Raw genomic sequence first — 55,353 nt, 5'->3', positions numbered from 1 at the left:
TACCTGAAGTTGACCCCGAGGCTGATGTACTCGTTCATGCCCTGTTCGTGGGGCAGTTCGATGCCCAGCCCCACCGACATCCCGCCCGCCTCGGTGGCGCCCTTGTTGGCCGCCTCCATGATGCCGGGGCCGCCACCGGTGATGACGGCGAAGCCTCGGCGCGCCAGCCCCCGCCCCAGCTCGACCGCCGACTCGTACATGGGGTGATCCGAGCTGGTCCGCGCGGACCCGAAGACGCTCACCGCCGGCGGCAGCTCCTTGAGGGCGTCGAAGCCCTCGACGAACTCCGACTGGATGCGCAGCACCCGCCACGGGTCCAGGTGGCTCCAGGGCAGCCGCGTGTGTTGGAGCAGGGCCTCGTCGGCCATGGGCTGGCGCGTGCGTTCCGCGCCGCCCAGCTCGACGGCACCGGCGCGGCGCTTGGGTTGGGTCATGAGGATGCTCCTTCTGTGCTCAGCCAGCGGCGGAGTCCCGCGGCGCACGTGTCGAGGTCTGCCACGGGACAGAACTCGTCGTCACGGTGGGCGACGGAGGGGTCCGCCGGTCCGTAGTTGACCGCGGGGATCCCGAGCTCGCTGAACCGGGCCACGTCGGTCCACCCGTACTTGGGGCGGGCCGGCTGCCCGATGGCCGCCACGAACTGCCTCGCCGCGGGGCGATTCAATCCCGGCCTGGCCGCAGGGGAGGCGTCGGCCACGACGAGACGCTGGCCGGGGAACCAGCCGCGCAGCCGCGCGAGTGCCTCGTCGACGGTCTTGTCCGGTGCGAAGCGGTAGTTGATCTGCAGCGTGGCCGACGGGGGGATCACGTTGCCCGCCACGCCGCCGCTGACCCCCACCGCGTTGAGGCCCTCGCGGAAGACGAGCCCCTCCACCTCGATCTCCTCGGACTCGTAGGCGGCGAGCGTGGCCAGCACCGGGGCGAGGTCGTGGATGGCGTTGTGCCCCATCCAGGCCCGCGCGCTGTGGGCCGCCGTGCCGCTGACGGTGAGGTCGATCCGGATGGTGCCCTGGCATCCGCCCTCGATCTGGGCGCTCGTCGGCTCCATGAGGACCGCGAAGTCCGCCTGCACGAGGTCCGGACGGTTGCGGGCGAGCCTGCCCAACCCGTTGGCCGCGGCCTCCACCTCCTCGTGGTCGTAGAAGATCCACGTGATGTCGCGGGTGGGCTCGTCGAGCTCCTCGGCCAGCGCCAGCATCACCGCGACCCCGCCCTTCATGTCGCACGCACCCCTGCCCCAGACGCGTGGGCCGTCCGGGTGCTCGATCAGCCGCGACGGCAGGTTGCCCGCCACCGGGACCGTGTCGAGATGGCCGGCGATCACCACGCGCTCGGCGCGCCCCAGTGCGGTGCGCGCGACGACGCAGTCCCCGTCGCGGTGCAGCTCGAGATGGTTCAGCCGAGACAATCGCGCCTCGACGAGGTCCGCCAACTGCCGCTCGTCTCCGGACACGGACTCGACGTCCATGATCTCCTGCAGCAGTGCGGTCAGCCGGCTCATGTCCCGAGCCTAGTAGATCCGCATCGCCTTTCCGGATGGACCAGCGCTCCCGCAGTCGTTCGCCGTCGGGGCATCAACATGTCAGCTGCTGCCGGTCAGGTGAGCCGCGTCATCTCCACCGCGACGAACATCTCGGACCCGCCGGAGCCGGTGTAGATGCCCTTGAGCGGCGCGACATCGGAGTAGTCGCGCCCGAACCCCACCTCGACGTGCGAGCCGCGCGGCTGCGTCTGGTTCGTGGGGTCGAAGCCGAGCCACTCGCCGTCGTAGTACTGGATCCAGGCGTGCGACTCCCCCACCATCGCCTCCCCGATGGCCGGGTCCTGCCGCTGCACCACGTAGCCCGACACGTAGCGGGCCGGGATCCCGATCGAGCGGAGCGCCCCCAGGGTGAGATGCGCGATGTCCTGGCAAACGCCGGCGCGATGCTCCCACACCTCGGCGGCCAGCGTGTGCACCTGGGTCACGCCGGGCACGTAGTCCACCTGCTCGCGCAGGCGCCTGGTCAGTTCCACGACCGCCTCCCCGGGAGTGGCCGCGGTCCGGCGCGCATGCGCGGCCATCGTCAGCACCTCGCGATGGGGGCGGACGTAGCCGGTCTGGGTGAGGAGCTCCACGTAGCGGTCCCGGAGGTCCGGGTTGTCCAGTCCCGCCCACCCGAGGGGCTCGGCGTCGCTGAGGACGTCGTGGATCTCGACGGTGGAGGTGGCCACCACCTTGAGATCGGAGTGCCGTTCGTGGATCTCGAACGCCACGACGGAGGTGCCCCAGTAGTCCTTGTAGGAATGGGTCCATGCCACCGGCGTGATGTCGAGGCGCGACGACAGCACGAGCTGCCGACGGCTGGTCAGCGGCGTCATCCGCGCCTCGTTGAAGGAGTCTGTCGCGCCGCCGCCGTAGTTGTACCCGGTGGTGTGCACGATCCGGAACTGGCTCATCGGAGGCTCCATCGTTGGTGGTTCACCATGCTCCACCGACCCATTCCGCCGCCGAGGAGCCCTCGAAGTAGCGGATGGAGATGGCCTGCGTGGCCTCGGAGCAGACCACCTGCAGCCTGGCCATCTGCTCGGTGAGGTCCAGCAGGATCTCCTCGGCAGGAAGATATTCCAGGTTCGCCCGGGCCGCGCCGAGCAGCCTGGTGGCCGGATCGTCGGGACGGATCCGCTGGTTGCCGGGGCCCAGCAGCGACAGCGAGTCCACGGCGGTGTTGAGCGTGTAGATCAGCGACCGCGGGAACAGCCTGTCCAGGATGAGGAACTCGGCGGCGTCACGGTCCGACGCCAGCGCCCCGTAGCGCTGGACGAACGCGTGATGCGCGCCGCAGCCGCTGAGGACGTGATCCCACGCCCTGGCCGAGTTGCCCACCAGCGCCGGGGTGGTCAGCAGCCGCGACGTCATGTCGATCCGCTCGATGCTGCGGCCCAGGGTGAGGAAGAGCCAGCCCTCGTCGTGGCTCATCGTGCCGTGGGCCAGGCCTGAGATGACTGTGCACCGCTCCCGGACCAACTTGAACATCGACGCGGGCCGCATCCGCTGCAGGCGCCCACCGCGCATCGCCAGCCAGGTGGTGTTGATGGACTCCCACACCTCCGTCGACACCGTCTCCCGCGCGCGTCGGGCGGACTCGCGGGCACTGCCGAGCGCCGCCAGGAAGCTCACCGGTGACTGCTCGTCGTAGCACAACTCCTGCAGGACGTCCGGATCGTCGTCCGTGGGTTCCTGTCCCATGAGGACGAGGAGATCCCGGGTGGCCTGCGCCGGATAGGCACCAGGGTCGTCGAGGCGCTGGTGGAGGTGGACCTCGGCGATGCGGCAGGTGTCCTCCGCGCGCTCCAGGTAGCGGCCGATCCAGAACAGTGAATCGGCGATGCGGCTCAGCATGGCTCCCCCTCCAGCCCGCTCTGCTGCTGTTGTTCGTGCTGGTGACGGATGACGCGGTTGAGCACCGGCTCGGACATCGGCACCGACGAGGGCCGCGGCGGCGGCACCGGCGGCATGGCCGGTGCCACCGGACGGCCGGAGGTCAGCACCCACGTGTCCTTGGAGCCGCCCCCCTGGGACGAGTTGACGATCAGCTCGCCCTCGGGCAGCGCCACGCGGGTGAGTCCGCCAGGGAGGACGAAGATGTTGTCGCTGCCGGAGTTCACCACGAAGGGCCGGAGGTCGACGTGGCGGGGCCTCAGCTCGCCGTCGATCATGGTGGGCACCGTGGACAGCTGCACCACGGGCTGCGCGATCCACCCGCGGGCATCCTTGATGATGAGCCGACGCAGGCGGTCCAGTTCCTCCTGCGTGGCGCGCGGTCCGATGACGATGCCCTTGCCGCCGGAGCCGTCGACGGGCTTGACCACCAGCTCCGCCAGGCGGTCCAGCACCTCCTCGCGGGCGTCCGGCTCCTCGAGGCGCCAGGTGTCGACGCTGGCCAGGATGGGCTCCTCACCCAGATAGAAGCGGATGAGATCCGGGATGTAGGTGTAGACCAGCTTGTCGTCGGCCACCCCGTTGCCGACGGCGTTGGCGATGGTCACGTTGCCGGCGCGGGCGGCGTTGAGCAGGCCCGCGCAGCCGATGAGCGAATCGGCGCGGAACACCGCGGGGTCCAGGAACTCGTCGTCGATGCGCCGGTAGATGACGTGCACCGGCCGCAGGCCGCGGGTGGTGCGCAGCGAGACGTGGCCGCCGTGGGCCACGAGGTCGCGGCCCTCGACCAGCTCGACGCCCATCATCCGGGCCAGCATGGCGTGCTCGAAGTACGCGGGGTTGTAGACGCCGGGAGTGAGCACCACGACGGTGGGGTCCGCAATGCTGGAGGGTGCCGCCGCGCGCAAGGCCGTCAACAGCTGGGACGGGTAGTCCTCCACCGGGCGGATCCGGTGCTTCCCGGCGATCTCCGGCAGCGCGGCGTTGATCGCACGGCGGTTGGTCATCACATAGGACACCCCCGAGGGGCTGCGCACGTTGTCCTCCAGCACGCGGAAGACGCCGTCGTGACCGCGGACCAGGTCGATGCCCGCGATGTGGACGCGCACGCCGTTGGGGGTGGTGAAACCGGCCATGGCGCGGTGGAAGTGCGGCGACGAGGCCACGACGTGGCGGGGGATCACAGCGTCGACGAAGCAGCGGCCCTCGGTGTAGATGTCGTCGAGGAAGGCGTCCATCGCCCGGACGCGCTGCTTGCTGCCGGCCTCGACGTGGGCGAACTCGTCCGCCGGGAGGATGCGCGGCACGATGTCGAGCGGAAAGGGGCGCTCCTCACCGCCGATGTCGAAGGTGACCCCCTGGTCGATGTAGATGGTGCGCAGGTACTCGGAGCGGGCCCGGAGTTCGTCGATGCCGAGCCGCTCGAGACCCTCGGCAACGGTCTTCGCCGCGCCCCGGATGCCCTGGGGCCCGACCATCTCGTCGAAGGCCTCCCCCGGCGGGTAATCGTCGAACAGCGCACTCATGGGGCACAGGCTATTGGGTCCGGGGCGCCGGAGCGCACACGGCGCCGATCTGTCACACAACCCTTACGTGCCCGTGACCAGGGGAGCACGCCTGCGACCGCCACTAGACTGGCCGGCATGACCAACGAGACCCGCACCGCCTGGGCCTGGGGCCTGGCCACCGTCCACACCACCGGGGCCGTTCTTGATGCCTGGTACCCGGAGCCGCGACTGGGTTCCGCCGTCACCGACGAGCCGCCCTCGCTGCTGGCGGAGGCCCAGCAGGTGGATGAGATCCGCCAGGTGGAGTCCCGGGTGGTGAGGGTGGAGATCGACCTCGACGAGCCCCCGGAGTCGGTGGAGGACGCGTTCCTGCGCCTCCACCTCCTGAGCGCGCGCCTCGTACCCCCGCACGGGCTGAACCTCACCGGCATCTTCGGCGTCCTGCCCAACAACGCGTGGACCACGCGCGGACCGGTGCGCGTGGCCGACGTCAACCGGGTCCGCATGCTGCTGCACGCCCGCGGCGAACAGCTCACCGTGTACGGCGTGGACAAGTTCCCCCGCATGGTGGACTACGTGACCCCTCTGGGCGTGCGGATCGCCGACGCTGACCGCGTCCGGCTCGGCGCCCACCTGGCCGAGGGCACCACCGTCATGCATGAGGGCTTCGTCAACTTCAATGCCGGCACCTTGGGCACGTCCATGGTGGAGGGTCGCATCTCCTCGGGCGTCGTCGTCGGGGACGGCACGGACGTGGGCGGTGGCGCGTCCATCATGGGGACCCTGTCCGGCGGCGGCCAGGAGGTCATCCGCCTCGGGGAGCGCTGCCTGCTGGGCGCCAACTCCGGTGTGGGCATCTCGCTGGGCCACGACTGCGTGGTGGAGGCCGGTCTGTACGTCACGGCGGGCACGAAAGTGCGGCTCCCTGACGGGAGCGTCGTCAAGGCGCGCGAGCTGTCGGGGCAGGATGACCTGCTCTTCATGCGCGACTCCCAGACCGGCGCGGTGATCGCGCGCAACCGTCGGGGCTCGAAGGTGGCGCTCAACGCGGCGCTGCACGCGAACTGATGCGCAGAGGCCTCATCGCGGCTCTCGTCACGCTCGCCGTGCTCGCGGGCCTCGGCTTCGCCGGCTGGAAGGCCTACCGGGCCGTGTACCAGCGGATCACCCCGCAGCAGTGCACAGTCGTGATGGAGCAGGGCACCACGACGCTGTCCGCCGAACAGGCGCGCAACGCGGCGGTCATCGTCGCGGTGTCGGCGGAACGCGGTCTTCCGGAGCGGGCCGCGGTGATCGCACTGGCGACGGCGTACCAGGAGTCGGACCTGCGCAACCTGGACTACGGCGACCGCGACTCCCTCGGCCTCTTCCAACAGCGCCCCTCCTACGGCTGGGGCACCGAGGAGGAGATCCTGGACCCGTGGTATTCGTCCGCGCGGTTCTACGAGGAGCTGGTCACGTTCAGCGGATGGGAGACCGGCGACATCAACGACGTCGCCCAGCAGGTCCAGCGCAGCGGGTTCCCAGAGGCGTACCGCCAGCACGTGGACAAGGCGACGGCCGTGGCCGGTACTCTCCGGGGGTCGCGGCCTGAGGGCATCGCCTGCCTGAGCTTCGAGGACTCGCCAACCCCTGACAGGACGGTCTTCGACCGGGTCCTCGGCACCCTCGGATCAGGCGTGACCGTGGCTGCGACGGACACCGGCGTGATCCTCACGTCCGCCGACGAGACCACGCTGTGGGCGGCGGCCCAGCTCGCCGTCGCCAACACCTACGCCAGCGGGCTCACCGCCGTGGTGGTGGGAGACCGCGAGTGGACCAGTGCCGAGGGCGCCTGGCGCGACGCCTCCGAGCCGGCCCCCACCGGCACGGCCGTGCTCACCCTCGGCTAATCCCGCCACGTCCGCCACAGGTCGGCGTACTGCCCGTCAAGCTCCAGGAGCTCGTGGTGGGACCCGATCTCGACGATGCGCCCGCCGTCGAGCACCGCGATCCGGTCCGCGTCATGCGCGGTGTGGAGGCGGTGAGCGATGGCGATGACCGCCCTGCCGTCAAGCAGCGCCGCCATCGAACCCTCCATGTGCCTGGCCGAGGAGGGGTCGATCAGGGAGGTGGCCTCGTCCAGGACGAGCGTGTGCGGGTCGGCCACTATCAGCCGCGCCAACGCCACCTGCTGGGCCTGCGCCGGCGTCAGCGACGTCTTGCCATGGCCGAGCTCGGCGGCCAACCCGCCGGGCAGCTTCGACACCCAGCCCCACGCATCCACTGCACGCAGCGCCTCCTCCACCTCCAAGTCCGAGGCCGTGGCCTCCCGCGCGAGCACCACATTGTCGCGCACCGAGCCGACGAAGACGTGATGCTCCTGCGTGACCAGCGCCACCTCTGTGCGGAGCCGGTCCAGCGGCAGGTCCATGACGTCCACGCCGCCCACCGTCACCTCGCCGACGCGCGGCCGGTTGATGCCGGCGACGAGCCGGCCGAGCGTCGACTTGCCGGAACCCGACGGCCCCACGATGGCCAGCCGCTCCCCCGGCCGCAGGTCGACGTCGACGCCGTGCAGGACGTCCACCCCCGCCCGGTAGCCGAATCTCAGGCCGTTGCCGGTGAGCTTGACGCCGCGGGGCTGCTCCTCACCGGGGGTCCGGTCATCCTCCAGCTGAGCCACGCCGATGAGGCGCGCCGTCGCGACGATGCCGAGCTGCAGGTGATCGAGCACCATGATGACGCGGTCCAGCGGTCCCTGGAGCTGCGAGACGTACAGCGCCGCCGTGGTGATCTGTCCGATGCTCACCCAGCCCTCCGCGTAGCCCCACGTGCCGAGGAGGACGACGCCGACCAGTGGCAGCTGGAACGACGAGTCGACCATGGCGAACAGCATGTTGCGCAGGGTCATCGTGTACCGCTCGGCCTGCGCCGAGACCTCGGTGTCCTCGTCCAACTGCGCGACCCTCAGGCCGCCCAGATCCAGCGCCTCGATCGTCCGTGCGCCCTCGACGGTCTCGGTCGTCGTGGCGTTGATCGTCGAGTAGGACCGCGATTCGGTGATGTAGCCCGCCGTCGCCCGTGACAGGTAATAGCGACCACCCAGCCACATCACGAGTGCCGTACCCACCATCGGCAGCGTCAACAGCCAGGAGTTGGCCACCATGGCCACGAGTGTCGCGCCGATGAGCACGACGGACACGATGAGGTTCGGGAAGGCCCATCGGGCGGCGGTGGCCATCTTCGACACGTCGGAGGTGATGCGGGTGAGAAGGTCCCCCGAGCCGGAGGACTCGACGTGGCCGAGCGGTAGCCGCAGCACGATGCGCACGACCTCCTCCCGCGCGGCCGCCAGCAGGTCGTAGCCCAGTACCGCCGAGGCCCGCCGGGCCGCGAACGTCAACAGCGCCTGCGCGACGATGACGCCGGCGATGATCGACACGAGGCTGGTGAGCCCGGGCAGGTCGAGCAGTCCGCCGGTGACCTGGTCGATCAGCCGGCCGAGCATGTACGGCGCGACCAGGCCGGCGCCGGCCGCCGCGACGTTGAGCACGATCGCCCCTGCCAGCGCCGCCCGTCGGCCCCGCAGCATCCGCCCGAGGAAGCCCAGCGCCTGGCCGGAGGTGGCCACGGGGAACCCGTGCTCGGGCGCGCGGGCATCCGCGTAGACGGCTCGCGCCGCCGCGGTCCGGATGTGGTGGCGCCTGATCAGCGCCTCCAGACGCCTGCGCGGGCCGACGCCGCTGGGCACGTCGAGCCCCTGCTGAAGCCTCGATTCCGGCTCGCCGCTGCGCCACGTGCTGGCCGACGTGGCCGTCAGCGTCTGTTCACTCATCGTCGTCCTCCATGCCGCGCGCGATGACACGGTGGTAATCAGGGTGGTCCCGGAGATCGTGGTGGCTGCCGCGGGCCGCCTCACGCCCGTCGACCAGCACCGAGATGTCGTCGCACTGCCGCAGAAGCAACGGCGAGGCGGTGACGACGACAGTGGTCCGGCCCCGGCGATGGTCAGCCAGGCGCTGCGCGATCCGGGCCTCGGTGTGCGCGTCGACAGCAGACGTCGGCTCGACCAGGATCAGGATCTCGGGATCCAGGAGCAGCGCACGCGCCAGCACGACTCGCTGCCGCTGACCGCCGGACAGGCCCCGGCCCTTCTCGTCGATCCGGCCCTGCCACCCGCCCGGGAGCGCGTCGTAGATGTCCTCGGCGGACGCGACGGTCAGGACCCGCTCCGCCTGCTCACGGCTGTGGGTGCCCCAGGGATCGACGGCGGTCTGCAGTGTGCCGGAGAAGAGCGAGGCGCCGGTATGCGAGACGACGATCGTTCGGCGCAGGTCGGTGATGTCCAGCTGCGAGTAGTCCACCCCGTCGGCGGTGACGCCCCAGGTGCGGCCGACAAACTCGGCGTCTGCCGCCGCACGCCGCTCGCGCTCCGCGATCCTGGCGCGACGCGCCGCCTTGAGTGCCCGGCCGGTGAGATCCTTGTCGTCGTCCGCCTCGTGCGACCCCTCCGGCAGGTAGCGGCCGAGCCGGTCAGCGAGGGCGGCCGACGCGTCCGGATCGGCCGACACGATGCCCAGCATCAGCCCGGGTCGCACCTCGACGCCGGACACCTCGTCGTGCAGCACCGGCCGGCCGGAGAGTGGCTGCCCAGAGCGGGGCCACGGTACGTCCGCGCCGAGGAAGGAGAGCGTCTTCTGCGCGGCCACCAGGCCCTGAACCCATTTCTGGGCGAAGTCGAAGAAGGTCTGCATCGGCGAGGTGAGGAACAGCGCATAGCCGAAGAAGCTGATCAGCTCGCCGACGCTGAGGGTGCCGTCGAACATCGCACGCGACCCGAGGTAGACCAGCGCGACGAGGAGCAGCCCGGACAGCAGGATGCTGATCGCCTCGACGATCGCCTGCCACGTGCCGAGCCGCACCCCGAGCGCGCGGACCTTCTGGGACTGCCGCTCATAATTGCGGGCGAACGTCCGCTCCCCGCCGATGCCCCGGAGGATCCGGAGGCCCGTGGCGATGTCGCTGGCCAACGAGGTCAGCGACGAGCTCTCAGTCCGTTCCGCGGACTGCGCGAGCGTCAGGGGGCGCAACACGGGTGTCGAAGCCAACAGGAGGACCGGGGTCGCGACGAGCACGACCAGACCGAGCGTCGGGGAGGTGGTCAGCATGAGCGCCGACGCCAGGCAGAAACTCACCGCGGCGGCGATCACGTGCCCGAAGGAGTCGATCGTGGCGCCGAACTGGTCGCTGTCCGAGGAGGAGACGCTCAGCACCTCACCTGTCGGGACACGCCGGTTGAGGACGTGGCCCAGGCGGACCGACTGGCGCGACACGCGGCGCTGCACGCCGTAGATGCCGAGCAGCCACATGCGCACGGCGAACGTGTGGAAGAGAATGCCACCGGAGACGCCCACCACGATCACGGCCAGCAGCAGCGCCACCCAGCCGAGGGTGGCCGAGGGGTCGCTCCGGCCCACGCCCGCGTCGATCGCGCGGCCGAGCAGCCAGGGTGTGAGCGCTGCGGGCACCATCCACGACGAGGCCGCCAGCGTCATGGCAGGGACGACCCAGCCGTACTGGCGCATCAGCCAGAACAGGAACCGGCTGGGCGAGCGCACGTCAGGGCGCGAATCGGGAGGGATGGCGGGCGGGAAGTCGTACCGTCCACGCGGTGCTGCATGCATGAGGGTCCTGACGGGCGTCGACGACCGACGCAACAGATGTCTGGGCGGAGGGGGTGGGACGCTAAAGCGTCACGAGGGGCGGTGCCCCGGCGCAGGCCTGGTCAGCGGGCGACGAACGCGCGCGGCCGACCGAGGGCGGCAGAAACGGTAAACATCTGCATGCACCTCCTCCGTGTCGGCGACATGGACACACTAAGCACTCAATCCGGGCTTGTCAACAGCCATCGGGCCAGGCCGCAAGGACCTTGGCGGGGTTCCGCGTCTCTGAGGGCGACCGGTCCCCCTAGGGAAGGCCCAACTCCGTGGCCGGAGGGTCGACCTCAACGGTCTCACCATTGAAGGCGACCTTGGACAACCACATCTTGCGGCCCTCCAGGGAGTCGCCCACGAAGCCCGGCTTCCAGGCGTGATAGACCATCCACCACTGGCCGTCCTTGAGGAACAGCTGGCAGTGACCCGGCCCTGCCGCGACCTCGTTGGTCGCGAGCACGGGCTCAGGGTCCTTCGTGAACGGCCCGAGCGCCGAATCCGCCACCGCGTGGCCCACCGCGTACTTGTCCGAACCGTAATCGTTGGCAGAGTAAAACATGTGGTAAACGCCGTCGACCTTGACCACCGCCGGTCCTTCCACCAGGTGACCCTCCCAGTACAGGTCCTGCTTGAAGAGATCCGTCACCTCGCCGTCGAGCGACAGGCCGTCCGCGCTCAGACGGGCGACTTTGATCAGGGTGTCCACCCCGATGGCGTTGCCGTCGTTCTTCCAGTACAGGTAGGCCGTGCCGTCCTCATCGACGAAGGGTGACGCATCGATCGACCCGCCCTCGTCGATCTCGCAGATGAGCGGCTCGGTGGACTCGTCCACGTACGGCCCGGCCAGCGTCTCCGATGTCGCGACACTCACGCACTGCCACGCCGGATCCGGCGCCTTCGTCGTGTAGTACAACCGGTAGGTGTCGTCCGGCCACGCGATGATCTCCGGCGCCCACACCTTGCCCGACGACGACCACGGCGCGACGCTGGGCAGCGCGTCGCGGCCCTGCGCCCACTCCACGAGGTTGTCGCTGCTGATCGTCTGCACGTTCATCCCGTTGCCGTTCGTGGCGATGGCCAGATAGCCGTCGCCGTCGGTCAGTACCTGTGGATCGGGGAAGTCCAGCGGGTAGACCGGATTGGTGGGCTGCGACACTGTCGACTCTCCTTCGGTGGACGTGACGGAGGGAGACGACGGCTCCTCCTGGGGGCTGCATGCCGTGACCAGAACGAGGCTGATCACGGCGATGAGCGGGCGCAGCTGACGGCGGGTCACTTCATCCCCGAGCTCGCGACGCCCTCGATGATGTAACGCTGCACGAACACGTACAGCAGCAGCACCGGCACTGCCGCGACGGTGGCGCCGGCCATGATGACCGGGTAGTCGATGGTGTAGGCACCCTGGAGCCGCGAAAGCCCGATCGGGATCGTGAGCATCTCGGTGGAGAACATCACGTACAGCGGCCAGACGAAGTCGTTCCAGTTGGCGAGGAAGGAGATCACCAGCAGGGTGACCACTGCGGCGCGGGCGTTGGGCAGCACGATGCTCAGGAAGATCCTCCAAGGCCCCGCCCCGTCGATGCGGGCCGACTCCTCCAGCTCCATCGGGAGCCCGAGGAAGAACTGCCGCATGAAGAACACGCCGAAAGCGCCGGCCGCGCCGGGCACGATGAGCGCCAGGAACGAGTCGAGCCAGGTGAGGCGCGACATCATCTCGAAGTTGGGCATGAGGAAGATGAATCCGGGCACGAACAGCGTGGAGATGATCACGGCGAAGATGATGTTCTTGCCGGGGAAGGTGAGCCTCGCGAGCGCGTAGCCGGCCATGGAACAGACCGTCACCACGAGGATCGCGTGCCCGGTGGCCGCCACCATCGAGTTGAGGAACCATCGGAGCACCGGAGTGGTGGAGTCTGCGGCGAAGAGAATCTCGTAGGCGCGCATCGTCCACTCCTGCGGCATGATCGTCGGAGGCACGCTCTGCGATTCGATCCTCGTCTTGAACGACGTCAGGATCATCATCACCACCGGTCCGACGAACACGACGGAGAGGAGCAGGAGGGCCAGCCAGAAGAACGGGTTGCGGTTTCGCTTGCTGGCCTTCATGCGTGGGCCCCTTCCTTGACGTCGAGCTTCCGCTGCCGCTTGAGTTCCCTCGCCTCACGCGCGGCGTCCTTGTCGCGCATGAGCCAGAAGTTCAGCACCGACACGAGTGCCAGTGCGACGGCCAGCAGGTAGCTCATCGCCGCTGCCTGTCCAGCGCGGTTCTGCCCGAAGCCGACGCCCGTGATGACCATGATGGCCGTCATCGTGGACTCGGTCGGGCCACCCTGGGTGATCAGGTAGGACTGCCCGAACATGTTGGCGCTGGCCAGGATGGTGGTGACCATGATGAAGATCAGCACCGGGCGCAGGCCCGGCACCGTCACGTGGATGAAACGCCGCCACGGGCCCGCCCCGTCGAGCGCCGCAGCTTCGTAGAGGTAAGGCGGGATGTCGCCGAGGCCGACCATGTAGATGATGGCGTTGAAGCCCATGGTCCACCAGACGGTCACGCCCACGAGCGCCATCCACGCCCAGGGCTGATCCGTCGTCCACTGGATGTTGGCCCCGAAGATGGCGTTGACGATGCCGAAGTTGCCGTCCAGCAGGTAGCGCCACATGACGCCGATCACCGCGACGCCGAGCACATACGGGACGAAGTAGACGGCACGGAAGAACGTGCGGCCGGGAAATGCGGTGTTGAGGAGCACAGCCAGTCCGAGTGGGACGGTGACGAGGAACGGCACGCTGGCCAGGGTGAAGATCGCGGTGTTGCTCATGCCGCGCCAGAACGGCTGGAACTGGACCGCCAGCGGGTCGAACAGGTCCGCGTAGTTCAACAGGCCGACGAAGGGGCGCGCCTCCAGGGTGAAGTCCCAGTCGTGCAACGACATCCAGAAACCGTAGAGGGCCGGAAGGGCGACGAACACACCGAACAGCAGCAGGTAGGGCGCCAGGAAGAGGTAAGCGGTCAGCGGCGACCCGCCGGCGTTACCTCGGCGCCGGCGGGTCGGGCTGGTGAACATCAGACGTACTTCTTCGCGTTCGCCTCGAGGATCTTGTTGGCGCGCTCAGCGGAGGCGTTCAGCGTCGTCGCGACGTCCTTCATCCCAAGCGTGATCTCGTTGACCGCCTTTTCGAACTCGAGCATGGCGTCTCCGATGCCGGCAACGGCCGGCGGGAAGCGCAGATCGTCGATCTGCTTGGCCAGCTCGGCCTGGTACGTGAGCGCGGCGAACTCGGCCGACTCGCGCACGGAGTTGCGGGCCGGAATCTGTCCGCCCTTCGCCCACTCGAGCGACTGCTGCGAGATCCAGTTCAGGAACACCCGGGAGGCTTGACCCTTGTTCTCGTCACCCGACTTCTGGGTGGGCAGCACGAACTGGTGGGAACCGGCCCAGGCGGCCTTCTCGCCACCGATGTTGGGCAGGACGGTGACGCCCCAGTCGAGGTCCTTCTTCTCGGCGAGGGTGTTGATGGACCAGATCCCGTTCCAGTTGAAGGCCGTCTGGCCGTTCTGCAGCGCGATGAAGTCCGCGTCCTGGCCGACCTTCGGGTTGGAGTAGCCCTCCTTGATGAGGTTCTGCCACCAGGTGAGCGCCTCGACGCCACCGTCCTCCCCCCAGGCCGCCGTCGAGGCGTCCTCGGAGAAGAGGGTGCCGCCGAACTGATAGACCAGCGACTGACAGGTCAGGCCGCCGGTGAAGTTGAACGGGGAGGCCCAGTGACCGGCGATGCCCTTGCTCTTGAGCGCGTCGAGCGCGGCCATGTAGGCGTCGTGATCCATCGGTGGCGCCTCGGGGTCCAGCCCCGCGCTCTCCATGACGGTCTTGTTGTAGAAGAAGCCGAGCGGGTGCACGTCCAACGGGATGGCGTAACGCACGTCCTTGTACACGCCGGCCTGCCACGGCACGGGCGCGAAGTCGCCCTCCGTGAGCTCGAGGGCGGCGGCCACATCGTCGAGCGGTTGGATGACCTTGCGCGCGGCATTGGTGGCCACTGAGTCCACGTGCATGACCGCCACGTCCGGGCCGTTGCCGGACTGCACCGCGGTTGGCAGCTTGGTGTAGTAGTCGCCCCACTGCATCGTCTGCACCGTGACGGCGATGTTCTCGTGCTCGGTCTGGAACTGGTCCACGAGCTTCTTCATGTAGGCACCGTCGCCGCCCGTGAAACCGTTCCAGAAGGCGAGGGTGACGGCGGGACCGTCGTATCCCGCCGCGCCTCCGTCGCCGGTGGCAGAGGCCGCGCTGGTGGGGGTGGTGGCGCTCTGGCCACAGGCTGCGAGTCCGGCGGTGGCCCCGACTGCGAGGCCGGCACCGAGCAGTCCACGTCGACTGATCGAATTCATGAAGGTTCCTTTCGAGGTGTTCAGGCTGACCGGACGGACAGCCGGACGCAGTGCCAGGACACTGCGGGGAGGGTGAGTGTGAGAACGGCATCGTGGAGGGAGCTGGCGCCCTGTTTGGGGGCCACCTGTTCGTTCCCGGCGGTGTTGGTGAGGGTGTGGTCGTTCTCGTGGACGAGGATGTGCTCGACGAGGTCCACGTCGCCGAACGCGCTGAGATCAACCGTCGTGGTGAGACCGTCGCGCTCGGACCGGTTGACGCAGAACAGGACCAGATCGCCCGTTGCCGCATCGAGGGTGGCCGTGGACCAGATCTGATCCACCTCACCGAAGATCGGCGTGTCGATCATGGGCGATTCCACGCGGAGGTCCAGCACCTCCCCACGGGCATAGCGGCTGGTCAACGCGAAGGGGTGGAAGATGGTCTGGCGCCACGCCGGGCCATCGGGCTCCGTGCGGATGGGCGCGATGATGTTGACCAACTGCGCCTGGCAGGCCATGGCGACGCGATCGGTGTTACGCATCAGGGTGATGAGCAACGATCCGACGACGACCGCGTCGGCGACCGAGTAGACGTCCTGAATCAGCGGCGGCGCCTCCTGGACCGCGAGGGAGTTCTCGCCGTCGAAGCGCTCCTGGAACCAGACGTTCCACTCGTCGAACGAGACGGAGATCTTCTTGTCCAGCTTGTGGGCCGCGGCCACGGCGTCTGCCGTTGCGGTGACGGATCGGATGAACCGGTCCATGTCCTCCGCACTGGCGAGGAACGACGCCATGTCGCCGCCCACGGGCTCGTAGTAGGCGTGGGCCGAAATATGGTCCACCACGTGGATGGACCGCTCGAGGACCTCTCGCTCCCATGCGCCGAACGTCGCGATCATGCGGTTGGAGGAGCCGCACGCCACCAGTTCGAGGGTGTCGTCGAAGCGACGGAAGGCGCTGCCCACCTCCTCGGCCGCGCGTCCGTAGTCTGCCGCCGTCATGTGGCCGATCTGCCAGGGCCCGTCCATCTCGTTACCCAGGCACCACACCTTCACGCCCCAGGGCTCGACGCGGCCGTTGGCGGCGCGCTGAGCGGCCAGGGTGGTGCCGGTGCCGTTGACGTAGTCCAGGTACTCGACCGCATCCTCCAGCCCGCGCGTGCCGAGGTTGACCGCCAGCATGGGCTCTATCCCTTGACGCTCACACCAGGCGAGGAACTCGTCGGTGCCCACCTGATTGGTCTCGATGGAGCGCCAGGCGAGGTCGAGGCGACGGGGCCGTTGGTCCTTCGGGCCCACACCGTCCTCCCACTTGTAGTTGGACACGAAGTTGCCGCCGGGGTACCGGATCACGGTGGGCGCCAACTCGCGGACGAGTTCGGCCACGTCCTGGCGGAATCCGTGCTCATCCGCCGTGGCGTGTGCGGGTTCGTAGATGCCGGTGTAGACGCACCGGCCCATGTGCTCGACGAAGCTGCCGAAGATTCGACGGTTCAGCGGGCCCACGCGGTAGGAGGGATGGATCGTGATGTGGGACTCAGCCATTGAGCGCCTTTGCAACGGGAGTAATTTATGATTCTGAGTCTGCATCCTCGACCGTCCACGGCGCAAGTCCGCGAAGATCACAATTTTACAACGGTAGTAAATCTCGCCTGACCGATCAGCGGTACCCTGCACACATGGCGGTGACACTGCGTGACGTGGCGGACCTGGCGAAGGTGTCGCTCAAAACGGTGTCGAACGTGGTCAACGGCGCGGTCAACGTGCGTGAGTCGACGCGCTCCCGCGTCCAGGCCGCCATTGACGAGCTCGGCTACCGGCCCAACCTCGCTGCCCGCAACCTCAAGTACGGCCGTGGCGGTTTCCTCGCGCTCGCCGTCCCGGAACTGGCCATTCCCTACTTCACGGAGCTGGCGGCCAAGTTCGACGCGGCGGCGGCGGAGTTGGGCTTCATGATGCTCCTCGACATCACGCGGGCCGACCCCGGCGTCGAACGCGTCGTGTTGAGCGGTGTCCAGTCCCGGATGATCGATGGCGTCGTCTTCTCCCCCATGAGCCTGGATCGCGGCGAGATCGAGGCCAACATGAAGGCTGAGGTGCCCATGGTCTTCCTGGGTGAGCGGGCCATCCCTGCGGGTGTGGACCACGTAGCGGTGGACTCGGTGGCCGCCGCACGCTCGATGACACAGCACCTGATCGATATCGGCCGTGAGCGGATCGGGACGATCGGCCGGAGCCAGGGCGTCACCACGGGCTCAGTTCGACAATCCGGGTTTGCCTCCGCCATGGACGCCGCGGGCATGACGGTCCATCCTGACTACCTCAAGGGCACGATGGCGTACACGCGCGAGGCGGGGCGAACGGCGATGCACGAACTCCTCGCGCTGACCATCCCCCCAGACGCGGTGTTCTGCTTCAACGACGTCCTGGCGGTGGGCGCCCTCCGAGCCTGCGCCGAGGCGGGGGCCCGTGTTCCCGAGGACGTTGCGGTAGCCGGCTTCGACGACATCGTGGAGGGGCGCTACACCACCCCCAGCCTGACCACCGTCACCCCGGACATGGACATCCTCGTGCGGGAGGTCCTCCGCATCCTCATCCGGCGCATCGAGGGCTACACCGGACCCGGAGAGCGGATCCACATCCCCTGGAGACTCACGGTCCGGGAGTCCACCAGGGGGCGGCGGCCTAGGTGAGGCGCGCCGCCGCCGCCGCGACCCGCTCGTCGGTGGCCGTCAACGCAACCCGCACATGCCTCGCCGCAGCTGCGCCGTAGAAGTCGCCCGGGGCGGCCAGGATCCCGCGCTCGGCAAGCCAGGCCACGCTCGCTCGGCTGTCCTCGTCACGCGTGGCCCACAGGTAGAGGGACCCCTCGGAGTGCTCGATACAGAACCCCGCGGACTCGAGGGCGGGTCTGAGCAGCGACCGTCGCGCGAGGTAGCGCCCGCGCTGCTCCTCCACGTGGGTCTGGTCCCCCAGCATCGCGACCATGGCCGCCTGGATGGGGGCCGGCACGATCATGCCTAGGTGCTTGCGCGCGGCCACGAGCTGTTGGACGACGGCCGGGTCACCCGCCGCGAAACCTGCCCGATAGCCGGCCGCGTTGGACCGCTTGGACAGTGACCCCACCGCCAGCAGGCCGGTCACGTCGCCGTCGTTGACGCGTGGATCCAGCACCGAGGTGGGCTCCGCGTCCCAGGCGAATTCGCCGTAGCACTCGTCGCTGGCCAGCACCGCGCCACGAGCGCGGGCCGCGGACACGAACGCGCGCATCTCCTCCAGCGACAGGATCCGACCCGTGGGATTGGCGGGTGAGTTGATCCACACGAGCCGCGCGTCCTCCGGGAGGACGGCCGGGTCATCCAGCGGGACCGGCCGTGCCCCCGCGGTCAGCGCGCCCACCTCGTAGGTGGGGTAGGCGCATACCGGGAAGACCACGGCGTCCGACGGACCGAGGTCCAGCAGGGTGGGCAGCCAGCCCACGAGTTCCTTGGTGCCCACGACAGGCAGCACGCCCTCGTCCGGCAGCGGCAGCGCCGCCCACCGCCGCTCCAGGTAATCCAGGATGGCCCGGCGGGTGGCGGGGGCACCCCACACGGTCGGATACCCGTGGGCGTCCGCCGCCGAGGCCAGAGCGTCGCGGGCGAGCTGCGGTGTGGGATCGACCGGGGTGCCGACCGAGAGGTCGACGATGCCGTCAGGATGCGCCTCCGCGACGCGCCGTGCGTCGCGGAGCGTGTCCCAGGGGAAGTCGGGGAGCCTTGCCCCGAGGCCCATCACTGCGCCTGGGGCGGCAGCGCCTCGACGTAGGGGTGATCCTTGTTGATCACGCCGAGCTTCGCGGCGCCACCGGGCGAGCCGATCTCGTCGAAGAACTGCACGTTGACGTCGTAGAACTGGGCCTGCTCCTCAGGCACGTCGTCTTCGTAGTAGATAGCCTCGACGGGGCACACGGGCTCGCAGGCGCCACAGTCCACACACTCCTCCGGATGGATGTAGAGCATGCGATTGCCCTCGTAGATGCAATCCACCGGGCACTCCTCGACGCAGGCGCGGTCCTTCAGATCAACACAGGGCAAACCGATGATGTACGTCACTTCTCACTCCTTCAAGGGCGGACGAGGACAGCTTAGCGTGGCGTCCGCGGCCGGGGTCCCCGCCGCCCGGACGCGCGGGCTGCGCGTCGTTTCGCTGCTGGCGATCAGCCGGCGCAGGTGATCTTGTCGCCCGCGCTGTACTTCCAGCGGTAGTCCTCGCGCTTGACCACCTCGGAGCCCTGGTAGAAGAGCCGCTGCCACGTGACGGTGAACCCCTGGATGGGCGCCTGAGGCTCGCACGGCGCCTCCGTGACGACCCGCTCCTCGCCGGCGTAGAAGTCCGATTTCCTCAGCTCCGTGGACTCCACCTTGGTGTAGGTGCGCTGCGACCAGATGCGGAAGGTGATGCTCCCTCGGACTCCGGGGCTGGACTTGCTGACGTAGCCCTGGATGATGGCCGGGTACGAGGTGTCGTTCCTGAAGCGCATGTCGAGGGCGCCGTAGTAGATGGTGGCCTCCCTGCCTGCGGGGTAGCGATCGAAGTAGAGGCTGTGCGGCTTGTGTTCGATGTCCTCAAAGCCGGCGAAGAAGCCGGCGTTGTAGAGGGTGGTCGCGGCCTGGGAGATCCCGCCGCCCGCCTCCTTGACGAGGCGTCCCTGGTTGATGACGTAGCCATCCACATATCCGTTGGCGGTGGTGCGTGGCCCCAGGGTGTCGTTGAGGGAGAAGATCTCCCCGGGGAGCAGCACCGTGCCGTTGACCGACGATGCGGCGCGGCCGAGGTTGGTGTTGCGGTAGTCCGCGTGCGGGAAGCGCGTGGTGAACTCGCCGATGACCTCCTTGGGCGCGGCGGCCTGCGCCTGTTGCGTCGTGAACTCCGGCTCCTTGGTGGTGATGGTCACCGGGACGGTGCGGGCATCCCCGGTGGCCGTGGCCGCCGCGGTGACGGCCTCCACGAACGCGGCCTCCTCCAGCACCTCGCCGGTGACCGCGGGCACCACCACGGGCGTGCCTGTGGTGAAGCTGTAGCTGGCATCCTTCGGCGCGTTCAGATCCAGCGCCTCCTGCGCCTCGGCCGTGGCCTCGAACAGCGCCGGCCCGTCGATCTGCGGCTGCAGCGCGCCGTCGACCACGGAGAACGTGGTCACTTCCGCCAGGGACCCGGGTGCGATCTGCATCGAGGCATTCTTGTGCGTCAGGGTGACCGGGCCGCTGAGCAGGGGCTCCGCGTAGGTGGTGATTGCCTCGTCGACCATGGCGTCGGTGACCGCGGGCGCCCGCTCGGTGGTGACCGCCTGCACGTTGCCACGGCCGGCGAGGAATGCCTCCTCCACAGCCGTCGCGGTGGCGTCGGCGTCCATCTCCTGAGCCGCGACCGCCTCGGTCCGCGCGATCCGGCCGTTCTCGAACCCCAGTGAGGCGTCGACACCCTCGACGGTGAAGTTGTCCGCGACGGCGGAGACGGCATCCGTCAGTGCCGCGTCGTCGACGACGCGGATGAGCGCCACCTCCTCGCCGCCGGCGAGCGTGGTGAAGATCTCCACTGGGTTCCAGCTGAACCCCCCGCCCGCGGCGCGGACGGTGGCGTCGAAGTCTGCCGACAACCCGATCTCTGCCGGTTCGAGGGGCACGGACATGGGTCCCGCGCTCAGCGTAAGGGGTGCGTCGACCTTCGGGCCGAGCTCAGCGCGTAGTATCTCGGTGGCCTGGGAGGGGGACATGCCACCGATCGCGACCCCCTCGACGGAGGCCTTGGCCGGCACCTGGTTGCCCGCGATGAAATAGGAGGCGACGTACCCACCCCCCAGGACCACCATGGCACCGGCTCCGACGCCGATCGCGATCTTCGTAGCTTTTTTCACGTCCACCCCTCAGCGGCCAAATGCCGCGCAACGGCTCCCATCGTACGAAACGCGGAGCCAGCCGCCCAAATGCCCACTCAGCGCACGCGCAGGTTCCACGGCAGGCTGAGCACGCCGGAGCCGTGCAGGCCCGCTCTGCCCGCCAAGGCCGCCAGCACTGCCTCCGCATCCGAAGGGCCCACTCCCCCGGCGGCCGTCTCGCTGGACGTGGCGGGTTTGATCAACGCCAACACCCCGGAATCCCCCTGATGGGTGACCTTGATCGCGTCCGGGTCGAGGCCCGCCAGTGCGCAGGCCCGCCCCACCGCGACCCTGCGACCGCCAAGGTGGTCCACCAGGCCTCTCTCCTTGGCGTCGGCACCGGTCCACACCCGCCCGCGGGCGAGGGCCTCCAGGTCGTCGTAGGCCATGCCCCGGTCCTGCGCCGCGAACGTGGTGAAGTCCAGGTAGACGCGGTCCAGCCAGGCGTTGAGCCGCTCCCAGTCCGCGTCGGAGAACCGCGAGGTGTCGGACAGGAACCCGGCGCTCTCGCCGATCGGGAGGGCCTCGCGAATCAGGCCCAGCTTGTCGTAGAGCCCCTGCGTGACCATCTTGCCGCCGAGCACGCCGATGGAGCCGGTGAGCGTGGCGGCGTGGGCGACGATCTCGTTGGCCGGCATCGACACGTAGTAGCCACCCGACGCCGCGAAGTGCCCCATCTGCGCTACCACGGGCTTGCCCGCGTCGCGGAGCCGAAGGACGGAACGACGGATGAAGTCCGACGCCACCGCCGAGCCGCCCGGGGACTCGACGTCGAAGATCACCGCCTTCACGTCGTCGTCGTGCAGGGCCGCGCGCAGGTGCTCGTCGATGACGTCCGCGCCCGCCTGCTCGCCGCCCAACGGCGAGCGCTGGCCCCGGCCGGTCACGATGGCGCCACGCAGCGTCACCACAGCGACCTTCGGCTGCCCGCGGCGCAGCTTGCGCTTGAGCGCCTGCTTGGAGGTATAGCGATGAGCGAACAGCAGGTGCTCCGGTTCGGCCCCCCACGCGCCGAGCGCGGCGGCGTACGCCTCGTCGCGGTAGCCGATGTGGTCGATCAGTCCGAGCGCGTGGGCCCGCTCCGGCGTGACGGGGGCCTCGTTGACGCCGGTCCAGACCTGCTCCGCGCTCAGCCCGCGGCGGCGCGCGATGGACGCCACGATCTCGTCGACCAGGGACTGACCCAGGCGCTTGATCATCTCGCGGTTGGCCTCGGTGACGTGGTCCGCCTGATAGGTGTCCGCCGCGGTCTTGTACTCGTGCCGCTGGCCGAACTGCGGCTCAACGCCGATCTTCTCCAACAGCCCACGCATCAGGGTGATGGTGAGCTCGACGCCGTGGATGCTGAGCATGCCCGTGGGCTGCACCCAGATCTCGTCTGCCGCGACCGCGAGCCGGTAGGCCGCCAGCCCGCCCGACAGCTCCCCGAAGGACTCCGCCCACGCCATCGTCGGCTTCTTCTCCCCGAAGGCCTCCACGAGACCCGCGATCTCCTCGACGTGGGCAAGGAGTGTCTGCGACGGGACAGCGTGGACGATGAGCCCCACGACCCGTGGGTCCTCGGCGGCGTCTGCGAGGTGTTGGCGTAGCGCCCCGAGCGTGGCGCTGTTGATCAGCTGAATGGCCTGCATCGGGTTGGTGGGCTTGGTCACCAGCACGCCGCGGGCCATGTCGAGTTCCAGCACGATCGTCGTGTCGCCGACGACCTTGCCCACGAGATCCTTGATTCCCATGCGCCCAGCATACGGACCTGCCATGTCACCACCGCAGGGCCGGGAGACGCTCGACGGCGGCGCCCCGGGAGGGAACGCCGCCGTCGAGCGGTGCGGACGTGGCTTTCAGAGGACCGACTTCGCGGTGGCCACCACGTTGTCCACCGTGAACCCGAACTCCTCGAAGCACTTGTTGCCCGATGCCGAGGCACCGAAGTGCTCGATGCTGACCGAGGCGCCCTTCGCGCCGAGGTACTTCGACCATCCCATGGCGATGCCGGCCTCGATGCTGACGCGCGACGTGACGGCCGCGGGCAGCACGGACTCTTTGTACTCAGGCGTCTGCTCGTCGAACCACTCCTGGCAGGGCACGGACACCACGCGGGTGGCGATGCCCTCGGCCTGCAGCGCGTCCTGCGACGCCAGCGCCAGCTCCACCTCGGAGCCGGAGGCCAGCAGGATGACCTGGGCCTCGCCGTCTGCCTCGCTCACCACGTAGGCACCGTTGGCGACCCCCTCGGCGGAGGCGAATTTCTCGCCGCGCGGGATGGTGCGCAGGTCCTGGCGGGACAGGATGATGCCGGCCGGGCGGTCCGCGCGGCGCAGGATCTCGCCCCACGCCACGGCGGTCTCGTTGGCGTCCGACGGGCGCACGACGTCGAGGCCGGGGATGGCGCGCAGCGACGCGAGGTGCTCGATGGGCTGGTGCGTGGGACCGTCCTCGCCTACGCCGACGGAGTCGTGGCTCCACACGAAGATGGTGGGCACCTGCATGATCGAGGCGAGCCGCACGGCCGGGCGCATGTAGTCCGCGAACACCAGGAACGTGCCGCCGTAGGCACGGGTGAGGCCGGAGAGGTTGATGCCGTTGAGGATGCCGCCCATGGCGTGCTCGCGGATGCCGAAGTGCAGCGTGCGACCGTAGGGGTGGCCGGGCCAGTCGTGCGTGGCGCGCTCCTCCGGCAGGAAGCTGGGCTCGCCCTTCATCGTCGTGTTGTTCGAGCCCGCGAGGTCGGCGGAGCCGCCCCACAGCTCGGGCAGCTGGGAAGCCAGAGCCGAGAGCACCTCACCGGACGCGGCGCGGGTGGACTTCTTGCCCTCCTCGAACACCGGCAGGCTCAGGTCCTCGGGCAGCTTGCGGGCGGCGGCGCGCTTCAGCAACGCCACGCGCTCGGGGTTGGCGGCTGCCCAGGCGTCGAACTTCTCGTCCCACGCCGCGCGCGCGGCGCGGCCCCGCTCCGCGGCGTTGGCGCGGGCATGGTCCACGATCTCCTGGTCCACCGCGAACGGCTCAGGGGCGAAGTTCAGCAGTTCCTTCATCGCGGCGATCTCGTCGCCGCCGATCTTCGAGCCGTGCACGGCATGCATGCCCTGCTTGGTGGGCAGGGGCCAGCCGATGACGGTGGTCAGCTTGATGAAGCTGGGCCTGTCGGTGACCGCCTTGGCGGCCTCGATGGCGGCGTAGAGGGCGTCCATGTCCTCGCGGTACTCGGTGCCGCCGTGGGTCCAGTCCACGCTCTGCACGTGCCATCCGTAGGCCTCGTAGCGGGCGTTGACGTCCTCGGTGAACGAGATGTCCGTCTCACCCTCGATGGTGATGCGGTTGTCGTCGTAGATGAGGGTGAGGTTGCCGAGATTCTGGGTGGCGGCAATCGACGACGCCTCGGACGAGATGCCCTCCTGCAGGCAGCCGTCACCGGCGATGACGTAGATCTGGCGGTCGAAGACCGACTCGCCGACGGCGGCTTCGGGGTCGAACAGGCCGCGCTCGCGGCGGGCCGCCATGGCCATGCCGACGGCGTTGGAGATGCCGGCGCCCAGCGGGCCGGTGGTGCATTCGACGAACTTCGTGTGGTGGTACTCGGGGTGGCCAGGGGTCTTGGAGCCCCAGGTGCGCAGCGCCTTCAGGTCATCCAGCTCGAGCCCCAGGCCCGCGAGGTACAGCTGGGTGTACTGGGTCAGCGACGCGTGCCCCGCCGACAGCACGAAACGGTCGCGACCCAGCCACAGGTCGTCGGTCGGGTCCGTGTTCATGACCTTCTGGTAGAGCAGGTAGGCCACAGGGGCAAGGGAGATGGGGGTGCCGGGGTGCCCGTTGCCCACCTTCTCGACGGCGTCGGCGGCGAGGATACGGGCGGTGTCGACGGCCCGGGAATCCTGTTCGGTCCACTCAAGAGTCACGTTGTTGTTCCTTACTGGAGATGTGGCACGAGGCCGCGCCGGAATGCCGCCAAGACTATCGTGCGCCCTGCGTGAGATGGCCTGGGTTCCCATCCGTTGCCACGGCTTCCCGCCAGGTTGGGCAGATGCTCAGCGGGGCTCCGCTGCCGTCACCGGTGGCTCCGCGGACCACGGGAACACGATCCACTCGTCGGTCTGCTTCCACACGTAGTCCGGCTCGACGAGGGTGCCGGACTTGGCGTAGAGCACCGCGCTGCGCACCTCGGCGCCGAAGCCGCGCAGCAGCTTGATCACCAGGCCCAGGGTGCGTCCGGAGTCCGCCACGTCATCGACGACGAGGATCCTGCGGCCGGCGATGGATTCGGTGTCCAGCATCGGCGCGAGGAGGATGGGGTCCGGCAGCGTCTGGTGGACGTCGGTGTAGAACTCGACGTTGATCACGTCGGTGAGTTTGACGCCCAACGCGTAGGTGAGCCCGCCTGCCACCGGCATGCCGCCGCGGGCCACGGCGACGATGATCGCCGGCCGGAATCCGGACCCCGCCACCATGCCGGCCAACTCGCGTTGGGCCGCCCCGAAGCCCTCCCAGGTCAGGATCTCCTTGTGGGTGAGGTCGGTCGCGTCAGCGTGGAAAGCCATGCCGACATGCTAGTGCGAGCCGGGCGCGCCGGCCCGGTCGGGCCCCGGCGCGCCGAGGACCTGGGTCATGAACACCACGTCCAGCCACCGGTCGAACTTGCGCCCCACCTCCGGGAGGCGCCCGGACTCGACGAAGCCCAACGCCCGGTGGAACGCCAGCGACTCCTCGTTGGCCCCGTCGACCACTCCCACCATGACGTGCACGCCGCGCCCCCGCGCGTAGTCCAGCAGCGCCAGCATCAGCATGCGGCCCCCGCCGGCGGCGCGGCGGCCGGAGCGGATGTAGACGCTGTGCTCTTTCGTGTGGGCGTAGCCGGCCAGGGGGCGGAACTGCGAGTAGCTGGCGAACCCGATGACCTGGTCGTCGTCCTCGAGGACCAGCACCGGGTGGTCGCTGCCGGTGAGCCGCTGGAACCAGGCGCGCCGGTCCTCCAGCGTCACCGGCTCGAGGGCGTAGGAGGCGGTGGTTCCCACACCCGCCTCGTTGTAGATCTCGGTGATGGCCGGCAGGTCTCGGGGCTGGGCGGGACGAATCGTCGGCATGGCCACATCGTATTGGGCTGCCGCGTGCGTGTCGCGGGGGTAGCGTGCCGGGCATGACCATTCACGAGCTGCATGGCGCCTGGGGTCGCGGCCGGGTCTCGGAGCTCGGCGGGTGCGTGCTGTCCTGGGCGCCCGAGGGTCGCGGCGAGATGCTCTGGATGGCGCGCGAGGCCCAGCTGCGGCCGGGAGAGATGTGGCACGGCGGCATCCCGGTGTGTGCGCCCTGGTTCGGGGTGGGCACTGGCGAATTCGCCGTGCCCTTCCCGCACGGCCTGGTCTCGCGGGTGACGTGGGAGACCGAGCTCGTGGAACAGAGCGACGAAGGCGCCAAGGTGGTGCTCGTCCTCGGGTCCCCCGGCGTGGCGCACCTGCCCGGGGCTGAGCTCTACCCACCGGACCTCGACTACCGGCTGGACGTGCGAACCGGGCGACGGCGGCTCTCGGTCGAGTTGACCGTGACCAGCCCCACGCGCGACGTCGTGGCGGATGTCGCGCTGCATCCCTACTTCGCGGTGGACGCCGGCCGTGCCGTCGTCGCGGGGCTTGAGGGCGTGTCGTTCCGTGACTTCGCCGTCGATGCGGCCGCCGATGTCGAGGACGCCCCGGTGCCGGTGGGCCGGCACGTGGACCGGGTGTACCGCGGGGCTCCAGCGACCATCCTGCGCGACGGCTCATGCGACCTGCGGCTGTCCGCCGACGGGGCCGCGAACGTCGTGGTGTGGAACCCCGGCCCGGGTGGCGCTCAGGTGGCCGGGGGCGGATGGAGCGGGTTCGCGTGCGTGGAGTATGGCTGCGTCCAGGGCGACGCGGTGAGCATCCCGGCGGGCGGCAGCCACACCATCGCGCTGCGCGTCGAGGTGTGAGTCACAGCAGCGGAGCGATCGCGTCGGTGTAGAGCGGCGCCAGCGTGCGGTCCGTCCGGGCCACGGCCTGGAGTGGGTCCGACCAGCGAACGGCGTCGATCTCCGCAGCGGGCAGCACCGGCCCGACGACGCGCTCAGGCCAGGAGAACACGTGCGCCACGACGACATGGCCCGGCTCGTTGGCGGCGGCCGCCTCGAAGAGTCCGAGTGGCTCAAGACGCGCCGGGTCCAGGTGCAACCCCAATTCCTCGCTCACTTCGCGGGCTCCGCACTCCTCCGGCGACTCCCCCGGCTCGGGCTTGCCGCCGGGGTTCATCCACATGGTCGTGCCCCGCTTGCGGACCAGGAGCACCGCCCCGGACGCGTCGCGCAGCACCACGGCGGTCACGTGGATGCGTCGCTCCATGCGGGCGGGGTGACCCGTGCCTGGCGCGCCGGCGGTCAGCTCTGCACGTACTTGATGAGGTGCTCCTGCTCGGTCTGCAGCTGATCGATGCGGCTCTTGACGATGTCGCCGATGCTGACGATGGCCACGAAGTGGCCCTCCTGGACGACGGGCATGTGCCGCGTCCTGAACTCGGTCATGGCTGCCGCGACGCTCGCGAGATCGTCGTCGGGCACGCAGACGTGCACGTCGCGGTCGAGGATCTCACCGATGGTGGCGTCCAGGGCCGCCGCGCCCCGCTCGGCGAGGGCGCGGACCACGTCGCGTTCCCCGGCGATACCGGTGACGCTCTGGCCGTCGTCGGTGATGACGACGGCGCCGATGCGGTTGTCGGTGAGGAGCTTGACGAGGTCCGCGACGCTCTGGTCAGAGCGGGCGGTGATGACAGTGGAGCCCTTGCTGGCGATGACGTCGGTGATGCGCATGGTTCACGGTATCGCCGGCGGTGGGGAGCGCGGTAGCTATTTCGCTGAAAGAGGCCGATCGGTTACTGGCCCTGCGGGACGGCCTCGCGTCGGCCCGCATCATCCAGGTCGTCGATACTCTGATCCATCTCGAACGCGGGCAGGGCGCACGCCGGAATGTTGACGATCTTGGCAGGGACCCCCGCGACGGTGGTGTGCGGGGGGACCTCGTGCAGGACGACCGATCCGGCGCCGATCTTGGCGCCCTCTCCGACGCGGATGTTGCCCAGGACCTTCGCCCCGGCGCCGATCATCACGCCGCGGCCGATCTTGGGGTGACGGTCGCCCCCCTCCTTGCCCGATCCACCGAGCGTGACCTCGTGCAGCATCGAGAAGTCGTCCTCCACCACTGCGGTCTCGCCGATCACCACACTGGTTGCGTGGTCGAACATGATGCCCTTGCCGATCCGCGCTCCCGGGTGGATGTCGACGGCGAAGACCTCGGAGATGCGGCTCTGCAGGTAGAGCGCCAGCGGCTTGCGGTCATGCATCCAGTAGAAGTGCGCCACCCGGTAGGCCTGGATGGATTGGAACCCCTTGAAGTAGAGCAGCGGGTTCGCGTAGCCCGGGCACGCGGGGTCGCGGCTGACGACGGCCTGCAGATCAGCACGGATGGCGCGCTGGATGCACTCGTCGTCGAGGATCACGTCGTGGATGATGTCGCGCAGGCTGAGCGCAGGCAGGGTGGTGTTGTCCAGCTTCGCGGCCAGGATCAGGCTGAGCGCGTCCTCCAGGTCCGGTTGGCTGAGGACGACGGTGTGCAGGAAGCCGGCGAGCAGCGGCTCGTGCGCTGCCGCCTCTGCGCACTCGCGCTTGATGGCCTCCCAGATCTGATCGTCGGGGACGATGAGTGTGGGATCCATGGGGGTCTCCTCAGCTGGGCTACATCTGCCAACGTTACCCACCTGCGTCGGCCGCGTCGCCCCCGTCCGCTGACGGCGAACCTGAGGCGTCCCTGGGGTATGCGGCGTACGGCGTCACACGTTGAAGCGGAACTCGACGACGTCGCCGTCCTGCATCACGTAGTCCTTGCCCTCGAGGCGCATCTTGCCGGCTGCCTTCGCGGCCGCCTCCGAGCCGGCGGCCATCAGGTCCTCGAAGCCGATCACCTGGGCCTTGATGAAGCCCTTCTGGAAGTCGGTGTGGATCACCCCGGCCGCCTCGGGCGCCGTCGCCCCCTTGGGGATGGTCCAGCCTCGCGACTCCTTCGGGCCGGCCGTGAGGTAGCTCTGCAGGCCGAGGGTGTCGAATCCGACACGCGCCAGGACATCGAGGCCCGGCTCCTCGACGCCCATCTCGGCGAGGAACTCGCGGGCCTCGTCCTCCTCCATCTCGACCAGCTCGGATTCGAACTTGGCGTCGAGGAAGATCGCCTCCGACGGCGCCACCAGCTCCCGCATGCGGCCCTTGAGGTCGTCGTCGCCGAGCTCATCCTGGTCGCAGTTGAAGACGTAGAGGTAGGGCTTGGCCGTGAGGAGGAAGAGGTCGCGGAGTTCCTCCACGTCGAGACCCGCGGCACGCACGCCCTTGCCGTGCTCGAGCGCGTCCTTGGCGGCCTGGTAGGCGGCGAGCCTCGGCTGCGACTCCTTCTTGATCCGCGCCTCCTTCTCCACCCGCGGCAGCGCCTTCTCGACTGTGGCGAGGTCCGCCAGGATCAGCTCGGTGGCGATGGTGTCGATGTCGTTGGCCGGATTGACCTCGCCGTCGACGTGCGTGACGTCCTCGTCGTCGAACACCCGGGTCACCTGACAGATCGCGTCGGCCTCGCGGATGTTGGCGAGGAAGGCGTTGCCCATGCCCTCGCCCTGCGAGGCGCCTTTCACGATGCCGGCGATGTCGACGAAGCTCACCGTCGCGGGCACGATCCGCTCCGACCCGAACAACTCCGCCAACTTCGGGAGGCGCGGGTCCGGGACACCGACAACGCCGACGTTGGGCTCGATCGTCGCGAATGGGTAGTTCGCCGCGAGCACGTTGTTGCGGGTGAGCGCGTTGAACAGGGTCGACTTGCCGGCGTTGGGGAGACCGACGATCCCGATGGTGAGTGCCACGAGGGACGAGCTTACCGGGCGCGCCGCGCCCCACCGAATGAGCCGGACACGGCTGTCGCCTGGGGCTTGAGCCGGACACGGCACTCGACGCGGCGCATGAGCCGGACACGGCACTCAGTTCGGGGGCATGAGCCGGACACGGCACTCGACGAGCTATCCGGCCAATGGCAACGTTCTCAGCCAGATGAGCCCTGGATGCGGCTCAATCAGCTTCATCGACAGCCGTGTCCGGCTCATGCACGGGCACCGACAGCCGTGTCCGGCTCATGCACGGGCACCGACAGCCGTGTCCGGCTCACGTCGCCCTCCGACGACGGGCCGCGACCTCGGCAACCGCACCCACGCCGCCGACGTGGGGACTGAATTTGGACAGCGTTGCGTTGCCAATTTCATACAAGTTAGGGTTGCCTTAGTCGACTCCCCCTGTCAGTACCACCCAAAGGTTCGATATGCCGCTCACCCGCCTCACCGGCGCCGCCTCCGCACTCATCCTCCTCTCCCTCACCGCCTGCGCAGGCCAATCGGCCGCCGACGAGCCCGCCGCGAGCGGGGACCCCATCACCATCACCCACACCCAGGGCCAGACCACGCTCCAGGGCCCCGCCCAGCGCATCGTCGTCCTGGACCTCGGCGCCCTCGACACGCTGCGCGCGCTCGGCGCCGAGGACAGCGTCGTGGGACTCACCAAGGGCGCCGCTCTCCCCGCAGCCCTCGCCGACTTCGACGACGACAGGTACGCCGACGTGGGCACCGTGAAGGAACCGGACCTCGAAGCGATCGCAGCACTCGACCCGGATCTGGTCATCGCCGGCTTCCGCACGGCGGGGCTCGTCGAGGAACTCTCCCGGAACTTCCCGACGATCGACGTCACCTACGACGCCACCGCCATGACGTTCTACGAAGGCATCGAGTACTCCACCACCGTCGTCGCGCAGACGGTCGGCAAGGAGGCGGCAGCCGCCGACGAACTGGCCGAGGTGCAGGAAGCGCTCGACGCCGCCCAGGAGAAGGCTCCGGCGGGTGACACCGCCATGATCCTCATGACGAGCGGCGGCAAGGTCTCCGCCCAGGGCACGGGGTCCCGGTTCGGGCTCGTCCACACCGAACTGGGTCTCGAGCCCGCCATCAGCGACGTCGAGGTGGAGGCCCACGGCGAGGCCATCTCCTTCGAGGCCATCGCAGAGGCCGACCCCGACCACCTCTACGTCGTGGATCGCGACGCGGCCATCGGCCAGGAGAGCGAGGCCGCCGAGCAGGTGCTCGACAACGACCTCGTCGCCGGCACCACCGCCTGGTCCCAGGACAACGTCACCTACCTCGACGGGGGACGCTGGTACATCATGATCCACGGCGTCGACAACGCCGTGGAGATGCTGAACGAAGCCGTCTCGGCGTTCTGACGCGCCTGTGACCTCCACCTCGAGCGCCACGCTCCGGAGGCCCGCCGGCCAGTCCCCTGCCTGGGGCTGGCTCGGCGCCCTCGCCGTGCTGCTGGCGTTGTCGGTGGTCTCGCTGTCTGTCGGTGCCGCCGACCTGGCGCTGACCGACTTCCTGACCGGCGGGGCCACCGCTGAGGACTGGCGCACCCTCACCGTCTCCCGGATTCCCCGGACCGTCGCCGTCCTTCTGGCCGGCGCGGCGCTGGCGCTGTCCGGCATGCTCATGCAGATCCTCGTGCGCAACCGATTCGTCGAGCCGGGCACGGTGGGCACCTCCGAGTCCGCGGGCGTCGGCATCCTCATCGCCGTCCTGCTGGTCCCGGGAGCCCCACTGGTGGTGAAGATGCTCATCGCCGTGGTGACGGCGCTGGCCGGCACGGCCCTGTTCCTGACGCTGGTGCGCTCGCTCCCGCCGACGGCGCCGGTGGTGGCGGTCCCGCTCGTGGGCATCATGCTCGCCGGCGTCATCGCCTCGGGCACCACGTTCGTCGCCTACCGGCTGGATCTGATGCAGACGATGGGCATCTGGATGCAGGGGGACTTCTCCGGCGTGCTGCGCGGTCGCTACGAGCTCCTCTGGCTCCTGGGCGGCGTGGCCGTGATGCTGTGGCTGTTCGCCGATCGATTCACCCTGGCGGGCCTCGGCGAGGACCACGCCACGGCACTCGGCCTGTCCTACAAGGCGACGCTCAACCTGGGCCTGGCCCTGGTGGCCGTCTCCAGCGCCATCACCCTCGTCGTCGTCGGCGGGATAGCCTTCGTCGGACTCGTGGTCCCCAACCTCATCGCGCTGTGGCGCGGCGACAACCTGCGTCGCAACATCGGTTGGACGGCGCTGGCGGGCTCCGGGTTCGTGCTGGTATGCGACCTCCTCGCGCGGACCCTCAACCCGCCCTACGAGATCCCCGTGGGCACGGTCTCGGGCGTGCTCGGCGGCACCGTGTTCCTCGCGCTGCTGCTCAGTGGACGGGTGGCCACCCGATGACCGCCGCGGCCGCCTCGGCCACCCGCCTCCTGCCGGGGCGTCGCGTCATCGTCGCGGCCAGCCTCGTGGCAGCGGCCACGGTGGCCTTCATGGCGCTCAACCTGACGGGCAACCTCGGCTTCATCCTTGAGCTCCGCGGCCGGAAGGTGGCCGCCATGCTGCTGGTCGGCTGGGCCACCGGGGTCGCCACGGTGGCCTTCCAGACGGTGACGAACAACCGCCTCCTCACACCGTCGATCATGGGCCTGGATGCCCTGTACGCCTTCATCCAGTCCCTGCTGGTGCTCCTGCTCGGCGTCACGCTCGTCGCCCAGGTGGGCTCCTCCACGATGTTCGCGCTCAACGTCGCGCTCATGCTCGCCGTGGCCTCCGGGCTGACCGGGGTCCTGTTCGGGAGGACCAGCCGCTCGGTGTACGTGGTGGTCCTCGCGGGCCTCGTCCTCGGAGCGGTCCTCCGCTCGCTGTCCTCCCTGGTGACCCGAATCCTCGACCCGAGCAGCTTCCAGGTGCTCCAGGACGCGCTGCTGGCCAGCTTCACCACCGTCAACCCGGACCTCATCTGGCCGGCCGCGGCCATCGTCGCCGGTGCCAGCTACTGGCTGTGGCGCCGGCGCGCCACCCTCGACGTCCTCACCCTCGGCCGCGACGCCGCCATCAGCCTCGGCGTCGACTACTCGCGCGTGGTGCGCCGCGTCCTGCTGGTGGCGACCCTGCTGGTCAGCGTCTCCACGGCGCTGGTGGGACCCATCACCTTCCTCGGCCTCATCGTCGCCGCGATCGCCTACCAGGTCAGCGGCACGGGGCGGCACGCCATCGTCATGCCGATGGCCGGGCTGCTGGGCGTGGGCGTGCTGGTCGGCGGGCAGACCGTCCTGGAACAGATCCTCCATCAGGCCACGGTGCTGGCGGTGGTCATCGAATTCGTCGGTGGCATCGCCTTCATTTGGCTCGTCATGCGGAAGGCCAAGCAATGATCACCATCTCAGGCGTGTCCAAGCGCTACGGCCGCACGATCGTCGTCGACGACGTCAGCCTCACCCTGCCCAGCGGTGGGCTCACCGCGATCGTGGGTGCCAACGGAGCCGGCAAGTCCACCCTGCTGTCGATGATCGCCCGCCTGCTCGGCACCGACGGCGGCACCATCACCGTCGGCGACCTCGACGTCGCGACGGCGGACTCCCGCGAACTGGCCCGCCGGCTCGCCGTGCTGCGCCAGACCAACGACCTGCAGTCCCGCCTGACCGTCGCCGACCTCGTCGGATTCGGGCGCTACCCGCACTCCGGCGGGCGCCTGACATCGGAGGACCGCGAGGTGATCGACCAGGCCATCGCCTGGATGGACCTCGACGACCTGCGGGACCGGTTCCTCGACGAGATGAGTGGCGGCCAGCGCCAGCGCGCGTTCGTGGCCATGGTGCTGGCCCAGGACACCGAGTACCTCCTGCTCGACGAGCCGCTGAACAACCTGGATGTCGCCCACGCCCACGCGATGCTGCAGACCCTGCGCCGGGCAGCCGACCACCTCGGCAAGACGGTGGTCATCGTGGTGCACGACATCAACTACGCCTCGTGCTGGGCCGATCAGATCGTCGCGATGAAGAACGGCCACGTCCGCGCGATCGGTTCGCCGGAGGTGATCGTCGAGCGCCGGCTCCTACGCGAGGTGTTCGACCTGGACATCGAGGTGGCGGAATTCCACGGCCGGCGCATCGCGCACTTCTACCTGCCGGTCCCGACCTGCGACAACTGCAGCGCCGCCTCCTGCGGCGGCTGCCGTCTGGACGATGAGCCAGGCCCGGTGCCGCTCACCCTGGATACGCGCACGTCCGCCTAGGCACCGGCCCAGTAGGCCGCGACCGCGCGGGCCAGGTACCAGGGGTCCTCCACGCCGCACAGCTCCCGGGCCGAGTGCATGCTCAGCAGCCCCACACCGACGTCGACGGTGGTGATCCCCAGCCGGGTGGCGGTGATGGGGCCGATGGTGGAGCCACAGGGCACCGCGTTGTTGGACACGAAGGCCTGGGTGGGCACGCCCGCCGCGTCGCACGCCCGCATCCACAGTGCGGCGCCGACGCCGTCTGTCGCGTAGCGCTGGTTGGCGTTGATCTTGAGCAGAGGGCCGCGGTTGGGCAGCGGCCGGTTGACGGGGTCGTGGCGGCCGGCGTAGTTGGGGTGGACGAGGTGGCCGGTGTCCGCGGAGATGCAACTCGAACGGGCCACCATCGCGCGGCTCGCGTCCAGCCCCAGCCCATATCCCGCAGCGATCCGCTCGAGCACGTCCTGCAGTACGGGTCCGCCGGCGCCGGTGGTGGTGTCGGATCCCACCTCCTCGTGGTCGAACGCCACGAACACCGCGACATCCGCTCCCGGCTGCACGGCGGCCGCGGCGGTGAGCGCCGCGTGGGTGCAGGCGAGGTTGTCCAGGCGCCCCGAGGCCAGGAACTCGCGCTCCACCCCGATCACGGCGGGGGGCTGGGTGTCGACGACGAACAGGTCGTGCAGCGCGACGTCCGCCGCGGTCAGGCCCACCAGCGCGGCCAGGTACTCCATGAGGTCCTGCCCCATCTCGACGGCGAGCACCGGCTGTGTACCGGTCTGCCGGTCCAGGGTGAGGGCGTCGTTGGCGGAGCGGTCCAGGTGGACGGCCAGCTGCGGGATGCGGGCGATGGCGCCGGTCCTGACCAGGTGGACCGTGCCGTCGCGGCTGACGAGGCGGCCGGCGAGGCCGAGATCCCGGTCCAGCCACGAGTTGAGCAGCGGCCCGCCGTAGACCTCGACGCCGAGCTGGGTCCAGCCTGCGCTCCGGAGCAGGGCGCCGGGCTTGACCTTGAAGCCGGGCGAATCCGTGTGCGTGCCGACGATCCGGAACCCCGCGTCGGGTCCGAGCTCCTCAGGCGCCACCCACGCCACGACGGCGCCGTCGCGCACCAGGAAACGACGACCGGCGACTCCACCCCAGGGCCGCCGGGGGTCCACCTGCTCGAAGCCCGCCTGCCTGAGCTGCACCGCGATCTGGTCCGCCGCGTGAAACGAGGTGGGCGACGCGGACACGAAGTCCATGAGGTGGGCGATGTGGTCCTGGGCGGAGTCGAGCATGCCCCTTACGGTAGCCCGGGCCGCCGAGACGTTCGGGCCCTCCTCCGGAGTGGCAGGGAGGAATTGTCGGTGGCCCCTGATTGAGTGGACCCATGGACGTTCTCGCCATCCTGCTCAGCCTCGTCACCCTCGTCGCCGGGGCCTTCGCCGGCTACCTCTACGGACGCCGTCGGGCCTCCGCGGAGGCCGGGCGCCAGGCCCGCACGGAGGAGCAGCTCGCGCTGTCGTCGGCGCGCCAGGAGGTGTCGCGGGCATTGGAGGAGGCCAGCCGTGCCCGCGCCGAGGCCGCCGCCGTGAGGTCGGAGGCGGCGCAGCATCTGGCCGAGAAGGCGGATCTCCGCACCGCGGCCATGGATGCGCAACGCCAGCTGGCGGAGGCCCGGGGCGAGACCGCCGGGGTCGCGGCTCAGGTGGCCGCCCTCACCGCCCAGCGGGACGCCGCGGTGCAGAAGGCCGCCGAGCAGGCGCAGGACCGCGAGGTCCTGTTGACGCAGTTCAAGGCGCTCTCCGCAGATTCCCTGGAGCGCCAGGGCAGGCAGGCCGACGAGGTGGCCGAGCACCGCCTCAAGGCCACCGAGCAGCTCGTCGGGCCCCTCGCGGACGGCCTCAGGCAGCTGCAGGAGAAGCTCCAATCGGTGGAGAAGGACCGGATCCGCATGGCGGCCGAGCTGGGTGAGCAGGTCCAGGCGGTGCGCCTGTCAGGGGACGCCATCCGTAAGGAGACCGTGAGCCTGAGCAACGCCCTTCGCAGCCCGCAGGTGCGCGGCGCCTGGGGGGAGCGGAGCCTCAAGCGCATCGTCGAGATTTCGGGCCTCACCGAGCGGTGCGATTTCGACGCCCAGGCCACCTACACGTCGGACGACGGTCGCTTCCGGCCTGACATGCGCATCAACCTCCCCGCGGGGAAGGTGATCTTCGTGGACTCCAAGGTGCCGCTCAGCGCGGTCCTCGAGGCCTACAACACTGAGGACGAGGACGCCCAGAAGGCCTACTTCAAGACGTTCGCCGGCCATGTCCGTAAGCACATCGATGATCTCTCGGGCAAGCACTACTGGCAGCTGGACCTCGGCTCCCCGGAGTTCGTGGTGCTGTATCTCCCCTCGGACGAGTTCTACCGGCTGGCGCTGGAGCAGGATCCTGCCCTCCACGACTTCGCCACCCGCCGCCAGATCGTCCTCGCCTCCCCCGGACTGCTCATCCCGCAGCTGCAGATCGTGGCCAACGGCTGGCAGCAGGTCTCCCTCGCGGAGACGGCCGGTCAGGTCTCCAAGCTGGGCCGTGAACTCTACGAACGCCTTGCCACCCTCGGCCAGCACTTCGACAAGCTCGGCCGCTCGCTGGGCAGCGCCGTGTCCAACTACAACAAGGCGGTGGGCGCCGTCGAGACGCGCGTCATGGTGTCAGCGCGCCGCTTCAAGGACCTGGGCGTCACCTCCGGTGAGCTCCCCGAGCTGGCCCCGGTCACCGAGACGGCGCGCGAGATCGCGGTGCCGGAGATGCTGGAGTTCGAGGACCTGCGCAGCCTCGAGCGGGCAGCGGTGGCAGACGAGGCGGAACTGCTGGATCAGCCGTCGGTTCGCCAGCTGCGCCGCCGTACCGGCACAGACGACGCCTGAGGCCGAACGCCCTGCCTGTCACCGTCCCGTCGGGTCGGCCGACGCAGCGGGCACGCCCACGCTGGACTCCGCCGTCGGCCGCGGTGCATCCTCCCTGGGCGCCCACGGCCGGGAGAGCAGGATCCCCGCGCACAGGCCCACGGCCACCAGCGCGAGGGATCGCGTGAGGATGCGCGCCCAGTCCGGCCCGTCGTCCACCACCTCCGGTTGGATCGGCTCGGGTCGCACCTGACCGACCGCACGCACCACATGCAGATCCGGCCTGGGAGCCTGCGTCCCTGCGCTCCGCAGTGGTGTGGGCATCCCCGAATCGGGTGGTAGGTCGCGCGTCCACGATCCGCCGCGTGCCGGCAGGCTGCGGGGCGCTCCCGGCGGCCTGAAGACCGTGTCGTCGGCGGGCGGATGCCCGGCCCACCCGGGGCCCCCCGGGTGGCCGCCGTCGATGCTCCGGGGCCTCGCCGCCGCCATCCCGCCATGGTGCCACCCCCAGGGGTATCGCACCAGAGCTACGGCGGGCTGTTGGCTCCGCGGGTGGCGGACCCCGACAATGGTCGGGTGAGTGCCCTGTCAGATCTTGCCGCCCAGATCCCCGCCGCCGCCGTGCGCCTCGATGGGGTCGCGCGTCGTACGCCCGTACAGCGCAACGCACGGCTGTCGAAGGCCACCGGCTCCGAGGTGTGGCTGAAGCGCGAGGACCTGCAGCCGGTGCGCTCCTATAAGTTGCGTGGCGCGTACAACCTCATGTCCCAGCTCACCGAGGAGGAGAAGCGGGCTGGCGTGGTGTGCGCATCTGCCGGTAACCATGGCCAGGGCGTCGCGTTCTCGGCCGCCGCGCTCGGCATCATGGCCACCGTCGTGGTCCCGCACACCACGCCCAGGCAGAAGCGCCAGCGGATCGTGGAGATCGGCCACGGCTTCGTCGAGCTCGTCCTCTTCGGGGCCAACTACGACGACGCCTCCGACGAGGCGGCCCGCCTGGCCGAGCGGGGCAAGGTGTTGGTGCCGGCGTTCAACGACCCGCGCACCGCCGCCGGACAGGCCACCGTCGTGGTGGAGGCGTTCGACCAGCTCGGCTTCGTGCCCGACGTGGTGGTCCTCCCTGTCGGCGGCGGAGGGCTGCTCGCAGGAGCGGCCGCCTGGCTGCGCAGCGCCCACCCCGAGGTCCGTCTCATCGGGGTGGAACCGGAGGGCGCCCCCTGCGTGGCGGCGGCCATCTCTGCGGGCCGCCCTGTGGTCCTGCACGACATCGACACGTTCGTCGACGGCGCCGCGGTCAAGCGCGTCGGCGACTTCACCTTCGAGGTCATCCGGGAGGCGCGCGTGGAACTGGTGCGGGTGCCCGAGGGCCAGGTGTGCTCCGAAATGCTGGAGTTCTATCAGACCGACGGCATCATCACCGAGCCCGCGGGCGCCCTCGCGGCCGCGGCCCTCCCCACCGGCGGCGTGGGGCCACGGGTGCAGATCCCCACAGGGTCACGCGTGCTGGTGCTGGTCTCCGGCGGCAACAACGACGTGTCGCGCTACGCCGAAGTGGTGGAGCGCTCGCTCATGCACGAGGGCCGCAAGCGCTACTTCCTCGTCGACTTCCCCCAGCAGCCTGGCGCGCTGCGCATGTTCCTCGATTCGGTACTCGGCCCAGAGGACGACATCACCTACTTCGAGTACGTCAAGCGCAGCAACCGCGACACCGGGCCGGCACTGGTGGGCGTGGAGCTGGGCAACCCCGGCGACTACCCGTTCCTGCTGCAGCGCATCGACGAGTGCGGCATGACGGCGGAGGAAGTGGCCTACGACAGCCCCTTCTTCCGCTTCCTCACCTGAGAGGTCAATGCCTGACGGCGCGACGCAGGTCCTTGCGCAGCTCCGGCGGCAGCGAGAACTGCAACGTCTCCTCGGTGAGCCGCTCCTCGACGGCGGGCGGGAAACCCAGACCCTGAAGGTAGTCCAGGACGCCCTGCACCAGTTCGTCCGGCACCGAGGCCCCCGACGTGACGCCCACGCTGGCCACGCCCTCCAGCCAGGCCGGGTCGATCTCGGCGGCGTTGTCCACGCGGTAGGACGCCTTCGCGCCCGCCTCCAGCGCCACCTCGACGAGCCTGACCGAGTTCGACGAGTTCTGCGAGCCCACCACGATCATGAGGTCACACCCGGGGGAGATCTGCTTGACGGCCTGCTGCCTGTTCTGCGTGGCGTAGCAGATGTCGTCCGACGGCGGGTCCATGAGCAGCGGGAACTTCTCGCGCAGGCGGCCGACGGTCTCCATGGTCTCGTCCACTGACAGCGTGGTCTGGCTCAGCCACGCCACGTTGCCGTGCTGCGGCAGCTCGAGGCCCGCCACGTCCGCGGGAGACTGCACCAGGATGGTCTGGTCCGGCGCCTCCCCCATGGTGCCCTCGACCTCCTCGTGACCGGCGTGGCCGATGAGCAGGATCTGGGTGCCCTCGGAGGCGAACCGCTTGGCCTCGTGATGCACCTTCGTGACCAACGGGCAGGTGGCGTCGATGGTCTTCAGCCCCCGCTCGGCCGCCTCCGTGTGCACGGCCGGAGAGACCCCGTGGGCGGAGAACACGACGGTCGCGCCCGTCGGCACCTCGTCGAGTTCCTCCACGAAGATGGCGCCGCGCTGCTCGAGCGTCTCCACCACATGCTTGTTGTGCACGATCTGCTTGCGCACGTAGACCGGCGGCCCGTAGAGGTCCAGCGCCTTCTCGACGGTGACGACGGCGCGGTCCACACCCGCGCAGTACCCACGGGGGGCTGCGAGGACGACGCGCTTGATGGCCGGGGCTTCGGTGGTCATGGCGCCCAGTCTAGGTGGTGGCCCGCCGGTACCCTAGCCGCATGCAATCGCCCCAGCTCCACGCCGTCGGCTTCGACTTCGAGTCCATGGACCAGCTCGTCAAGGCCGCCTTCGACGCCGGAGTGCGCGGAATCGACTCCGCCCCCGGCTTCGATCTGGTGGGCAGCTACACCGACCCCAGCGGGGCGAGGCTGAGCTTCGTCAAGCGAACGGGCCAGGGCGTCAGCACGACGGGGGCGCTGGCCTCGCATGCTCGCTACCGCGCCCAGGTGGTGCGGTTCACGGACCTGCTGGCCAGGGTCGCGCTGTACGGCGCGGAGGCACCCGGGCCGCTGCTGGCGCAGTTCGTCGCGCTGGTGGACGACCCGGTGGCCTACCCGCAGCACGAGCTCCGCGCCGACGGCCGATACTCCGTCGTGGAGCAGCTGACGGTGGGAGCCCTCGCCATCGAGGTGAGCGTCCACGCGGACGCGGCGGCCTTCGAGGCCTCCCCGGAGGCCCGGCCGGGGGGCGACCTGCGGATCGCTGCCGACGTCCTCATGTCCCCCAGCCTCCTGGCACTGCAGGCCGCCGCCATCCCCCCTGCTGAGGCCTCACCCGCCGTGCTCATGGGCGTGGAGGTGCTCAGCGTCGAGCGGCGCCGCAACACCCTGACCGGCGTCGAGTTCCAGTATGTGACCGGGCGTGGCGCGGTGGAGATCGGCTGCGCGGTGCCGGCGGGGGTCACCGTCGAGGTCGGCAACATCATCCACGGCACCTGGTACGCCACCTGCAGCTCCGGAATGTGGGACTGACCGTGACCGGGATCCTCTGATGGGCATGCAGAGCTCCGCCGAGCAGCCCCAGCCTCTGGGCCGGGTGATCATGGCGGTCAAGGACTGGGTGGGTCGGCTCGGCGAGGTCTGGGTGGACGCGCAGGTCGTGGAGATCAAGCGTCGCAGCGCGCCGACGCAGTTCCTCACCTTCCGCGACCGGGTGGCGGACATGTCGGCCCAGGTCACCGTGTCCTCCCTGGTGCTGGACGCTGCCGGGCCGCTGCCTGAGGGGTCGCGGGTGACCGCCCGGCTGAGGCCCAGGATGTGGGAACGCAACGCGTCGCTGTCCTTCGAGTGTCTGGAGATCCAGGTCGCCGGGGAGGGGCGCCTCCTGGCGGCGATCGAGCAGCTCAAGCGCAAGCTGCAGGCCGAGGGCCTGTTCGACCCGGCCCGCAAGCGTCGCCTCCCCCTGCTTCCCCGCGTCATCGGGCTGGTCACCGGTAAGGACTCCGACGCCGAGCGCGACGTGGTCACGACCGTGGCCCGACGGTGGCCGGCGGCCCGGATCCGCACACGGCACGCCCTCGTGCAGGGTCCCACCTCCGCGGAGTCGGTCATGCTGGCGCTGGCCGCCCTCGACCAGGATCCGGAGGTGGACGTGATCATTCTCGCGCGCGGCGGCGGATCCCTGGAGGATCTGCTCTCCTTCTCCGACGAGGGCCTGGTGCGGGCCGTCGCCGCCGCCCGCACTCCCGTCGTCACCGCCATCGGGCACGAACGCGATGCGCCCATCGTGGACCTCGTGGCGGACCTGCGGGCCTCGACCCCCACCGACGCCGCCAAGCGCGTCGTACCGGACCACGCCGTCGAGGCCTCAGCCCTCGGGGACGGGCGGGCCAGGCTCCGCCGCGCCATCGGCGCACGGATCACCGAGGCCCAGCGGCATCTCGACCAGCTGCGCTCCCGCCCGGTGATGATCGACCCCACGAGCGCTTTCGCGGCGCACTACGACCGGCTCAGCCTGCTGCGGCACAAGCTCGACTCGTCCATCGAACGACGCCTGCGCGACGAGGAGTCCCAGCTGCGGTCCGCCGTGAGCTCCATCCGGGCGTTGTCCCCGAAGCGGACCCTCGAGCGCGGCTACGCCGTCCTCGTCGACGACGGGCACCACTCGGTCTCCGCCGTCGCGGACACCGCGACCGGCGCCCGCATCCACGCCTATCTCGCCGACGGCTCGCTCGACCTCGACGTCGTCGCCACCACCCCGAAGGACACCCACCATGGCTGACCAGAAACTCACCTACGAGGCCGCACGCGACGAGCTCGTCGACGTCGTGCGAAGGCTGGAGTCCGGCGGGGCGTCGCTGGCCGAGTCCATGGACCTGTGGCAGCGCGGCGAGAAGCTCGCCGACATCTGCCAGGGGTTTCTCGACGGCGCCAAGGAGCAGGTGGCCAAGGCGCGACCAGCCGCGGACTAGCGCGGCCTACCGCGCCTCGACCAACGTCGCGGCGAACGCCTCCAGGGCCGTGAAGTCGGCATCGGCCGTCACGATGGAGGTCACGACGTCGTCGGCGTGGACGAGGCTGCGGGTGCGGCCGTCGGCGCTCTCGTAGCGCTCCCAGGTGCGCCCGGCCAGGTCGACGTCATCGCCGAGGGGACGGCCCTCCCGTGTGGTGTCCGCGACGAAGCCGGCAGGCGCGCCGTCGCGCTGCTGGACGCCGTAGTAGATCTCATCCGGGGCGAGGTAACCCACCTGCCACCAGTTGCCGGTGGCCGGATCACCGGTGATCCAGGGGTCGCCCTCCTTGGCCCAGGCGACCCGGACGGGGATCCAGTCCGCGCCGGGCTCCGCGGCGCGCAGGGGCGGGTAGGGCGACTCGGCCACCGCCCGGGCCAGGGTCTCCTCGACGCTGACCGCCTCGGGCCGGGGCTCCGGCGTGACGGTGAACCACCACGCGATCAGCGCGATGGGCACCAGCAGTACAGCCATCGAGATCACCATGTCCCGCGTGCGGGCGTTCGGGTTGCGGCGGGCCATGGGCGCCATCGTCCCACGCCCCCGGGTGGGCGGACAACGCGACGCTCAGCGTCCGAAGCGGCGCTCGCGGGCCGAGTACGCGCGCAGCGCGCGGACGAAATCCACGCGCCGGAAGTCCGGCCAGAGGGCCTCGCAGAAGTAGTACTCGCTGTGCGCCGACTGCCAGAGCAGGAACCCGGACAGGCGCTGCTCACCCGAGGTGCGGATGATCAGATCCGGGTCCGGCTGCCCCCTCGTGTAGAGGTGCGCGGAGATCTCGTCGATCTCCAGCGTCTCGGCCACATCGCTCAGCGTGGCGCCATCCCTCGCGCGGGCCGCCAGAAGTGACCGGACCGCGTCGCGCAGCTCATGCCGCCCTCCGTAGGCCACGGCCACGTTGACGTGCATGCCGGTGACGCCGGCGGTGGATTCCGACGCCCTCCGCAGCGCCTGAGCCACATCCTCGGGGAGCAGGTCCAGAGCTCCGACGGCCTGGACGCACCAGCGGCCGGTGGCCGCCAGATCCGTCACGAGCTGGCTGATCACCTCGAGGAGCGGGGCCAGCTCGTCGTCCTCGGCACGCTCGAGGTTGTCCGTGCTCAGCACCCAGAGCGTGATGACGGGGATCCCGGTCTCGTCGCACCACTCCACGAACTCGAGCAGTTTCGCCGCCCCCGCCCGGTACCCCGCGACCAGGGGCTGACCAGGAGCGTTCATGCGCGCCCAGCGCCGGTTGCCGTCGGCGAGGACCGCCACGTGCCGCGGGAGGCTGGCGCGGTCGAGTTGACTGAGCACCTGCCGCTCGTACCAGGCGTAGAGCCACCGGGGCGGCCACCAGCGTTCGACGAGGCGTTGCACCGCTGACATGCGAAATACACTAGCGCCCAGTTGGCTTCGCAGCGCCGCAGGAGTAACCTACGGTGGCGTAAGTTACTCTACCGTAGGTATGAACATGACCAGCATCGCTGAGCCCCCCTTCCAGGCCACCCACGCAGCCACCACAAAGCCGAAGCTGCGCGGATGGCTGCATCTCGGCATGGCCCCCGTCGCCTTCCTCATCGGGCTGACGTTCACCGTGTTCGCACCGACGCTGACCGCGCGGATCGGCTGCGGGATATACACGCTGGCGGCCGTGCAGTTGTTCGGCACCAGTGCCGCCTACCACCGCGGCACGTGGTCCTCCCGGACCAACGCCCTCTTCCGGCGCATCGACCACTCCAACATCTTCGTCTTCATCGCGGGCACCTACACCCCGTTGGCCCTCACGCTGCTCGAGGGCAGCTCACGCGTGACGCTGCTCGCGTTGATCTGGAGCGTCGCGCTGCTCGGCGTGCTCTTCCGCATCCTCTGGCTCGGCGCCCCCCGCTGGCTCTACACGTTCCTCTACGTCGCCATGGGCTGGGCCGCCATGGGGTGGCTTGCCCAGCTCTGGGCCTCCGGTGGGCCGGCGGTGGTACTCCTGGTGCTCGCCGGTGGCCTGGTGTACTCCCTGGGCGCCGTCGCGTACGCCACGAAGCGGCCGCAGCTGTCACCCGCCTGGTTCGGCTTCCACGAGGTGTTCCACGCATGCACGATCATCGCGGCCCTGCTGCACGCCGTCGCGATCGGTCTGGCCGTCTTCCCGGGCTGAATGAACAGCGAATGACATCGGTGTGATTCCTCTAGCCGTGGAGGGGCCGGGGGGTTATTGTCGGCCCATGGAGATGCACTCCATCCCAGCCCAGACGGTCCTCTAGCAAGATTCGGGGACCGACGTGGTGAGCGCGGCCCCCGGCGAAAGGGAGCAATCGTGCTCAACGCGTCCCACCAGCAGGCTTCCCACACCGATGTCCGGCCCGACACGGCCATCAAGACCTACGTCGTCGATACCTCCGTCCTCCTCTCGGACCCGAAGGCGATGCTCCGCTTCGCCGAGCACAACGTGATCCTGCCCATCGTGGTGATCACAGAGCTCGAATCCAAGCGCCACCACCCGGAGCTGGGCTACTTCGCACGGTCCGCGCTCCGCCTGCTCGACGACCTGCGCATCCAGCACGGGCGCCTGGACACCCCCATGGCCACCAACGAGCAGGGCGGCAACCTGCGGGTCGAGCTCAACCACACGGATCCCGAGTCACTGCCTGCCGGCTTCAGGCTCGGCGACAACGACACCCGGATCCTGGCCGTGGCGCTCAACTACTCCAACGAGGGCCACGATGTGGTGCTGGTCTCGAAGGACCTGCCGCTACGAGTCAAGGCGGCCGCCGTCGGCCTGGCAGCGGAGGAGTATCGCAACGAGCTGCCGCTCCAGGCGGGCTTCACCGGCATGGCCACGATCGAGGTGACCACCGATGACGTCTCCGCGCTGTACGAGGACGGCCACGCGGTGATCGACGAGGCGGCATTCCTGCCCACCCACACCGGCATCGTGCTCCACGCGCCCGGGTCGAGCGCACTGGGGCGAAGGCTCCCCGACGGCTCGGTCAAGCTCATCAAGCACGACCGCGAGGTGTTCGGCATCCACGGCCGATCGGCCGAGCAGCGGGTGGCGCTGGACCTGCTCATGGACGACTCCATCGGCATCGTCTCCCTGGGCGGTCGCGCCGGCACCGGCAAGTCCGCGCTCGCGCTGTGTGCCGGGTTCGACGCGGTGCTCGAGCAGCGCAAGTACACCAAGGTCATGGTGTTCCGCCCGCTCTACCCCGTCGGGGGCCAGGACCTCGGGTTCCTGCCCGGCACCGCCGGCGAGAAGATGGCACCCTGGGGGCAGGCCGTGTTCGACACGCTTTCCTCGGTGACCAACAAGTACGTCATCGACGAACTCCTGGAGCAGGAGATGATCGAGGTGCTGCCGCTGACCCACATCCGGGGCCGGTCGCTGCACGACGCCTTCATCATCGTCGACGAGGCCCAGTCGCTCGAGCGCAACGTGCTGCTCACGGTGCTCTCCCGCGTAGGGAAGAACTCGCGCGTGGTACTCACCCACGACGTGGCGCAGCGGGACAACCTGCGGGTGGGCCGGCACGACGGCATCGTCGCGGTGATCGAGAAGCTCAAGGGCAACCCGCTTTTCGCCCACGTGACACTGACCCGCTCCGAGCGCTCGCCGATCGCGGCCCTGGTGACCGACATGCTGGAGGTCGACGAGCTCTCCTGACGGAAGTCAGCCAGGCGACGGCTGCGTCCGACGCGGTCCCTGAGGAGGCTCAGGGACCGCGTCGGCGGCCTCCTCAGAGACCCGGGGAGCCGGTGCAGAAAGTTCCTTGAAAAAAAGTCGCATTCGGTGCATCCGAATCGGGGGGAGCCGGCGAAGTACTCCATGTCAGGGCGATCGTCGCCCGTGGACACTTCGAAAGGACACTCCCATGAAGCTCGCCCGCCTGTTCGCCGCCGGCTCCCTGGCCCTCGCCGCCGTCGCCGCACCCGCCGCGCTGGCCCACGCCGACGACCACACCGCCACGGTCTCCATCCTGCACGGAGTCCCGGGCGCCACCGTCGACGTCTACGCCAACGGCGCCGAACTGCTGACCAACTTCGCCCCCGGCACCCTGACCGATCCCCAGATGCTTCCTGCCGGCGAATACGACCTCAAGGTCGTCGCGGCCGGCGCCGGCGCCGACGGTGCGGCAGTCGTGGAGGCCATGGACGTCAATGTCCCGGCCGGCGCGAACATCACCGTCGTGGCCCACCTCACCGCCGACGGCAAGCCCGCACTCACCCCGTTCGTCAACGACACCTCCGCCTCCGACGAGGGGGCCCGCCTGACGGTCCGCCATGTGGCCGCCGCCCCTGCGGTGGACGTCCGAGCGGGCGGCGCCGTCGTCGTACCGGGCCTCGAGAACCCGAAGGAGGCCATGCTTGCCCTCGCGGCCGGCACGGTCGCGGCTGACGTCGTCGCAGCCGGTACCGACACCGTCGTCCTCGGCCCGGCCGACGTGGACGTGGCCGCAGGGATGAACACCATCGTCTACGCATGGGGTTCCCTGGAGGACGAGAGCCTCGCCCTCGCCGTGCAGAGCGTCAAGCTGGTGCACGGCATGCCCAGCACCGGCGCGGAGGGCCCGGGCGACACGTCATTCCTCAGCCTCGCCGCCGCCTCCCTCATGATCGCCGGCGTCGCCACCACGGTGGTCGCGGCCCAGCGGTCTCGGGCGCGCAGCCAGGCCTGATCCATCCGAGAGGCCGGCTCCCGTCCCGCGGACCGCTCCGCGGGACGGGAGCCTCGCCGCGCCACCACCAAGCCGGAGAGGGGTGTGCCACACTGATCTGCGTGACCGCCGATACGCTTGCCACCCCGGTGAGCCTGTTGGCCGCGCGCTTCGCGGCAGGTGATGAATCGGCCCTTCGGGAAGCTTTCTCGCGCTGGTCCCGACTCGTCCACACGATCGCGCGCAGCTCGCTCGGCTCCTCCACGGACGCGGACGACGTGACCCAACAGGTGTTCATCGCCGCCTGGAAATCCCGGGCGACTCTGCGCGCCACCGACGAATCGCTGCCGGCCTGGCTGATCGGGATCTGCAAGCTCAAGGTCATCGACGCGCTGCGCGCCAGGTCCCGCGGTTTTCGCACGGACGAAGCGGTGGCCAGGGAGGCCCTGGTGGGTGACCCGCCCGTCGAGGCGGCGCGCACCGACGCGGTGGTCGATGCGGTGGTGGTGCACGACGCTCTCGCCACCCTGGGTGATCCCCGGGCCACGATCCTGCGGATGGTGTACCTGGAGGACCGCACGCATGACGAGGTCGCACAGCGGCTCGCCCTACCATTGGGCACGGTCAAGTCGCACGTCAGACGAGGATTGGAAAGGCTGAGGGCAGTGTTCGAGGAGGTGGATGCAGGTGTCTGACCGCGAGTACCCACTCGACGAGGTGGCCGAGCGTTTCCGCCGGGCCGCGCGCACCGAACCCGCATGGTCGGATCCTGGGCCGGGCACATGGGAGGCCATCGCGGCGGCCACAGGCGTCTCCCCCGGGGCCGCTCAGGACGCCACCCCCCGGCGCGCGCCGGCGGCCGGTCCCACCGTCGGCCGGCGCGCATGGTTGTTCGGTGTGGGTGGACTGCTGCTGGGCGCCGCGGCCGGGGCCGCCGGGATGTGGGCGGCAGTGGGACCCGATGACGCCGGCGACGCCGTCCGGCGGGCAGTCCTCACCCCGCTGGATCGTCCGGACGAACGGCTGGGAACCGCCGAACTCCTGCGGCGCAGCGCCGGGTACAGCCTGTCCGTGGAGGTACCTCAGGGCGTTGCGAACCCCAGCGGATACGTCGAGGTCTGGCTCATCAACACGGACCTGGCGCGGATGATCTCGGTGGGCGTGTTCACGGCCGAGACCGTTGGGCGGTTCACCGTGGACGAGGCGCTCATCGAGGCCGGCTACCTCATCGTGGACCTGTCCAACGAGCTGTTCGACGACGAGCCTCGGCACTCGGGTGACACCATCATGCGCGGCGCGCTCCAGCAGTAAGCGGGCCGTTCTACACCCGGGTCCAGAGCGGCGTCTTGAGCTCGTTGTAGTCCGTCACCGGGTCGAAGCAGACCGTGCCGCGGCACACGTACACCGCGTGGGCGGTCCGGTTCTCCAGATGAGAGCCCCAGCCCTCGGCCCCGGCCGGAGCGGTGACGACGGCGGATCCGGCCGGCGCCAGCCGCCAAGACGCGCGCGCCAGCTCGTCGAACGGGTCCTGGCTCACGACGACGGCGACCGCCGGCTTGAGCCCGCGGCGAGCCTCGTCACTGATGAGCAGGTCTGCCAGCGCGGCCCCCGCGAACCTTGGACTCTCGGCCACGGCGGGCCAGGTGGTGCGCGCGGCCGCGTCGGCGCGCTCGATCAGGTCCGGGCGTTCCGCGAGGAGACCCACCACCCGGAGAGCCGCCACCAGAGCCGACGTGCCGCTCGGGGTCACGTTGTCCGTGGTGGACCGGGGACGGTCGAAGAGCCCCGTGTCGGCCGCGTCGTAGAAACCGCCGTCGTCGTGTCCGAACAGCTCGACCGCGCGGTCCACCAACCCCTCGGACCGACGCAGCCAAGCCGCGTCACCCGTCGCTCCCGCGAGCAGCGCGAAGGCCTCCGCCACGGCGCCGAAGTCCTCCGCGGCGCCGACGCCCGGCCCGGCCACGGCGTCGCGCGAGGACCGCCGGAGGTCGCCGTCGGCCAGGTGGACGTCGACGAGGTGCTGAGCGGCGCGGACCGCCAGCTCCAGCCACCCCTTCTCGTTGAACACCAACGCCCCCGTGACGAGCGACGAGATGGCCCAGCCGTTCCACGACGCCACCACCAGGGTGTCCGACCCGGGCCGGAACCGCGTGGCGCGCTCCTCCAGCAGGATGGCCGCCACGGACTCGAGCTTGGCGAAGTCCGGGCGCCCGCGCAGTTGCAGCGTGGAGAGTCCGTCCTCGAAGGTGCCACCTCGGGTGACGTGGAACACGTCCGCGGCCCACTCCCCCAGTTCGGGGCCGAGGGCGTCGTCAAGCAGCTCAGGGTTCCACAGGTAGAAGATTCCCTCGTGGACGGCGCCGCGGATGTCGCAGGAGTCGGCGTCGAGGCCGCTGATGAATCCCCCGTGGTCGGTGACCATCTCCCGTTCCAGCCACTCGACGATGCCGTACGCGGTGCGCTCCAGCAGAGCCCGCAGGCCCGCATCGTGGTCCGCCGTGCGCCGCCACCCGCGGACGTAGGCGCCCAGGAGGAGGGCGTTGTCGTAGAGCATCTTCTCGAAGTGCGGCACCACCCAGCCCGGGTCGACGGCGTAGCGGTGGAAGCCGCCGCCCACCTGATCGTGGATGCCGCCGCGGGCCATCGCCTCGAGGGTGCGCTGCGCCAGCTCCAGCGATCTGGGGTCGCCCTTGACGAGCAGCGCGTCAAGGAGGGTGGGCGCCGGGAACTTGGGCTGCCCGCCGAACCCACCGTGGATCAGATCGAACGACGACTCGACGGCGTCGATGGCGGCCCGGAGGTCCGGGGAGGTGTCGGGCGACGGTGCGGCCTGCGACCTCAGCGTCTGCACCACGTACGCGGCCGAGGCAACCACCTTGTCGCGGCGTGAATGCCAGGCGTCGGCCATCGCCTCCAGCACCTGACGGAAGGACGGCTGGCCCCCTTGGGCCACCGGCGGGAAGTACGTGCCGGTGAAGAACGGCTCCCCCGTCGGCGTGAGGAACGCGGTCATCGGCCACCCGCCCGTGCCACCGTTCATGGCCTGCGTGGCCACCATGTACAGCGCGTCGACGTCGGGGTGCTGCTGCCGATCCACCTTGATCGCCACGAAATGCTGGTTGATGTAGCGCGCGATCTCCGCGTCGTCGAAGGACTCGTGGCTCATCACGTGGCACCAGTGGCAGGAGGCGTAGCCGACGGACAACAGAATGGGACGGTCCAGCTCGACGGCGGACTCGAGCGCCTCAGGTGACCACTCCCACCAGTCGATGTTCTGGTGCGCGTGCTGGAGGAGATAGTCGCTGGCGGACTGTGCGAGGCGGTTGACCATGCGGACAAGGGTAACGGCCGCGTGCTTGCCCTCGTCCGTCACACTGGTGGCATGAGCGTCGAGCCGGTCAGCAAGCCCACCCTGTCCCGCGCCCTCGTCATCATCGGCGGCCTCCTCGCCGTGATGTGGGTGCTGGAAATTGTGGACGCCATGACACTCAACAGCCTGGATTACTACGGGATCGAGCCCCGCCAGGCCGAGGATCTGCCCAACATTCTCCTCGCGCCGTTCCTGCACTACGGCTGGGGCCACCTGATCGGCAACTCGCTGCCGTTTCTGGTGCTCGGCGTGCTCACCTATCTCGCCGGCGTCGTCCGATGGATGGTGGCGAGCCTCACGTCGGTGGTGACGTCGGGGCTGGCGGCCTGGCTGCTGTCCCCCCTCGGCACCATCACGGCGGGCGCCTCCGGAGTGATCTTCGGCTGGCTCGCCTACCTGTTGGTGCGCGGAATCTTCAGCGGGAGGCCCGGCCAGATCGCCATCGCGGTGGTGGTGTTCCTGCTCTACGGCTCCGTGCTGTGGGGCGTCTTCCCCACCGCCGCCGGCGTCAGCTGGCAGGCCCACCTGGGCGGAGCCGTCGGAGGCGTGGCCGCCGCGTGGCAGCTGCACCGCCGCCGCGATTCCGCTCCCGTCTAGATGTAGAACTCCGGGACCAGCGGCACCTGACGAAGCCCGGAGAGGAGGTCGCGTGCGGGTCCCCGGCGAGCCTGGGGTTGAGCACCGAGCCGCGTTGGCCCCTAGGGGGGCTCGGGCGCGAACATGACATTCTGGCAGGCCCGGCGGGACCGGTGGGCGTGTCAGGGCACAATGGACCGGTGACCAGCCAGGACGAAGCCCGCATCGCCGCCCGCTATCCCCAGCGCTCCCCCGTGGACTTCATCCTCGGAGGCCTGGCGGGGGCGGCGGTCCTCGGCGCCATCATCCTGGTGATCGTCACCGGCGTGGTGCGCTCCAGCCCGCCGGTGGCCGCGATGATCCGCGGGTTCGAGGTGGAGAGCCCCTCCAAGGTGACCGCCGAGCTCGTGATCCAGCGGGAGGACCCGGCGGTCCCGGTGGAGTGCCAGGTGTACGCACAGGCCACATCGTTCGAGAAGGTGGCCGAGCAGCTTGTCGAGGTCCCCGCCGGCGACGCCGTGCTCACAGATGTCCACATCACCCTGCGCACGGTGAAGGAGGCCACGAGCGTGAGCATCGAGGGCTGCCGCACGGTGGGCTGATAGGCTTGCTCAATGTCCGAAACTTCTACCGACGTGGTCTGGCTCACGCAAGAGGCCCACGACAAGCTCGCGGCCGAACTCAACGACCTGAAGACGGTCGGGCGCCCGGAAGTGACCGCCCGCATCGCTTCCGCCCGCGAAGAGGGTGACCTCAGCGAGAACGGGGGCTACCACGCCGCCCGCGAGGAGCAGGGGCAGATGGAGAGCCGCATCCGCCAGTTGGAGGACCTGCTGCGCCGCGCCCAGGTGGGCGAGCCCGAGGGCGCGCACGACGAGGTGGCCCCCGGCAAAGTGGTCACGGTGGCCTTCGACGGGGACGAGTCGGACACCGAGACGTTCCTGCTCGGCTCCCGGGAGATCCTCGGCACGGATTCCTCGGTGGGCCACGCGGTCTCACCCCAGGCGCCGCTCGGCGCCGCCGTCGTGGGCGCGAAACTGGGCGACAAGGTCACCTACGAGGCACCCAACGGCCGCGAGATCACAGTGGTGGTCACCAAGATCGATCTCCTCTGATTCAGGCCCTCAGCAGCTGAGCCGCGACCTCCGCGCTCAACTCCCCCCTCGCCACGCGCGCCAGGATCTGATCCTGGGCTGATCCGGTGGCCGGCACCTCCTCGCCATACTCGGACGCTTCGTCGCCCCCCTCAGCGTGGGGCGGGGCGGGCGCGGCGTCGACGGTGGGTTCCGCTTCCGCGCTCGGGGTGAGTCCCAGCTTGGCCAACACGGCATCCAGCCGGCCCCGAGCCGTGGGGTAGCTCACCTGGAGGTGCTTCTCCACCTCTCGGAGGTTTCCCCGTGAGCCCAGGAACACGCGAAGCAGGCTGAGGTCCGCCTCGGAGAGGGCGCAGAAGTCACAGCTGGCGAACTCGCCGGCGATCTCGGTGCCGCAGTGCAGGCAGCCCTTACGGATGGTCATGAGCGGGTCCCCGCACACGGGGCACTCCGCGGGAGCGTGGTAGAGGTGGCGTCCGGTCATCTCAGTCCTCCGTCTTGATCGTGGCCATGCCCATGACGACGGCGATGTCGAGCCGGGCGGAGCCGTTGCCCACCACGTACTCGTCGACGCCCTCACTGCCACCCGGCCAGCTGATCCGGCCGAGCCGCGCCTCGCCGCGGATGGTCACGTTGGCCCCCTTGGTGAGGTGCACGGTCAGGGTGCCCGATTCGACGCGTAGGCGGGAGCGTCCCATGCTGATGGGGCCGCTCACCGCGATGCCGCCCGCCTGGCTGAGCAGGTCCTCGATCTCGTGGACGTCCTCCAGGTTCGAGCCGCCCGCCGTGACGCGGATGCGGCCGAGGCGGGGCACCCCGACCGTGCGCAGGCCGCCGGTGGTGACCTCGGCGTCGACGATGAGCGAGGGGTTGACGCGGATCACCAGTTCCTTGCCCAGACCGATGTCGCGGAGGTCCTCCAGGTTGCGCGGCGGCCGGATGAGCGAGAAGCCCTGAAAACTCGGGCCGAACTCGCCGGTGGAGTTGACCTCCATGACGGTGCCCACGCGCCGCAGCACGTGCGGGCCGTCGATGGTGAGCGTGGTGACCGACGCGTCACCCTCGATGCGCACCCGGCGCCCGACGGCGGTGACGGCCACCCGCGCCAGCCCGCCCACCTTCGGGCCGCCGTTGGTGGTGGTGTCCTCGGGAATGTCGGTGCCGGCCTTGACCCCGGGGGTGGGTGCCTTGGCCGCCTCGATGCGGCGGCTAGCCTCGGCGGCGTCGATGCGGCCGGCGGCGAGATCGTCCAAGATGGGACCGATATCGGGATTGCTCATGACTCAATGGTAATCGGCCTTTCCATTACGGAAAGGCAGGCTTGCCACTTTCCCGGGTCGAGTCAGGCTCAACCCTGACCCAACCGATCGCCCGGGGCCGTGTGCCAGAGTTGCCCCATGCCGAAGCAGCTCACCGATCTCATCGCTCCGGACTGGGCGGAGGCCCTTGGCCCGGTCGAGGACAACATCTCGGCCATGGGCGCCTTCCTGCGCGCGGAGATCGCGGCCGGGCACGGATACCTGCCGTCCGGCGAGAACATCCTCCGGGCGTTCACGCGTCCCTTGGCGGACGTCCGGGTCCTCATCCTCGGCCAGGACCCCTACCCGACGCCGGGCCACCCCGTCGGCCTGTCGTTCTCCGTGGCGCCGGAGGTGCGTCCCCTGCCGGGGAGTCTGGTCAACATCTACCGCGAGCTCGACGCGGACCTCGGCATCCCCGCCTCGAAGCACGGGGATCTCACACGCTGGTTCGAGCAGGGCGTGCTCCTGCTCAACCGGGTACTGACCGTGCGCCCGGGCGCCCCCGCGTCCCACCGCGGCAAGGGGTGGGAGGCGGTCACGGCGTGCGCGGTCGAAGCTCTGGCCGGCCGCGGCGGACCGCTGGTGGCCATCCTCTGGGGCAGGGACGCCCAGACGGCCCGTCCGCTGCTCGGTGAGGTCCCGGTCATCGCCAGCGCCCACCCGTCGCCCCTGTCCGCCCGGACCGGCTTCTTCGGGTCGAGGCCCTTCAGCCAGACCAACCGGCTCCTCGAAGCGCAGGGCGGCTCCGCCATCGACTGGCGCCTGCCCTCTGCAGGGTGAAACGAACCGGTTGCCCATCGGGGTTAGCATCGGGAGCATGGAGATCGACGTTCTCGCCTGGCTCAATGCCCGCATGTCCACGCCCCAGAAGGTGGGCGAAGCCGACGCGTTGCCGGGGCGCACGTCCCCCGTCCTGGCGCCCATCCCCAGGCACGCGGTGCTCGGACTTCCCCTCGACGAGGTACCCCCGCGCTGCGAGGTGGCCTACTTCGCCCTGGGCTGCTACTGGGGCGAGGAGCGCCTGTACTGGGAGGTCGACGGCGTGGTCAACACCGCCGTGGGGTTCATGGGTGGGATCACCCCGAACCCCACCTACCAGGAGACCTGCACCGGCCGGACCGGCCACACGGAGACGGTGCGGGTGGTGTTCGACCCGGTCCGCGTCTCGTACGAGGACCTGCTGCGCCTGTTCTGGGAGAATCATGACCCCACCCAGCTCAACCGCCAGGGCAACGACGTCGGCACCCAGTACCGATCGGCCGTCTTCCCCGTCGACGAGGCACAGCGGGAGGCCGCCGAGCGCACGCGTGAGGAGTTCCAGGCTCAGCTGACGGACGCCGGGTTCGGCCGGATCGCCACGGAGATCGCTCCCGGGCAGGTGTTCTACTACGCCGAGGTGGAGCACCAGCAGTACCTGCACAAGAATCCCCAGGGCTACTGCCCCAACCACGCCACGGGCGTGACCTGCGGCCCGCGGAGCTGACCACCGGCGTCTCCTACACTTGCGCCATGCGGAGTTGGCGGGTGGGGGTGGCAGCGCTTGCCCTCGCCGTCGCCACCGGCTGTACGGACCCAACTCCCGCGCCCACCGGCACCGCCGCACCGTCGACCACAGTCGGCGTGTCGGCGCCGCCCGTCAGCAACTCCCCCACTGCCGCCCCGTCGCCCAGCGGCAGCCCGCTCCCTGCCCGTGCCCTGCCCGTCAGCTTCCCTGTCACCGAGGATCTGGTCGACGGCTCGGCCGCCGAGGTCGTGGGGGAGCTGCACCGCGTGGCGGGTGGCCTCCCTGTGCTCAAGGTGGACGTCACCAGTGACGCCGCGACCCTCAGTGCCCTTCTGCCGGACCTCGGCGTGGCCACCTACCAATGGCGCGATGGCGTCATCGACCGAGTGGACTCGGACGTGCAGTACTTCGACCAGGCCACCTTCGACCCCAATGACTTCCCGTTGGAGTCCGTCGGCCGAATGTTCGACGTGGCGGACCTGCGCGGGGTACGCGGTGACCTGGTGCTCCAGATCGTGGACTACCGCGACGGTCAGGTACTCATGACCGTCACCTCCCGCCCGGAGTCCGAGACCGTGTTCTACCGGCAGGACGGCACCGCGGTCGCGGTCCTGGGGGTGACCTCGGTGGCGGACATCACCGCCGGACTCGCCGAGGTTCTGGGCGACGCCCGTGAGGTGTACGCCGTCGGCTTCAACCTAGCCCGGGGGTACTGGGCAGACCTGCCGGACGTGGATCCAGGCGTGGTGCTGAACCGCGCGCGCGTCGGAGCCGTCCCCGTGTTCGAGACGAGGCGCACCGATTCGCCCGCTCTCACCACGTTCGACCCCGCGCTCATCCAACCCGCGGCACTCGCCAAGA

At 69.8% G+C, this 55,353-nt stretch carries 55 protein-coding genes (2 of these 55 only partly in view); 24 read left to right on the top strand and 31 right to left on the bottom strand.

What is annotated here, in order from left to right; genetic code table 11:
• The 5 genes from ACX1D0_RS01045 to ACX1D0_RS01025 all read right to left on the bottom strand — a co-directional run.
• Positions 1–434, bottom strand: the 5' portion of a protein-coding gene (locus tag ACX1D0_RS01045; protein WP_459019066.1) for an LOG family protein. Its footprint begins 301 nt before the window's first position; only the first 434 of its 735 coding nucleotides appear in the window; its start codon is at positions 432–434; the stop codon falls past the left edge of the window.
• The gene (dapE, locus tag ACX1D0_RS01040) at positions 431–1,501 is read right to left on the bottom strand and encodes a succinyl-diaminopimelate desuccinylase (RefSeq protein WP_459019065.1); all 1,071 of its coding nucleotides are present in this window, start codon (positions 1,499–1,501) and stop codon (positions 431–433) included. Before dapE ends, ACX1D0_RS01045 begins: the two co-directional genes overlap by 4 nt.
• Before the next feature lie 95 nt (positions 1,502–1,596).
• Entirely contained in the window at positions 1,597–2,439 is an 843-nt protein-coding gene (locus tag ACX1D0_RS01035; protein WP_459019064.1) for a transglutaminase family protein, read from the bottom strand.
• A gap of 22 nt (positions 2,440–2,461) precedes the next feature.
• The gene (locus ACX1D0_RS01030) at positions 2,462–3,382 is read right to left on the bottom strand and encodes an alpha-E domain-containing protein (RefSeq protein WP_459019063.1); all 921 of its coding nucleotides are present in this window, start codon (positions 3,380–3,382) and stop codon (positions 2,462–2,464) included.
• Positions 3,376–4,947, bottom strand: a complete 1,572-nt coding sequence (locus ACX1D0_RS01025) for a circularly permuted type 2 ATP-grasp protein (RefSeq protein WP_459019062.1) — start codon at positions 4,945–4,947, stop codon at positions 3,376–3,378. The genes ACX1D0_RS01030 and ACX1D0_RS01025 overlap by 7 nt, the downstream gene beginning before the upstream one ends.
• A 117-nt stretch (positions 4,948–5,064) precedes the next feature.
• Between ACX1D0_RS01025 and dapD the strand changes: the two genes are divergently transcribed.
• Both dapD and ACX1D0_RS01015 read left to right on the top strand, forming a co-directional pair.
• On the top strand, positions 5,065–5,997 hold the full coding sequence (dapD, locus tag ACX1D0_RS01020) for a 2,3,4,5-tetrahydropyridine-2,6-dicarboxylate N-succinyltransferase (RefSeq protein WP_459019061.1): 933 nt from the start codon (positions 5,065–5,067) through the stop codon (positions 5,995–5,997).
• Positions 5,997–6,821, top strand: coding sequence for a hypothetical protein (locus tag ACX1D0_RS01015; RefSeq protein WP_459019060.1), 825 nt, complete (start codon positions 5,997–5,999; stop codon positions 6,819–6,821). The genes dapD and ACX1D0_RS01015 overlap by 1 nt, the downstream gene beginning before the upstream one ends.
• Here ACX1D0_RS01015 and ACX1D0_RS01010 read toward each other — a convergent pair.
• From ACX1D0_RS01010 to arfA, 7 genes are all read right to left on the bottom strand, one after another.
• Positions 6,818–8,746, bottom strand: a complete 1,929-nt coding sequence (locus ACX1D0_RS01010) for an ABC transporter ATP-binding protein (protein WP_459019059.1) — start codon at positions 8,744–8,746, stop codon at positions 6,818–6,820. The genes ACX1D0_RS01015 and ACX1D0_RS01010 overlap by 4 nt on opposite strands.
• On the bottom strand, positions 8,739–10,595 hold the full coding sequence (locus ACX1D0_RS01005; protein ID WP_459019058.1) for an ABC transporter transmembrane domain-containing protein: 1,857 nt from the start codon (positions 10,593–10,595) through the stop codon (positions 8,739–8,741). The genes ACX1D0_RS01010 and ACX1D0_RS01005 overlap by 8 nt, the downstream gene beginning before the upstream one ends.
• A 283-nt stretch (positions 10,596–10,878) precedes the next feature.
• Positions 10,879–11,901 carry a glycoside hydrolase family 43 protein gene (locus tag ACX1D0_RS01000; protein ID WP_459019057.1) on the bottom strand — a complete coding sequence of 341 codons (1,023 nt, stop codon included), beginning with the start codon at positions 11,899–11,901 and terminating at the stop codon, positions 10,879–10,881.
• Entirely contained in the window at positions 11,898–12,731 is an 834-nt protein-coding gene (locus ACX1D0_RS00995; protein WP_459019056.1) for a carbohydrate ABC transporter permease, read from the bottom strand. Before ACX1D0_RS00995 ends, ACX1D0_RS01000 begins: the two co-directional genes overlap by 4 nt.
• Entirely contained in the window at positions 12,728–13,693 is a 966-nt protein-coding gene (locus ACX1D0_RS00990; protein ID WP_459019055.1) for a carbohydrate ABC transporter permease, read from the bottom strand. The genes ACX1D0_RS00995 and ACX1D0_RS00990 overlap by 4 nt, the downstream gene beginning before the upstream one ends.
• Positions 13,693–15,018 (bottom strand): ABC transporter substrate-binding protein, encoded by a 1,326-nt coding sequence (locus ACX1D0_RS00985; RefSeq protein WP_459019054.1) that lies wholly within the window; start codon positions 15,016–15,018, stop codon positions 13,693–13,695. Before ACX1D0_RS00985 ends, ACX1D0_RS00990 begins: the two co-directional genes overlap by 1 nt.
• Positions 15,019–15,038: 20 nt before the next feature.
• Positions 15,039–16,541, bottom strand: coding sequence for an arabinosylfuranosidase ArfA (gene arfA, locus ACX1D0_RS00980; protein ID WP_459019053.1), 1,503 nt, complete (start codon positions 16,539–16,541; stop codon positions 15,039–15,041).
• A gap of 134 nt (positions 16,542–16,675) precedes the next feature.
• Between arfA and ACX1D0_RS00975 the strand changes: the two genes are divergently transcribed.
• Positions 16,676–17,689, top strand: coding sequence for a LacI family DNA-binding transcriptional regulator (locus ACX1D0_RS00975; protein ID WP_459019052.1), 1,014 nt, complete (start codon positions 16,676–16,678; stop codon positions 17,687–17,689).
• Here ACX1D0_RS00975 and dapC read toward each other — a convergent pair.
• From dapC to ACX1D0_RS00940, 7 genes are all read right to left on the bottom strand, one after another.
• Entirely contained in the window at positions 17,682–18,770 is a 1,089-nt protein-coding gene (gene dapC / locus ACX1D0_RS00970) for a succinyldiaminopimelate transaminase (RefSeq protein ID WP_459019051.1), read from the bottom strand. The two genes, ACX1D0_RS00975 and dapC, sit on opposite strands and share 8 nt — an antisense overlap.
• A complete protein-coding gene (fdxA, locus tag ACX1D0_RS00965; RefSeq protein ID WP_459019050.1) occupies positions 18,770–19,090 on the bottom strand; it encodes a ferredoxin in 321 nt (106 codons plus the stop codon). Before fdxA ends, dapC begins: the two co-directional genes overlap by 1 nt.
• A 104-nt stretch (positions 19,091–19,194) precedes the next feature.
• Positions 19,195–20,892, bottom strand: a complete 1,698-nt coding sequence (locus ACX1D0_RS00960) for a VanW family protein (RefSeq protein WP_459019049.1) — start codon at positions 20,890–20,892, stop codon at positions 19,195–19,197.
• A 77-nt stretch (positions 20,893–20,969) separates the two neighbouring features.
• On the bottom strand, positions 20,970–22,646 hold the full coding sequence (locus ACX1D0_RS00955; protein WP_459019048.1) for a S49 family peptidase: 1,677 nt from the start codon (positions 22,644–22,646) through the stop codon (positions 20,970–20,972).
• Positions 22,647–22,751: 105 nt separating this feature from the next.
• Positions 22,752–24,806 carry a transketolase gene (gene tkt / locus ACX1D0_RS00950; RefSeq protein ID WP_459019047.1) on the bottom strand — a complete coding sequence of 685 codons (2,055 nt, stop codon included), beginning with the start codon at positions 24,804–24,806 and terminating at the stop codon, positions 22,752–22,754.
• Between the two features lie 129 nt (positions 24,807–24,935).
• Positions 24,936–25,445, bottom strand: a complete 510-nt coding sequence (locus ACX1D0_RS00945) for a phosphoribosyltransferase (protein WP_459019046.1) — start codon at positions 25,443–25,445, stop codon at positions 24,936–24,938.
• A gap of 9 nt (positions 25,446–25,454) precedes the next feature.
• Positions 25,455–25,988, bottom strand: coding sequence for a GNAT family N-acetyltransferase (locus tag ACX1D0_RS00940; RefSeq protein ID WP_459019045.1), 534 nt, complete (start codon positions 25,986–25,988; stop codon positions 25,455–25,457).
• A 53-nt stretch (positions 25,989–26,041) separates the two neighbouring features.
• Here ACX1D0_RS00940 and ACX1D0_RS00935 point away from each other — a divergent pair, with 53 nt between their 5' ends.
• Positions 26,042–26,851, top strand: a complete 810-nt coding sequence (locus ACX1D0_RS00935; protein ID WP_459019044.1) for an aldose epimerase family protein — start codon at positions 26,042–26,044, stop codon at positions 26,849–26,851.
• A gap of 1 nt (position 26,852) precedes the next feature.
• Here ACX1D0_RS00935 and ACX1D0_RS00930 read toward each other — a convergent pair whose 3' ends face one another.
• The 4 genes from ACX1D0_RS00930 to ychF form a co-directional block, all read right to left on the bottom strand.
• Positions 26,853–27,257, bottom strand: coding sequence for an NUDIX hydrolase (locus ACX1D0_RS00930; protein ID WP_459019043.1), 405 nt, complete (start codon positions 27,255–27,257; stop codon positions 26,853–26,855).
• Between the two features lie 35 nt (positions 27,258–27,292).
• A complete protein-coding gene (locus ACX1D0_RS00925; RefSeq protein WP_459019042.1) occupies positions 27,293–27,721 on the bottom strand; it encodes a CBS domain-containing protein in 429 nt (142 codons plus the stop codon).
• 62 nt (positions 27,722–27,783) lie between these two features.
• Positions 27,784–28,623, bottom strand: a complete 840-nt coding sequence (gene cysE, locus ACX1D0_RS00920; protein WP_459019041.1) for a serine O-acetyltransferase — start codon at positions 28,621–28,623, stop codon at positions 27,784–27,786.
• 114 nt (positions 28,624–28,737) lie between these two features.
• Positions 28,738–29,811, bottom strand: a complete 1,074-nt coding sequence (ychF, locus tag ACX1D0_RS00915) for a redox-regulated ATPase YchF (RefSeq protein ID WP_459019040.1) — start codon at positions 29,809–29,811, stop codon at positions 28,738–28,740.
• A gap of 449 nt (positions 29,812–30,260) precedes the next feature.
• Between ychF and ACX1D0_RS00910 the strand changes: the two genes are divergently transcribed.
• From ACX1D0_RS00910 to ACX1D0_RS00895, 4 genes are read left to right on the top strand one after another with little or no spacing between them, the layout of a single operon-like run.
• Positions 30,261–31,211, top strand: coding sequence for a siderophore ABC transporter substrate-binding protein (locus ACX1D0_RS00910; RefSeq protein WP_459019039.1), 951 nt, complete (start codon positions 30,261–30,263; stop codon positions 31,209–31,211).
• Positions 31,212–31,218: 7 nt separating this feature from the next.
• Positions 31,219–32,235, top strand: coding sequence for an ABC transporter permease (locus ACX1D0_RS00905; RefSeq protein WP_459019038.1), 1,017 nt, complete (start codon positions 31,219–31,221; stop codon positions 32,233–32,235).
• On the top strand, positions 32,232–33,209 hold the full coding sequence (locus tag ACX1D0_RS00900) for an iron chelate uptake ABC transporter family permease subunit (protein WP_459019037.1): 978 nt from the start codon (positions 32,232–32,234) through the stop codon (positions 33,207–33,209). The genes ACX1D0_RS00905 and ACX1D0_RS00900 overlap by 4 nt, the downstream gene beginning before the upstream one ends.
• Complete coding sequence (locus ACX1D0_RS00895) at positions 33,206–34,069, top strand: iron ABC transporter ATP-binding protein (RefSeq protein ID WP_459019036.1); 864 nt, start codon at positions 33,206–33,208, stop codon at positions 34,067–34,069. The genes ACX1D0_RS00900 and ACX1D0_RS00895 overlap by 4 nt, the downstream gene beginning before the upstream one ends.
• Here ACX1D0_RS00895 and ACX1D0_RS00890 read toward each other — a convergent pair.
• Positions 34,066–35,331 carry a M18 family aminopeptidase gene (locus ACX1D0_RS00890; protein WP_459019035.1) on the bottom strand — a complete coding sequence of 422 codons (1,266 nt, stop codon included), beginning with the start codon at positions 35,329–35,331 and terminating at the stop codon, positions 34,066–34,068. The genes ACX1D0_RS00895 and ACX1D0_RS00890 overlap by 4 nt on opposite strands.
• A 92-nt stretch (positions 35,332–35,423) precedes the next feature.
• Between ACX1D0_RS00890 and ACX1D0_RS00885 the strand changes: the two genes are divergently transcribed.
• Positions 35,424–36,947, top strand: a complete 1,524-nt coding sequence (locus ACX1D0_RS00885) for a DNA recombination protein RmuC (RefSeq protein WP_459019034.1) — start codon at positions 35,424–35,426, stop codon at positions 36,945–36,947.
• Positions 36,948–36,965: 18 nt separating this feature from the next.
• Here the strand turns inward: ACX1D0_RS00885 and ACX1D0_RS00880 are convergent, their stop codons facing one another.
• Positions 36,966–37,250, bottom strand: a complete 285-nt coding sequence (locus tag ACX1D0_RS00880) for a hypothetical protein (protein ID WP_459019033.1) — start codon at positions 37,248–37,250, stop codon at positions 36,966–36,968.
• 252 nt (positions 37,251–37,502) lie between these two features.
• On the opposite strand from ACX1D0_RS00880, the gene ilvA reads away from it, so the two are divergent.
• Positions 37,503–38,768: a threonine ammonia-lyase IlvA gene (ilvA, locus tag ACX1D0_RS00875; RefSeq protein ID WP_459019032.1), complete on the top strand. Its 1,266-nt coding sequence runs from the start codon at positions 37,503–37,505 to the stop codon at positions 38,766–38,768.
• 4 nt (positions 38,769–38,772) lie between these two features.
• Here ilvA and ACX1D0_RS00870 read toward each other — a convergent pair whose 3' ends face one another.
• The gene (locus tag ACX1D0_RS00870; protein ID WP_459019031.1) at positions 38,773–39,747 is read right to left on the bottom strand and encodes a 4-hydroxy-3-methylbut-2-enyl diphosphate reductase; all 975 of its coding nucleotides are present in this window, start codon (positions 39,745–39,747) and stop codon (positions 38,773–38,775) included.
• A 41-nt stretch (positions 39,748–39,788) separates the two neighbouring features.
• Here ACX1D0_RS00870 and ACX1D0_RS00865 point away from each other — a divergent pair, with 41 nt between their 5' ends.
• Genes ACX1D0_RS00865 through ACX1D0_RS00855 form a run of 3 tightly spaced genes read left to right on the top strand, consistent with a single transcriptional unit; the run spans position 39,789 to position 41,980 of the window.
• Entirely contained in the window at positions 39,789–40,541 is a 753-nt protein-coding gene (locus ACX1D0_RS00865; RefSeq protein WP_459019030.1) for a hypothetical protein, read from the top strand.
• A gap of 19 nt (positions 40,542–40,560) precedes the next feature.
• The gene (gene xseA / locus ACX1D0_RS00860; protein ID WP_459019029.1) at positions 40,561–41,790 is read left to right on the top strand and encodes an exodeoxyribonuclease VII large subunit; all 1,230 of its coding nucleotides are present in this window, start codon (positions 40,561–40,563) and stop codon (positions 41,788–41,790) included.
• Positions 41,783–41,980: an exodeoxyribonuclease VII small subunit gene (locus tag ACX1D0_RS00855; protein ID WP_459019028.1), complete on the top strand. Its 198-nt coding sequence runs from the start codon at positions 41,783–41,785 to the stop codon at positions 41,978–41,980. Before xseA ends, ACX1D0_RS00855 begins: the two co-directional genes overlap by 8 nt.
• 6 nt (positions 41,981–41,986) lie before the next feature.
• On the opposite strand, the gene ACX1D0_RS00850 is transcribed toward ACX1D0_RS00855, so the two are convergent.
• Positions 41,987–42,541, bottom strand: a complete 555-nt coding sequence (locus ACX1D0_RS00850) for a DUF4245 domain-containing protein (RefSeq protein ID WP_459019027.1) — start codon at positions 42,539–42,541, stop codon at positions 41,987–41,989.
• A 45-nt stretch (positions 42,542–42,586) separates the two neighbouring features.
• Positions 42,587–43,387, bottom strand: a complete 801-nt coding sequence (locus tag ACX1D0_RS00845; protein WP_459019026.1) for an isoprenyl transferase — start codon at positions 43,385–43,387, stop codon at positions 42,587–42,589.
• An 85-nt stretch (positions 43,388–43,472) separates the two neighbouring features.
• On the opposite strand from ACX1D0_RS00845, the gene trhA reads away from it, so the two are divergent.
• From trhA to ACX1D0_RS00820, 5 genes are all read left to right on the top strand, one after another.
• Positions 43,473–44,150: a PAQR family membrane homeostasis protein TrhA gene (gene trhA, locus ACX1D0_RS00840; protein ID WP_459019025.1), complete on the top strand. Its 678-nt coding sequence runs from the start codon at positions 43,473–43,475 to the stop codon at positions 44,148–44,150.
• A 159-nt stretch (positions 44,151–44,309) separates the two neighbouring features.
• A complete protein-coding gene (phoH2, locus tag ACX1D0_RS00835) occupies positions 44,310–45,656 on the top strand; it encodes an RNA 5'-3' helicase PhoH2 (RefSeq protein ID WP_459019024.1) in 1,347 nt (448 codons plus the stop codon).
• A gap of 208 nt (positions 45,657–45,864) precedes the next feature.
• Positions 45,865–46,668, top strand: coding sequence for a DUF4397 domain-containing protein (locus tag ACX1D0_RS00830; RefSeq protein ID WP_459019023.1), 804 nt, complete (start codon positions 45,865–45,867; stop codon positions 46,666–46,668).
• Positions 46,669–46,769: 101 nt separating this feature from the next.
• Complete coding sequence (locus tag ACX1D0_RS00825) at positions 46,770–47,342, top strand: RNA polymerase sigma factor (RefSeq protein ID WP_459019022.1); 573 nt, start codon at positions 46,770–46,772, stop codon at positions 47,340–47,342.
• Entirely contained in the window at positions 47,335–47,958 is a 624-nt protein-coding gene (locus ACX1D0_RS00820) for a hypothetical protein (protein ID WP_459019021.1), read from the top strand. Before ACX1D0_RS00825 ends, ACX1D0_RS00820 begins: the two co-directional genes overlap by 8 nt.
• A 10-nt stretch (positions 47,959–47,968) precedes the next feature.
• Here ACX1D0_RS00820 and ACX1D0_RS00815 read toward each other — a convergent pair whose 3' ends face one another.
• Positions 47,969–49,978 (bottom strand): thioredoxin domain-containing protein, encoded by a 2,010-nt coding sequence (locus tag ACX1D0_RS00815; protein WP_459019020.1) that lies wholly within the window; start codon positions 49,976–49,978, stop codon positions 47,969–47,971.
• A 51-nt stretch (positions 49,979–50,029) separates the two neighbouring features.
• On the opposite strand from ACX1D0_RS00815, the gene ACX1D0_RS00810 reads away from it, so the two are divergent.
• From ACX1D0_RS00810 to greA, 3 genes are all read left to right on the top strand, one after another.
• A complete protein-coding gene (locus tag ACX1D0_RS00810; RefSeq protein WP_459019019.1) occupies positions 50,030–50,614 on the top strand; it encodes a rhomboid family intramembrane serine protease in 585 nt (194 codons plus the stop codon).
• 179 nt (positions 50,615–50,793) lie between these two features.
• On the top strand, positions 50,794–51,195 hold the full coding sequence (locus tag ACX1D0_RS00805; RefSeq protein ID WP_459019018.1) for a DUF4307 domain-containing protein: 402 nt from the start codon (positions 50,794–50,796) through the stop codon (positions 51,193–51,195).
• Positions 51,196–51,207: 12 nt separating this feature from the next.
• On the top strand, positions 51,208–51,708 hold the full coding sequence (greA, locus tag ACX1D0_RS00800; RefSeq protein ID WP_459019017.1) for a transcription elongation factor GreA: 501 nt from the start codon (positions 51,208–51,210) through the stop codon (positions 51,706–51,708).
• A gap of 1 nt (position 51,709) precedes the next feature.
• On the opposite strand, the gene ACX1D0_RS00795 is transcribed toward greA, so the two are convergent.
• Both ACX1D0_RS00795 and ACX1D0_RS00790 read right to left on the bottom strand, forming a co-directional pair.
• Positions 51,710–52,171, bottom strand: a complete 462-nt coding sequence (locus ACX1D0_RS00795) for a DUF2089 domain-containing protein (RefSeq protein ID WP_459019016.1) — start codon at positions 52,169–52,171, stop codon at positions 51,710–51,712.
• 1 nt (position 52,172) lies between these two features.
• Entirely contained in the window at positions 52,173–52,967 is a 795-nt protein-coding gene (locus tag ACX1D0_RS00790) for a hypothetical protein (protein WP_459019015.1), read from the bottom strand.
• 117 nt (positions 52,968–53,084) lie between these two features.
• Between ACX1D0_RS00790 and ACX1D0_RS00785 the strand changes: the two genes are divergently transcribed.
• From ACX1D0_RS00785 to ACX1D0_RS00775, 3 genes are all read left to right on the top strand, one after another.
• On the top strand, positions 53,085–53,768 hold the full coding sequence (locus ACX1D0_RS00785) for a uracil-DNA glycosylase (protein ID WP_459019014.1): 684 nt from the start codon (positions 53,085–53,087) through the stop codon (positions 53,766–53,768).
• Between the two features lie 73 nt (positions 53,769–53,841).
• The gene (gene msrA, locus ACX1D0_RS00780) at positions 53,842–54,471 is read left to right on the top strand and encodes a peptide-methionine (S)-S-oxide reductase MsrA (protein WP_459020351.1); all 630 of its coding nucleotides are present in this window, start codon (positions 53,842–53,844) and stop codon (positions 54,469–54,471) included.
• A 26-nt stretch (positions 54,472–54,497) separates the two neighbouring features.
• A protein-coding gene (locus ACX1D0_RS00775; RefSeq protein WP_459019013.1) for a hypothetical protein crosses the window boundary here: on the top strand, positions 54,498–55,353 show its 5' portion. Its footprint extends 155 nt past the window's final position; 856 of the gene's 1,011 nt are visible here — the first part of the coding sequence; it begins with the start codon at positions 54,498–54,500; its stop codon lies beyond the right edge, outside the window.

The organism is Tessaracoccus pujii (genome assembly GCF_054483895.1).
This window is presented reverse-complemented; position numbering and strand designations above follow the sequence as displayed.

Coding starts and splice junctions, on each gene's coding strand:
- ACX1D0_RS00985 (WP_459019054.1), bottom strand. CDS start 15,018: ATGAATTCGATCAGTCGACGTGGACTGCTCGGTGCCGGCCTCGCAGTC.
- dapD (WP_459019061.1), top strand. CDS start 5,065: ATGACCAACGAGACCCGCACCGCCTGGGCCTGGGGCCTGGCCACCGTC.
- ACX1D0_RS00975 (WP_459019052.1), top strand. CDS start 16,676: ATGGCGGTGACACTGCGTGACGTGGCGGACCTGGCGAAGGTGTCGCTC.
- ACX1D0_RS01010 (WP_459019059.1), bottom strand. CDS start 8,746: ATGAGTGAACAGACGCTGACGGCCACGTCGGCCAGCACGTGGCGCAGC.
- ACX1D0_RS00890 (WP_459019035.1), bottom strand. CDS start 35,331: ATGCTCGACTCCGCCCAGGACCACATCGCCCACCTCATGGACTTCGTG.
- ACX1D0_RS00925 (WP_459019042.1), bottom strand. CDS start 27,721: ATGCGCATCACCGACGTCATCGCCAGCAAGGGCTCCACTGTCATCACC.
- ACX1D0_RS00910 (WP_459019039.1), top strand. CDS start 30,261: ATGCCGCTCACCCGCCTCACCGGCGCCGCCTCCGCACTCATCCTCCTC.
- ACX1D0_RS00900 (WP_459019037.1), top strand. CDS start 32,232: ATGACCGCCGCGGCCGCCTCGGCCACCCGCCTCCTGCCGGGGCGTCGC.
- ACX1D0_RS00940 (WP_459019045.1), bottom strand. CDS start 25,988: ATGCCGACGATTCGTCCCGCCCAGCCCCGAGACCTGCCGGCCATCACC.
- msrA (WP_459020351.1), top strand. CDS start 53,842: ATGTCCACGCCCCAGAAGGTGGGCGAAGCCGACGCGTTGCCGGGGCGC.
- ACX1D0_RS00810 (WP_459019019.1), top strand. CDS start 50,030: ATGAGCGTCGAGCCGGTCAGCAAGCCCACCCTGTCCCGCGCCCTCGTC.
- xseA (WP_459019029.1), top strand. CDS start 40,561: ATGGGCATGCAGAGCTCCGCCGAGCAGCCCCAGCCTCTGGGCCGGGTG.
- ACX1D0_RS00945 (WP_459019046.1), bottom strand. CDS start 25,445: ATGGCTTTCCACGCTGACGCGACCGACCTCACCCACAAGGAGATCCTG.
- trhA (WP_459019025.1), top strand. CDS start 43,473: ATGACCAGCATCGCTGAGCCCCCCTTCCAGGCCACCCACGCAGCCACC.
- ACX1D0_RS00850 (WP_459019027.1), bottom strand. CDS start 42,541: ATGGCCCGCCGCAACCCGAACGCCCGCACGCGGGACATGGTGATCTCG.
- ACX1D0_RS00795 (WP_459019016.1), bottom strand. CDS start 52,171: ATGACCGGACGCCACCTCTACCACGCTCCCGCGGAGTGCCCCGTGTGC.
- ACX1D0_RS00995 (WP_459019056.1), bottom strand. CDS start 12,731: ATGAAGGCCAGCAAGCGAAACCGCAACCCGTTCTTCTGGCTGGCCCTC.
- ACX1D0_RS01025 (WP_459019062.1), bottom strand. CDS start 4,947: ATGAGTGCGCTGTTCGACGATTACCCGCCGGGGGAGGCCTTCGACGAG.
- ACX1D0_RS00930 (WP_459019043.1), bottom strand. CDS start 27,257: ATGGAGCGACGCATCCACGTGACCGCCGTGGTGCTGCGCGACGCGTCC.
- ACX1D0_RS00830 (WP_459019023.1), top strand. CDS start 45,865: ATGAAGCTCGCCCGCCTGTTCGCCGCCGGCTCCCTGGCCCTCGCCGCC.
- ACX1D0_RS00895 (WP_459019036.1), top strand. CDS start 33,206: ATGATCACCATCTCAGGCGTGTCCAAGCGCTACGGCCGCACGATCGTC.
- ACX1D0_RS01005 (WP_459019058.1), bottom strand. CDS start 10,595: ATGCATGCAGCACCGCGTGGACGGTACGACTTCCCGCCCGCCATCCCT.
- ACX1D0_RS00815 (WP_459019020.1), bottom strand. CDS start 49,978: ATGGTCAACCGCCTCGCACAGTCCGCCAGCGACTATCTCCTCCAGCAC.
- ACX1D0_RS00785 (WP_459019014.1), top strand. CDS start 53,085: ATGCCGAAGCAGCTCACCGATCTCATCGCTCCGGACTGGGCGGAGGCC.
- ACX1D0_RS01030 (WP_459019063.1), bottom strand. CDS start 3,382: ATGCTGAGCCGCATCGCCGATTCACTGTTCTGGATCGGCCGCTACCTG.
- arfA (WP_459019053.1), bottom strand. CDS start 16,541: ATGGCTGAGTCCCACATCACGATCCATCCCTCCTACCGCGTGGGCCCG.
- ACX1D0_RS01035 (WP_459019064.1), bottom strand. CDS start 2,439: ATGAGCCAGTTCCGGATCGTGCACACCACCGGGTACAACTACGGCGGC.
- ACX1D0_RS00990 (WP_459019055.1), bottom strand. CDS start 13,693: ATGTTCACCAGCCCGACCCGCCGGCGCCGAGGTAACGCCGGCGGGTCG.
- ACX1D0_RS00790 (WP_459019015.1), bottom strand. CDS start 52,967: ATGAGCAATCCCGATATCGGTCCCATCTTGGACGATCTCGCCGCCGGC.
- ACX1D0_RS00935 (WP_459019044.1), top strand. CDS start 26,042: ATGACCATTCACGAGCTGCATGGCGCCTGGGGTCGCGGCCGGGTCTCG.
- cysE (WP_459019041.1), bottom strand. CDS start 28,623: ATGGATCCCACACTCATCGTCCCCGACGATCAGATCTGGGAGGCCATC.
- ACX1D0_RS00955 (WP_459019048.1), bottom strand. CDS start 22,646: ATGGGAATCAAGGATCTCGTGGGCAAGGTCGTCGGCGACACGACGATC.
- ACX1D0_RS01015 (WP_459019060.1), top strand. CDS start 5,997: ATGCGCAGAGGCCTCATCGCGGCTCTCGTCACGCTCGCCGTGCTCGCG.
- ACX1D0_RS00845 (WP_459019026.1), bottom strand. CDS start 43,387: ATGTCAGCGGTGCAACGCCTCGTCGAACGCTGGTGGCCGCCCCGGTGG.
- ACX1D0_RS00855 (WP_459019028.1), top strand. CDS start 41,783: ATGGCTGACCAGAAACTCACCTACGAGGCCGCACGCGACGAGCTCGTC.
- ACX1D0_RS00865 (WP_459019030.1), top strand. CDS start 39,789: ATGCAATCGCCCCAGCTCCACGCCGTCGGCTTCGACTTCGAGTCCATG.
- ACX1D0_RS00880 (WP_459019033.1), bottom strand. CDS start 37,250: ATGCCCACACCACTGCGGAGCGCAGGGACGCAGGCTCCCAGGCCGGAT.
- dapC (WP_459019051.1), bottom strand. CDS start 18,770: ATGGGCCTCGGGGCAAGGCTCCCCGACTTCCCCTGGGACACGCTCCGC.
- ACX1D0_RS00870 (WP_459019031.1), bottom strand. CDS start 39,747: ATGACCACCGAAGCCCCGGCCATCAAGCGCGTCGTCCTCGCAGCCCCC.
- dapE (WP_459019065.1), bottom strand. CDS start 1,501: ATGAGCCGGCTGACCGCACTGCTGCAGGAGATCATGGACGTCGAGTCC.
- ACX1D0_RS00885 (WP_459019034.1), top strand. CDS start 35,424: ATGGACGTTCTCGCCATCCTGCTCAGCCTCGTCACCCTCGTCGCCGGG.
- greA (WP_459019017.1), top strand. CDS start 51,208: ATGTCCGAAACTTCTACCGACGTGGTCTGGCTCACGCAAGAGGCCCAC.